Origin of the sequence: Plebeiibacterium sediminum, assembly GCF_026013605.1 — a bacterium.
Classification (GTDB): domain Bacteria; phylum Bacteroidota; class Bacteroidia; order Bacteroidales; family Marinilabiliaceae; genus Saccharicrinis; species Saccharicrinis sediminus.
Window position 1 is genome coordinate 1 of sequence record NZ_JAPDPJ010000012.1, and the last position, 57671, is coordinate 57671.

Below are 57671 nucleotides of genomic sequence, written 5' to 3' on the forward strand. Positions count from 1 at the left end.
ATCTGTTTTTCTATACCGAACCGTAGTATCCAAGGTATTTGGAAAACAATTCTCAAACATCCAGGCAAGCTTTGCATTAGTTAATAACTTTTTAACCCGAATGATTTCCTTATCAATTACTTTAGATACAAATAAACGATCTGCTTTAGCCGGTCTTTGTGATTGAAAAATTTCCTCCTTTACCTTAACCGCTACATTTGTATTATCCACAGGCATAACTATATCATGAGCTTTTAATTCGCCAATTGATATAATTGATAGTATTAGACATGCCTTTAAACCAAAATATTTTTTCTTCATTCTCCTCATTTATTATTTTAAAATCAAAAATGTTCTATCGCAATTTAATTTGTTGAATTCAGTGAATTCTAAATCTTCATTTTGTTGTAATATTATTTAATGATTACCTGAATAATTTTGTTACCCCAAGATTCTTGAGCAAACCTATTTAGAAATTTTGTTTATCACAGTTTAGTTATCTGAATAAATAGTACAGTTTTAGTAAAAACCTACAGGTATACTTTTTTGTCACAAATACAGACTCTATAAATATCTGACCTCATGACTAATAACAACATATTAAAATTATTCAGACTCAATATATACGATACTTTAAAGTGTTTAAATTCGCCAAATTTAGCATTCATACTGACCAAATATCTTGGTTTAATAGTTACTAAAACATTAAGATTCGATACCATATATCTTCACACTAAATTTATTCGAATACCGTATTCTCTAAAGCTAAAAAAGAGGCTGCCCAAATTAATTTGAACAACCTCATGTTAACAAGTAGACTTAATTTATCTATGAAAAAACTAATACGTTCTTATTTTTTGATTACATAAGCTTTATCCTTTTTAAAATCATCATAAATTGGCTGCAAAGGAACTGCATTTTCTGGTTCTCCTTTACTAACTGTTATAGCCATGATTTTAATTTTTGGATTATCAGGCAATTGAATCGACTGAATCCCCTTGGGAAGATCAAGTGCGTATTTATACATATAGCAATACTGGTACGACTTATTTTTTGAAGGATAAGACTGATGACAATGAGAAGCAAACCAGGCAATATTATCTGTTTTTACGTAAGCATCTGAAACATCTGTTACGGTTAATCCATCCTGAGCAAAATTTCTGTTATAATGCTGACCAATATATCCTGTCCAATTTTGAATACTCAGGTTCTCTTCTTTATTTCCTAATTTAAAGGTAGCTTCAGTAACATCATCTGCCGCCGCCAGAATATAAATTTTGTTATAACCTTTAGGTAATGCCAGCTCTTGACCCCTGCAGTTTACAACATTTGCCTTTTGATCTTCGATACTACCCATTTTAAATTTTATACCTTCACTAATAACTGTATCTGTGATAAGCTCTGCTGGAAAAGACCAGCCCCAAGTCATATCTCCATCGTGACGATTATGATCACATGAGATGACATCCTGATTATATGGCAAATCAATCGATTGTTGATATTCTACAGTATTGCCTCTTTCCGATTTTAGCTTAACTGCAAAACTCTTTATGGTATAGTGGCTTAAATCAAATGACAACTCCTTATTATTAAAAGAAGCATCACCTATCTTTGTCTCCTGACCATTAACTTCATAGGCATCTTCAATTTCTGAAGCAAAATTTAAGGAGGCCACTTTATGATCTTTTCCTTTTACTTCTTTAACGCGAACAAGGTAATAATCTGAATCTTCCATCTTTTTTACTGCCATAACACCTACGGCTGGTGATTTTACCGACATCAACGAAAAGGATTTACCCAATTTACCTTTATGCGATGAAGCTTCAAATGCTATTAATGGTTGATTAAAACATTCTCCCTGAATAGCAGAATTGGCTTCTTTCCAATCTTTGGTATGACCATATATGCCATAGCGAAATTGATGACGTCCCCAGTCCTGAGAATTTTGAACTTTATACCAATTATGCGTTTCCGGAGTATACATCAGGGTTAACCTCAATTTATTATCAGCAGGTTTATCCGATCCATACTTACAATCCTCCAAAATAGTAACCCCATATTTACCTGATTGATCTGTTAAATCGAACCATTGTTTAGCAGGAACTTCAAACTGATTTTCTTTATTATTTCCTCTTTCGAGTGTTCCTACTCCCAGGTTATAAGTTGCATTTTCATTGCTAACAGTCAACGGGAATGCGGCTTTTAAACTCACACCTCTGCTTTGCCAGTTAATGTCATTGCTAACTTCAACGCGCTTACCACTTTCTCCTGCAGAAAGACTTACCACTTGGGTAATTTCAGAATTTTGTCCGCTACGTGTAATCTTTAAAGAAACCCTGACAGGGCCATTTTCCATTATGCTTATTTGACAATTATCATCCATAAAATCAATCGGAGGATTGATTCTGTCGTCCCAATCCATATTCCAGGCAGGCCATTCCTTTGGCGATTCATGCTGAAACTCCAGTTTAGCTGGTTCTACCAATAACTCCTTGCCAATGATTTTATCTCTAATACTTAACATATCGCCATTATCGGCAAACAGAATTTTATAATACTCGTTTTCAATGGAACGGGATGCTATTTTTAATTGACCTTGTACATTTTCATATGCTTTAGTGGTGCGAACATCAAACACATTTAAACTCAAAGAAGGAACCTTAGCTAAGAAAATAAAAGTTACATGATTACCTTCTCTTCCAATAATTTGTGTTTCTAATGGCTTTTGATTTCCATCATAAACAACAATATTTTCAGGAACCTCATCAAAGGAAAGCGTTGCAGTTACAATATCTTCGCGTTCATAAGCAACAGAATTATAGACTACAACAGCTTTTCCTTTCGACTGGGTATTCATCTCTCCTACAATTTCGTTTACGCTGTTTTTTAGGACTTCAGAGAATCCATTTGCTGCAATAAACTCATCATTCCAGGCATATTCATAAGCCTTTGGAATACTGGTTCCCGGTAAAATATCATGAAACTGAGAACCTAAAACCAAATCCCATGATTTATTAATTTTCTCCGTTGGATAAGCTGTACCATTAACCATATTTGCTGCCACGGCCAACTGCTCAGCAGATTTGGCCAGCAACTCATTTTTACGGTTGATACGTTTCATATAAGCCTGTGAAGTTAAAGAGCCGGCACTATGCTCTATTAATAGCAAATCTCCTGAATAAACAGGCAGTTTTGATTTTATTTCGGGCGTAATGTCCTTATACATTTGGTCGGATGATGTCAATAATACATCAATCGAACCATCATCATTGTGTAAACTTTCTACTGCATTTTTTACATCGTTTTCACGAGGTGCACCGCCCATATCACCAACTCCATAATACTTGTAATCGAATTGAAAACCATAGTTCTTTTGATTTTCATCAATACGCTTGTTCCAATATTCGCTTTGATCTAACCTTGGCTCAACACGACTGGTATATGATGTGGCATTAAGTGCAGCTATAATTCCTTTTCCATCCGGGCCGTTCCACACACCAACGTTAAAAGGTACACCAACAGCTGATCGCCAGGTTAATTTTTGAGTTGAAAATCCCAACAATCCGCAATGATGCCAGATGGTTGGCAAGTTGGCTAAAAATCCAAAGCAGTCGGGTAACATATAATCAACACTCTCCTTACCAAACTCCTTTTTAAAATACTGATTGCCATACAATACCTGACGAATCAAGGATTCTGACGAAGATACATTTACCTCACCCTCATCAACGGATGAACCCGAAACAAACCATCTTCCTTTTGAAATATATTCTTTTACCTGGGCATACAACTCCGGATAATATTCTTTCATCATTTGATAACGCCTTGAGCCCGTAAAACTAAATACGTACTCCGGGTATTTTTCTAACAGATAAAAATTCTCTGTCATCACATTTTTAATACACTCATCTATGGTAGTTCTATAATCCCAATTCCATTCTGTATCCAGGTGACTATAGGCAACAGTGTATAATTGTTTATCCTTTTTAGGCGCCTTATTAGCCGACGGTGCCTGAGCCAACAGAAGTGTTGGAACAAACATACCGGCCAATAATATTTTTTGAATTTTATTCATGTATTTATTGATTTTGTTTCAAGCTGATTTTAAGGGCTATTCATTAATTACCTTCCATGATCTCTGATATATTTTTAAAGGTATAACTGGTTTTATCTGACCAATCGTTATAAACAATGCTGTTGTCTGTTACAATACCTATTCGGTAAACAGTATTTTTGATTGAATAACTACCTTCTGTTTTTTCAATGGAAATATTTAATCGGTCTTTTTTTGTATTTGCTTTAAAAGTTGTGATTGAATATCCATCTTCTAAATACTGATAGTCATCAAGATCATCGTTGTACATTTGTCCCAAAGCTTTACCTTCCAAATCTGTTGAAATTAAAACAGTAATGGAATCTGTTGAATATTCATCTGTACTTTGAATTATTTTGCTTAAAGGAACAATTGATCCTGGTTTCATTCTTACATCAGGAAGATATTGATCGTTTTTACTGTCTTCTCCGCAAATTGAAATACTTCTCCAATTTCCTTTTGGTAAAGATGGATTATCAGCCCATTTAGGTATTATCAGTAAATCTGACCCAAACAAAAATGCTTCATCCTCATCGCGCAGGCTTTGATCTTCTAAATCGGCAAAAAAGGCAGGTTGCATAATAGGCATTCCTGTTTTTGAACCCACATAATTAGCCGTATATAAATAGGGTAATAAACGGTATCTTCTATGAAGCGATTTTCGGGCTACATTTTCAACTTCCGGACAGAAAGACCAGGGTTCGTGATCAACAGATCCCTTAATGGTGTGTCCTCGGTAAAAAGGATAAAATGTTCCTAAAGCAAACCAATGTGCAAAAAGTTCTGGAGTAGCACTCTCACAAAATCCTCCCACATCAGGACCACTAAATAACTGCCCTGATAAACCAAGGTTTATAGACATTGGAATAGACATTTTTAAATGTTCCCATGATGCCATATTATCTCCGGTCCATGTAGCTGCATATCTATGCCCACCTAAAAAATTAGATCGCGAAAGAACGAAAGGTCTTTTATCCGGATTGGCATCCATAATTCCCTCTCTGGTTCCTTTTATCATGTGCATTCCATACACATTATGATATCGGGCATGCGTATCTTCAGGTACACCTCCTCCAGCTTTGTGTATCATTTCCACGGGCATAGTTCCTTCAGGACCTCCAAAAACCGATGGTTCATTCATATCATTCCATACACCATCAATGCCGGTAGCCATAAAATCTTTGTATAATGAAGCCCACCATTCTCTGGTATCAGGACTTAAAAAATCAGGGAACGCACAAGCTCCCGGCCACACATTACCATGAAACTCTTCACCCGACTTTGTAGTTACAAAATGCTTTCCGTCTGCTCCTTGCTTATACACAAAATAAAAAGACTCTTTTAGGTTTTGATCATGATAAGTTGAATCATAAGCAACACCAGGATCTATCATATAAATGGCTTTAAAACCTTTATCGTGTAAGTAATCATTGAGACCTTTGGGATCAGGGAATTTTACCGGATCAAAAGTAAATACCTTGTATTTGTCCATATAATCAATATCCATCCACATTACGTCACACGGCAAATCTCTGGAACGAAAACCATCCGCTACCTCTTTTACCCTTGAATCAGGTTCATAAGAGAATCTGCACTGATGGTATCCTAACGACCACATTGGAGGTAAAGGCATGTTTCCTGATAATTCTGCTAGTTCCTGTAATACTTCAGCAGGCGTAGTTTTTTCAATTACGATCACTCTAAACTCAGGACCATCAGATTTAACAGTTATGGTTTGATTGGTAGTTATGGTTTGTCTATAGGTATTATCGAATATTAATCCGAAAGAAGTACCATCTTTTCTTACCCCCATCACCCAGGGATGTGATTGATATAATCTTTTTCCATCAAACAACCCGTATGCAGGATTATCACAATTCCAAAGTTCTGTTGTTTGTCCATTTCTTAATAAGGGTCCGGTAACTTCTCCGGTACCATATAAACTCGTTCCATTCTCACATACAATCTTAGCGCAACTTTTACCGTCCTCTTTATAGAATTCAGGAATGACAGACCAATTCTCAGGCAAATCACCCATTTTTGTTGGCTCTTCCAGTAAAATAAACGAAGGAAGATTTTTTATCGAATCAAAATTTGAAGGATAAAACATGGCAACATCCTTATCTATTAGAAAAGATGATTGTGCAAAACCTATAGTCGATATAAAAAGTAACAGCGCCGTTAATAAAGGCATATAAATAAATTTCATGACTTACTCCTATTGAAAATTATTGTAAATATTATTCTGATATATTGGAGGCTATTAATGATGTCAGGCTTAACTTAAATCTGTTATTTGTAGATTTTCCTAAACGCAAATTGATTATTGGTGTGAGTATGATATAAACTCACACCAATAATACCTGATACTAAATCCTAAAACTTAGTCACCACACCTCTGCTTAATTAATAATTAGTTTCTCTTAATTGATTTTTTTTAATGATTACTCTTCCAACATTTTAATAAAATAACCACCTACCACTGATCGCGCCTGAAAAGCAACCTGATTCGCATCAGTTGTTTCATACCAATCTGACATTGGAACCCGATCCTGAGTATGAATAACATAATCATATAGTGGATCTATAAATTGCTCAAAGGTTTCGTTATCTTTTGCCAATGTTGCTGTCCACACAATCCAATCTGATTTTGTATATGTCCTGCGGCTATCCAATGGCAATCCATATTTATTTTGCATCTTCAGATAATAGCTAATTTCTTTTTGAGATACTTCTTCAGGAAAGATGCCCAGATTTAAAATTTTATCCCAAACCAGATTATACTTCTGACTCCATGTTCCCGGTTGATCAAAAGTTAATTTAAAATGATCGCCGTCAGTAGCCATTTCAACCCACTCAGCAGCCATTCCTTTTGCCTCGTTAATATATTGTTCCGAAAGTTCTTTCTCACCTAACATTTCTGCCATTTTACCATAGGAAGCTATTCCCATAATTGCTTTAACCGAAAGATTTGTATTATGAGCAAAATGCCCTGCAAAATCATCTGTACAAAGTTGGTTTTCCGGATCAAGTCCTTTTTCCTGCAGGTATTTAACCCATTGAGTTAATACTTCCCAATGTTCTTTAATATATTCAGCATTTTGATCGGCAGATGCAATGGCAGCAGTAAGTATTAACATATTACCACACTCCTCAACCGGCATATCTCCACCGTAAGTTTGTCCGTTGGCTTTAGGATAAGTACCCACATCATGAGCAGCAAAAGGCTTCGTCCATTTTCCACTTTCAGAATAATAAAAAATTGGATTCAGCATCCCTTTAAGTAATTCAGTATTGTACTTTAAAAACAATGGAGCTGAAGGATAAGTTACATCAACAGTACCAATTGATCCATTACTAAAGTTTTCTTTTGAAAGAAACAAAGTATTACCTTCAGTATCTTTTACCAATTTATGTGCTGAAATAGCCTGTCGGTAAGCCAGCATACAAATCCTGGCATAATTCTCACCTCCTGCTTTTAATGCTTCATTGTATATCTGTTCGTCAAAACAATCACAACGATCCATCACACTTTGATAATCATTATTTGCTGATTTTAAAATCTGATCGAAAGTAACATTTCCACCTTCTGTCCACCATGCTTTAAGATTCTCGCCAAAATATTGTATGGATTCAATATCGTCATATGCAACCATAACATATCCAGACTCAGATTTAGTACCTACACTTTCGAATTGATTGGTATAAATAAGTGCAGGCATTTGTTTCGTCATAACTGTTTGAATATGCTCTTTTTCGGCTGCAACATTGCCATTATCTGTAAAAGACTTTTTAGCATTGTGGAAATCACCAATCGCAATGTTTTGGGGTTTAGAACCAGCTAAATAAAAATAGCCCCAGTCAATACGTAAATCATCACCCTGCTTTTTAAGAATGGGTTGTTCTGTTGTGCCTGCCTTTGCAAAGCTAACTTTTCCGGACGTTCCTTTAGCTACTTCAACTTCCTGGCTCAAATCATTAACAGCCCATTCAGGTGTTGCATCAAAATAAACCTCAACTTTATGTGATTGTCCATCATTGGCATTCACTTTATAATTGATATAATTAACGGGTCTTGACAACAGATTTAAATCATCCATAAGCAAAGGAGATACAAACTCAACATTTAAATCCACCGGACCACAAGTAAAATTATACTTGGTTTGAGTTGCAGTAATCTTCACACTATTTTGTACGGCACAATTTTCAAATACAGGTTTCTGATTGCTCTCTGTATAAATACCAAAATCAAGATAAGCTAAACCTCCTCTGTCCGTACAATGTGCTGCAATCACATTTTCTCCATTTAGATTTAATAATTGCTTATCTATTTTAGTAGTTACATTACTTTTAGCTCTATTACCAGTATTTACGATTTCTGTTCCATTCAGATATAAAACCAAATCATCGTCATGTGAATAAATCAAATAATAATCATAATTATTATTGATCTCATCCATTGTAAATTTTCTTCGTACCCAAATTTCTGGAGAATCCCAAACTGTAGAAGTTTCACCAAAATGTGCAGTACCATAAGCAGCATTTCCGGTATTCCATGACTTGTCATTAAAATTTTGCTTTTCCCACCCCTGCTTTGGTTTCTTGTTTATATATTTTCCTTTCCATGGTTCATATTTAGCACTTGCAACCACAGGCTTTAGTGGTATTTCCTCTTTACCCAGAAAACGATATATTTGACCATCCACACGCATGGCTCCAATTAATGAGAAGTTTCTACCTGTCCAGTGCTTTACCGGCGAGTCGAATAACTGATCAGAAGTTGACCATGCGCTTGTATATGGATCAATTGTAATTAAAGGATAAGCCGGAGCCCGGAATTCCAATCCATGTTCAGTCTTTTGTTTATTTGCACACGAACACAGTACTATACAGGCTAAGAGTACAAGAAAACTTTTCTTTGATAATAATTTTAATATCATTTTTAAGGATTTATTATTTTGTTATCATCCAGATTTTTAATGCTACTTTGGGATATTTAAAATCTGAAAATCAGTTTACTGAGATCTAAACAATGCTTTATCAATTACAACTTTATAACCAGATAGCTCGCTTTGAATGAAGAACATTTGCAACTAGCGATACAACAATAACCAGATTAGAATTTAATAATTTCATAAACAAAGAATTTAGTTAATAATTTTAATAGTATTTGTATACATCCAACTGAACGACACGGAACAACGTAACCATGTTGTTTTAAATGACTTTCGTTAATGAGTCAATTAAAGTTCATGTCATTAATGGATTTTACATATCAAACCTAGCTATAAATCCTACCTGCTTCTGTTTAGTTTTATGAATAAAAAGTTCAGCCAGTTAAAAAACATCAAGTATACTATAATGTCAAATATCCATACTTTCAAAAAAACACAATACAAACCTAACAATCAACATCTTCACTATACATCAACTATATACAAGCAACAAATTTTCGTCTAATGACGTTGAATAAATCTCAACCATAAATCATAGAAAAACATCATATAACAAGTTGAGATATAAAAGATGTAGTGTAATATGTTGTAATTGGTATGCTGAGGACTGTGGTGCATAAAAGAAATCCTCTCACCGCCTAATAGCAAAAAGACGATGAAAGGATTTTATTATTTATTTAAGGAATGTATTGGAATAACATATTACTGCTTAATCAGATTTATCTTCATGGTATTAAGATTCATCTCTAAAGTATAGATACCATTCACAAAATCATCTTGAAGCTTCCATTTTTTATCACCAGAACCATCAGTTGTTACAGCTTGCTCATTTTCATTTAATGGATTAGAATTTGCAATGACTGCAAATAAACCATTTCCCCAATTTGGATCACCAACAAACTTAAAGGCATTTTCTGTTCCTGAGGCATGGTACTCAAATCTACCTGTATAACTAATTACTTCAGGATGATTAATAACATCTCTCTGTACCAGGCTACAATTATTTACAGCTCTACCAGCATCCCAAAGCGCATCTGAAACAGCATCACCAACTACTGCAACAACCCCTGTTGGTGGCACATAAACATCTAAAAAGATTAATGATAGATTATTTACATTTACTGTCATTACATATGTAGCAGTTTTGTTAACCGTAAACATTTCAGCTCCCTCTTCTTGTAATTCCAATGTAGATTCATCGCTTCCTTTAGCATACGCTGGCCATGTTGCATCCTCATTACGTGAAAATCTGAATTGTGTACCTTCTTCAAACTCCTGACGCAAATAATAAGTATCTGAGCCTAACTCAGCTTCGCTCAATGAAATAACTGTTTCATTTCCGTCTTTTGATGCAATAAGGAATAATCGGTTTATTGGAGACATGGTAATTTCAACTGTTAACTCCTTAAGATTAACTGTAATATCATATGCTCCGTATCTGTCTGCCACAAACTTTTCTCCTTGTGCTGTGTTTGAATAAACTATAGAATTTTCTGTATCGCCTTTTAGATAAGCTGGAATACCATCTACAGAATTTCTAACAAACCAAAAATTACAGGTATTCATCTCTCCATTCCAGTTAAAAACATCTTCGCCTACTGCATCCATAGAAATGCTTCGTGTTTGTCCTGCAACTTCAATAGTTAGATATAATTTATTGGAAGAGTCATAACCTATAATATTAAACTGCGTTTTAGATACCTCAGGCTTTATGTATTGAGGGGCATCTTCTGCTACAGCTAACACTTCAGCTTCTACAGTTGCCTCCTCTCCAGGAAGTACGCCCCATGAGTTTAAAATGTTATTTAACTCACGAACATTTAAAGTAATAGAAGAAGCATCTTTACCAACACGAATTAATTCGCTTTGTAAGGCATTCATTTCTGCATGGTATAATCTGAAATAATAAACCAATTCAGTATCAATATCACGATCAGCTGCTTTATTCCATGTAAAAGTGATAGCATCCTGGGTTTCATTTACTTTTTCTAATACCACACGCTCCTGTGATGCTGCCAAATTCATTTGATCTTCAGGAGTATTGAGTGTATAATACTCAGCATCTTCATTACAACTTACTATGGTTAATAACAGAAGTAGTAATGGATATATTTGTTTTAAGATCTTTTTCATATGATAATAATTTATTTTCATTGGCCATATGGAACTCACAAATAAATTTAATCATCCACTAGTGTGTGAATTTGGACAATCAAATTTACATGTTTGTTTCATATGTTTAAGTTTTAATTTTTACCTCTCTTTTAACGACCATAATTTTTATATCATGGTCGTTTCAATACTTGATAAATTTAAAGTCTGATTATTCCCAAAACGGAGCCTGGGTCAAATTCGGGTTTTTATTAATTTCATCGATGTAGATTGGGAACCAATAATATGCATTTTTCCATACTCGGGTTTGAAATACTGTACGGTTGAAAAATTCACTTGTATTAGTACCGCTAAAGTCCATTCCATAACAAGCTCCGGATACTTCAGTCAACTGATCAGCAATTTTCCAGCGACGGATATCATCCCATCGTGTACCTTCTGCACAAAGCTCTACTCTACGCTCTCTTCTGATGATATCACGCATCGCATCCTGATTATCTGCAACTGTAATAAAATTAGGATCATTAAGAGATACGGCATCCAGTGTATATTTTCTTACTCCTGCACGCTCTCTGATCATATTAAGATAAACCAATGCATCCTCTCTGGCTGATCTTGTATCATAAGCCTCATTTACAGCTTCACAGTAATCAAGGTATGATGAAGCCAAACGGTAAAGAAATACCTGTCGCCATTTCCAGCTTCCTGTTTTTGGACTATCTGTTGGATAAATTTTCTTACGTACCAAATATCCGTTTTGAGGTGCATCGTGAGTATAATTATTATCTAAACCATTTCTTAAGAAATCGTACTTTCTGTTTGCCAATGGATACCACCCTCCATGAAAACTCACAGCTGTATAAAAACGAGGCTCACGATGACAATACATATTATAAGTACCTGAAAATGTTACTTCTCCTTCTACACCAGTTCCACCTTTCCAGGCAGTATTACGCACCTCTTTTGAATCTGAGAATCCATTTTCAACATAATTACTTTCCGGATCATCAATTGGCAATCCATTTTCAGTAAAGAAAGCGTCCACTAAACCTTGATAAACACCTAATCCACCGCCACCTCCAAACTCTGGAGTAATCGCTTTACTTGAGTAATACTTGAAATTATCGTCATCATGTATTCTTGAGTATGGAAATAAAATTTCTTTGTTTCCTTCCTGAAAACCAGTCCACCACATACTTTCTAGTGATGTAAACGGGTCTATTGTACCATCATCGTTATAAACTTTGTATAATTGATAACCTGAAGCTTCTGCAAGATCCAATAATAATTTGCATGCCTCAGCAGCTTTTACCCATTTTTGAGGATCGTAAGTTGTATTAAACAACTCCTGATCTTTATCATTGGTATGACCCACATACCAGTCGTTTCCATTTACTAAGGGACTCGCGGCAAACAGTAACATTTTAGCCCTGATCGTTAAACACATTACTGATGTTACTCGTCCATATTTTTCAATATTTTGATATGATGCAGGCAATAATTTAGAGGCCTCTAACATTTCATTGTCCAAATACGCTATGATTTCATCAAATGGAGTTTGGCCCACCATTAGGTCTGATAACTCAAAATCTGAGGGTACAATATAATCTGGCTGAAATGGTATTGGTCCATAGGTTTTAACCATTAACCAATAATAATAGGCCACTAAAAACCGGCACTCTGCTTTCATATTATCAACCTCAGACTGAGGTAAGTCAGAATCTGGTAAAGCTTTAACCCTTTCCATGAAAATATAGGCCTGACGAATATTTTGAGGCATACGATTCCAGTAACTACCATCCCACGATGTATTAGGAGTCCATTCTCCAAAAATTTTAGGTAGATTTTTCCAGTCCCATTGCTGCCATCTGCTAGATGCGGTAAGGTCATCTCCAAAAATTTCCCAACCATGTCTGTTAAGCCAGTCTATACCAGGATTAGGAATTCCGGAATAAACACCGGCAAGCCATGCTTCAACTTTGGTTTTATTTTGAAAAACCATATCAATATCCAACTCGGTATCCGGTTCTTTTTCAAGATAATCTGAACACGAGGTAATAAACAGTAAGCTAAAAATGATAGCTATTATATAAAATGTATTTTTCATTATTTTAAGTTTATAATCCATTAACAACATTAAACTTACCAGAGAGACATCTATGCTCAGCAAAAAATCATTCTCTGGTTTCGTATCTTTTACTTTACTATTAATGTTAAAAATTGATTGTTGCACCAAGCATTATTGATCGCATACTTGGATATTTAGAACCAACGCCTGTATCTAATTCCGGATCCCAAAGTTTAAACTTGGAGAAATAAAACAGATTGTTTCCACTTACATATAAACGGGCATTAGCCAATCCAGCTTTGCTTGTTAAACTTTTAGGAATTGTATACCCCAGCTCAATTACTTTACATCTTAAGAAACTCATGTCTTTTTTCCACCATGTTGAAGATCTGTAATTGTGTCTGTTTGGAGCTTCTGAAAGACGTGGCCAAAATACATTTTGTGAAGGATTATCCTCAGTCCATCGATCATTATAGTTTGAAAACACATTACCTAATAAGCCTTGCCCACTACCCGGTAGAAAATCTGTTGTTCCTCCAATAACACGATACGTATCTCCTATTCCCTGGAAAAAGAAATTTAAATCCCAGTTTTTATAGTTGATATTACCTCCAAAACCATAAACCATTCTTGGATCAACTGTTCCTCCAATAAATCCTTCATCTTCCTCAGTAACCATACCATCCTCATTCCTGTCTACATATTTAATATCCCCTGGTCGTATATTTGAAGAACCCACATTGTGTGCCGGAATACCCTCGATTAAGTTTCCTTCAGCATCAAAATCCTCTGCTGTAAATAAACGATCCGCAATAAGTCCCCAATGCGTATTCATAGACAAACCTGTAATACTACGGTAAGTTCCTTTTACTGATTCTGGTTCATCTTTTTCTAACACTGTATTTTTAGCGTAGGTAAATGTAGAACGTAAACCAATCTGTAACTTATCATTTAGTTTTTTATTATAGGTTAATGAAAACTCAAAACCTTCATTTTTTACTTTTCCAAAATTAGCCCATGGATTGTTTATAATACCTGATTGACTTGGAATTAACCAACGTTGCATAAAAATATCCTTACGCTCTTCTTTAAATAAATCGGCATGAATATCTAATGAATTCCATAAACCAATTTCTAATCCCACATTATATTTTAGGGCAGTTTCCCATTTCAAATCAGGAACACCAGTTTCACCTTCTTTAATAACTTTACGTTCTATTTGACCGGTATCACCCCAGTTATAGGCATAATCCTTCGTATCAATCGTTGTCATATAGGCAAAGCGACGTCCACCAATATCATCATTACCAGCCTTACCTACAGAAGCTCTTAGCTTTAATTTGTTTATACTATTGATGCTATTTTTTATGAACGACTCTTCTGAAATTAACCATCCGATTGCTGCAGAAGGAAAGAATCCGAAACGTTTTCCTTTTTCAAAATTTTCGGATCCATTATATCCAAAGTTAACTTCTGCAATATAACGGCTATCGTACATGTACGATAATCGACCAGCTATACCTTGTTTACGAAAGGGTTGATAACTACCATCGTCATAACTCTGTTGGTTATACAAGAATAAAACATCTACATCATGAACTCCGTTGAAAAGACGATTGTAGGTAGTTGAAGCCTCAAAATACACTCTTTTATTTCCGTATTCCGCTTCTTTTTTATGACCTAATGATTCATCTCCATACGATAGAATTGTATGTTGTAAATTGCCTTCAATATCTCTACCACTGGCAACATTGTAATAGGTAGGATTCATTCCTCTGATTACCTTTGCTTCACCATAAGAGTCGAATGAGAAGGTAACCTTGGCTTTAAGACCTTCTGTGATCATTTTTAGACTTTGTTCCACTGAAAATAACGACTGAATTTGTGATTTCGTTATGTTCTGATATCCCTTTTGTGTTGCCATAGCCCATGGATTCAATCGATTAGGAATCACAGGGATGGTTCCATCAGAATAACGAGCAGGATAAGCAAAAGGACTGGTAGTAAAAGCTGCATTAAAGGTATCATCAGTACTGGAGTTTTGTCCTCTTCTCTGTTGCAAATAGCCACCAATGTTCATTCGTAAAGTTGTTGTTTTAGTAACATCAATATCCACATTGGCTCTCATATTATATCTGTCCAGGTTAATCCCTGTATCATAAGGCAAGGTATGATCTGTTTCTAAAATACCTTTCTCGCCAAAGTATACACCAACCAGTGAGTAACGTAAAAAATCCGACCCTCCACTTACTGATAAATTAGCACGGGTAGAGTACGCATAATCTTTTGTAATTGCATCAAGCCAATCTACATCCGGATATAAATCTTTATCATAACCTGTTCGTGTTCTGTAAATTTCATCCTGAGTATATGGTAATTGCGATTTATTTTCTTTTAACTCGTTTAAAAGTTCCATATAATCAGCTGCACCAATGTATTCTGGTAACTTGGTTGGCTGAGAAATGGATTGCTCCACTCTGATATCAACGGTTGGCTTACCAATCTGTCCACGCTTTGTATTAATGATTATCACACCATTGGCACCACGAACACCATACATCGCACTGGCTGATGCATCTTTCAGTACAGAAAACGACTCAATCTCTGCAGGATCAATATTATTTAAATCGCGCTCAATACCATCAATCAATACTAATGGATTTTGATTTCCTGAGAAACTTGAAATACCCCTGATCCAAAAGTTAGAATTGTCGTAACCTGGTTCTCCAGAACGCTGAACGGCAATAACACCAGCAATTTGACCTGCTAAATTATTTGACAATGATCTGCTTGAACCAACCTGAATATCCTGAGGTTTAACAGATTCTATGGACCCAATCACAGATGCTTTTTTCTGACTACCATATCCTGTTACTACTACTTCATCCAGGTTTGTTATTTCTTCTTCAAGTATAATATTGAAGTTAATATTATTCCCTACTGCAATTTCTTTGGCTTTGAATCCAATATAATTAATCTCAAGTACAGATTCTTTATCTGGTACATCAAGGTAAAAATTACCATTTACATCAGTTGTTGTTGCATTATTTGCATTAAGTTCAGCTCCTTTTATTCGTATCATTACTCCAATTAAAGGAGTACGTTCAGAATCCATTATGGTACCATTAATACGAATCTTTTCTTGCTGTATAAGTGTATGCTCATTGGTTACAATTGATTTATATTCTGCATTAATATTTAATGTGGAATATAATATGCAACCTAATAAAAGTGTTTTTTTTAAATTCATAAAATTAAATTATGGGATTAACATAAATTTTAAATCGATAAAGATTGTACTCTATTCAAAATATGGTAATTCAGAGGTTAAAGTAGGACTACCATCACCAACAATTGGCCATCCGTCGTACCAGTTTACCTGATCTAACAGTAAAACTCTTCCGTTGGGATTTTCAACATCTATTCCATGATAAAGGATCCATTCCACACCTTTATCATCTGTAATAATTTCGGAGCAATGGCCATTACCAACAAACCTGTCGTTTGAATCAAGAATAATTTCATAGCCATTATTTTTCATATCCTTTCCTGCTCTGTCAACATAGGGCCCAAATAACGATTCTGAGCGACCTACAACTAACTTGTAAGTACTGTTTACTCCATCGCAACAAGTTCCCACAGAAGCAAACAAGTAATAATAACCGTCTTTTTTATAGATATAAGTTGCTTCGAATGCATTACCTGCAATAAATTGTTTTTCAGCGCCATATTTAATATTTAAACCATCATCAGTCAGTTCAATAGCATAAAGACCAAAAAAGCTACCCCAGAAAACATAGTTTTTACCTTCATCATTAATATAGAAAGGATCTATTGAGTTATGTACTCCTATTTCATCACTTCTGAATAGTTTTCCATTATCATGAAATGGACCTTCCGGACGGGCTGCAGTTGCTGTTCCTATGCCACAAGTATTACCTCCGCCCCAAACAGACATGGAATAATACATGACATACTGATCGTTAATATAATTGATGTCCGGTGCCCACAAACCACCATTAGGCTCAAACGTAGGACGCGTTTCCTCACTAAAGGCAGTTCCTACAAATTGCCATGACACAAGATCTTTTGACTTACATATTGGAGTATGTCTTGTATCTTCTGTTGCATAAACATAAAAATAACCATCTCTGCCTTTAATAACTGACGGATCAGGCATACTTAAAGAATACACTGGATTTGAGTAAGTGGTTTCCTCGATTCTATCATCTGTTACATCTGTTCCATCCTTACTTTCAGAACAGCTACTAAACAGCAGACAGATAATAAATGAGAATAAAAAGTTTTTTTTCATTGGTTTATTTTTTTTCATTAGTTCTATGAAACTCACCAGAACATGATCTCAGGATTCGTTTCACATTACAATAGATTCATAACAGCTTAAATAATTTTCCATTTTCCAAATTTGATTATGTGCACTGATTACATATTATCTGTAAGTACACACTATCTATTCTTCTTTTTTGCGACCTAATCAAAAGGTTGACTCATTTTTACAACATCATATTTTGCTTCCCCTGATTACTCCTTTACAAAAAATTACTAATTGTGTATTACCATTCCAATTACGCTTTAATTATTAAGTTGAACTTTCTTTGATGCATCGTTTACATGGGCAAATATAGAGAGGTCATATATTACAAAAAGCTGCTTTTCTGTCAATTTGATGTAATATTTTTTCAAATATTAACATTTGATAATATTTTACAACTTCTGGATTAAAAAATTGCAAAAACACCAGTGTTTACATACCTACCAGATGATTCACATTCCTTTACAAATGGTAAAAACAAGCATATTTATCTAGCAAAAAAGCATAAAACATTACATATTTCACCTGATAGGAATTTACTTGTATTACAATTTGAAACATGGTATAAAATGATCTTTTATTAGCGAGAGAAGATATCGACTTACTATATTTTAATGTCAACAACAAAAATTCTTTTGGAGGTTATTTATTCCAGTTCTTAGGAGACACGCCAAATTGTTTTTTGAATACTTTTGAAAAATAAGATGGTGAATTAAAGCCTACTAAGAAACATATTTCATTTACCTTATAACCTTCCTGTAAAAACTCCACAGCCTTTTTTAACTTAACCAGTAGAATAAAATCATTAGGTGTTAACTCTGAAACTCCCTTTATTTTGCGGTGTAAGCTGGATCTACTCATATTTAGTTCACTGGCAAGCATATCCACACTAAACTGAGTATCGGCAATATTTTTATCGATAGCCTCGGTTACATTCTTTAAAAAATCTTCATCGGCCTTAGTTGGAGCAATACTCTTCACTTTTGTTAACGGAGAGTTTGCAAAAGCTTCTTTAATTTTATTCCTATTGGTCAATAGGTTAGATATTTGTGCAAATACATGCTCCATCGAAAATGGTTTTTCAACATAAGCATCAGCCCCGGCATCCAGTCCTTCAATTTTAGATTGCAAAGTAGTTTTTGCTGTTAAAAGAATAATTGGAATATGACTGTAATTTAAGTTGGATTTCAATTCTTTACACAGTTGAAATCCATCCATCTGCGGCATTACAACATCAGAAATAACCAAATCAACATGTTCGTTATTAAGCATTTTAATAGCTTCTTCACCATTCGAAGCTTCAAAAATTTTATAGTGCTTCATTAATTGGTTTACAACAAACATTCTTAGTTCTGAATCATCCTCAACAATAAGAATGGAATACTTTATTCCTTCAGGTAATTCGTTTTTCTCCTGAGGCAATTCTTCAATGGTATTCGTTTCCAGTTTAATGGTTGTTGACTGACTAATAGGCAAGCTCAGTTTAAAACTATTATATTCCGTATCTGATGACAGGTAAGTAAGTTTACCTCCATGCAATTCAGCCAAAGATCGTGACAAGGGCAGTCCCAAACCTGTACCTACAACTACTTGGCTGGCTTCGTTATCATGTACTTGATAAAATGGCTCAAAAATCTTTTCCTGAACGTGCTTTTTGATTTTTGTACCATCACTAGTGATTATAAAGTGAATGAATTCCTCATCGGCTTGAGTAACTAACTTAATATGTGCATGCGCATACTTAAGTGCATTTGAAAACAGATTACTTAAAATCTTAGTTAATGCTTCCTTGTCCACATCGGCATAAAAATTATCTGAAAACAAATCCACTTCAAACTTTAAGTTTTGCTTCACTGCAGTAGCATTAAATCTTAGATAAATATCGTTAACCAGCTGAGGAATATTTGTGGATATAAAATTAAGCTGAAATCCTTTTTCTTCCGTTTTTCTAAAGTCTAGCAACTGATTACTTAAATCCAATAAACGATTGGTATTTCTATTGATAACATTCAAATTATCTTCTCTTTCTTCTTCACCCACTTTTGAATTTAATATATAATCCAAAGGTCCCTTAATTAAACTTAATGGGGTTCTGATTTCATGGGCTATATTTGTAAAAAAGGCAATTTTAGCATCGTAAATTTCTTTGGCCTTTTCATTTTCAAAAATCTCCTGCCTGTGCTGATTCCTTTTTTGTTGCCTTCTTCGATATGAAATAAATAAAAAGACCAAGCTACTTACAACCACAATAAAATAGATAATGTATGCTAAAACAGTTTTATAATATGGAGGAGTTATAACAAGTGCAATAGTTGCTGTTTTATCACTCCAAATACCGTTGTTATTGGTTGCTTTTACTTTAAAGGTATACTTTCCCGGAGGAATATTGGAATACCTGGCTTGTTGCGCATTTTTTAAATAAATCCAATCCTGATCAAATCCCTCAAGCATATAGGCATATTGATTTTTTTCAGGAGCCACATAACTCAGCGCTGCAAAACGAAATCCAAAGGTAGACTGATCGTGTTTTAATTCAATATTGTCTGTTAGCTCTATGGCTTCTTTCAATGGAGAATTTTCCTCTCCGCAATGCACAATCTTATTAAACAATTCAAAATCGGTAACATAAACCGAGGGTGAATTTTCATTTGGTATAAATGATAAGGGATTAAATGAAATAAAACCTTCTAATCCACCGAAATAAATATTCCCGCTATCATCCTTAATACCTGATTTATAATTAAACTGATTACTGATTAATCCATCACTTTGAGTATACTGCTTGATGGAGTAATCATTCAGATTCATACATACAAGACCCTGATTTGTAGTAAACCACAAATTGGAGTGTAAATCTTCAACAATTTTATAAACCACATTATTAGGAAGGCCCTCATGAGTTGTAAAGGCAGTAAAATTATTTTCTTCAGGATTATACCTGCACAATCCACCACCTTCTGTAGTAACCCATAAAGTCATTCTGCTGTCTTCAAATAATGATATTATTTTATTATGAGCAATACTTGTTGAATCCGTTGGATTATTCTTAAAATCAATCCATTTATCGCTATGCGGATTAAACTGATACAATCCTCTACCTAAAGATCCCACCCATAAAGCACCATTTTTTGTTTGCAAAATATCATTGACAAAAATATTACCCAACTCTGTAACTCTTGTAAAATCATCAGTTTCTTGATTATAATAACACAAACCATAAAGTGTTCCAACCCAGATTCTTCCTGAATGATCTTTATAAATGGAAAATATACTGTTATCGCTGAGTGAATTTTCATCACCTGTTTTCGCATAATGTCTGATCACTTTTTTAGTTTTCAGATCCATGATATCAATACCATGATTATAGGTTCCAATCCACAGGTAATCACCATCAACCAGTAAACCATGAATATTATTGGTTGAAATACTACCACCTTGTCCATTAGGTAGAAAGTTTTTAAAAGTATTATTTTGAGGATTGTACCTGCTTAAACCACCATCCTCGGTACCAATCCATAAAAATCCATCACCATCTTTTTGAAATTCTCTTACTCTTCGGCCAATTAAAGTATTGGTATAATTATCCTCTATCGGATAAAATTTATTAAAGGCTGTATATTGATGTGGATAGTAATTCACTCCACCAAAATAGGTTCCTACCCATATTCCGCCTTCCCGATCTTTATAAACAGAATAAACGGCATTATCAGAAAGTGAATAAGGATCTAAATAACTGTGCCTAAGAAAAGAAATGCTCTTTTTTGAAACATCATAAGTGCAGATTCCGCTTCCGGTACCAAACCATATTTCATTATCTGACCTGCGCACCACGTCCCTCACAAATATTGAACTAAAATTCAGCGTAGGAGAAAATGACCTGATTTCGTTATTCACCTGATTCAATATCTTTACGCCACTATTGGCTGTTGTTATTAACAGATTATTATAATCATCCTGAAATATCTTGTATATATCATCCATATCATTATCTGAATGATCATGTGAGATGAAATTTACTTTTTCAAATTTGTTAGTCTCTTTATTAAAATAATTGAGTCCACCCCCATGTGTACCAATCCATACTTTATTTTTAGTATCAATATGAATACACCAGGCATTAACGATTGTATTTAGTTCATAAAATACCAATTCGTTTAATTTGGGATCATACGAAAAAACACCTTGCCAATCCACAGCAAACCAATACACACCATCGGAGTCCTGTTTTATATCATTAACTTCTTTTTCTATTTTTATTCCATCCTTAGTAGCTACATCAAAATATTCAAACCGATCCATCTTTGGAGAATAGATATAAGCCCCGTTATCCGTGCCAACCCAAATATTTTCGCTATTATCCTGAAATATTGAACGAATACAATTGTTACCAATACTATACGGATCTTTTTTATCATTCCTGTAGTTCCTGAACTGTGATCCATCAAATCTGGAAAGCCCATCTTTGGTACCAAACCACATAAACCCTTGTTTATCCTGAAGTATACAATAAACAGTATTCTGCGCTAATCCTGATTCAACTCCATATTTAATAAACGTAGGCTTATTTTCACTTAACAAAATATTGTTGTGAACAAATGTAATTAGAATTACACTCAGGTAAAAAAGGATTTTATTGTTCATCATTAAACACGATAATATTTAATTTAACTATAATAATTACGCGCTTATTCCTGCTATTATTCTCTCAAACAAAAATGGGTACGAGTAATTAATCATGTAATATTATTGTAAAAAGAGTTAATTTTCTTCTAATAACAAACCTTTGAGAGAATTTTACAAGAAATTGACAGGAATGCTGCCATCTCCACTATCCCAACCCATCTATATTTGTACTACAACATCATAAAACCAGAATAAGCTTGCTTTCATCTGATACATGCTAATAAACTTTTACACAAGTACAACTTGTAATCTTTAGTGTATTTTAAACCGAAAACATAGCGCGAATTAACATTCTAAAAACAATTAGTAATGACATTTAAACCACTTAAATTAATATTATTCATTTTGCTTGTATGCAGCTTTTCGTTGAAGCTCTTAGGGCAAAATAATCCCAAGGCAGATGATGAGGCAGTCATCATCTCCGGCAATATGAGGTTTACAATCCTCACGCCAGAGATGATTAGAATTGAATGGAACGATGCCAAACAATTTGAAGACAGAGCATCTTTTATTATGGTAAACAGAAAAATGCCTGTACCAAAGTATTCTACGAAAGTAAAAGATGGTTATTTATACATCAGCACCGAAAAACTTGATTTAAAGTATAAGGAAGGAACATATCCACTTACAAATCCGGCCAGTCCTGAAAATCTGAGCATCTCATTTAAAGTGAATGGATCACTTACGCATTGGTATCCTGGCAAAAAGGATCCGCTGAACTTAAAGGGAACCACTCGTACATTGGATAACGCCAAGGGAGATAGCATGCGGGGTGCAATGGAAAATGGAATTCTTTCCCGCTCCGGTTGGGTAGTGATTGATGAAGCACAAACCAATGGCGACACCAGTAAAAGCTTGTTATTCGAGAATCAAGGCGGTGCTTTCGACTGGGTTGCTGAGCGTTCGTTGGGCAATAATATCGATTGGTACTTTATGGGTTACGGTCATGAATACAAAAAGGCTCTTGCTGATTATACTAAAGTTGCAGGGAAAATCCCTATGCCTCCATTGTATTCCTTCGGTTACTGGTATTCTAAATATGAAAGATATACCGAAGACGATTTTAAAGAAATTGTAAACGAAATACACAAACGTGACATACCTATGGATGTTATGGTGGTGGATATGGACTGGCACTATGCAGGACATGAAAAAGATGGCGGCCGTGGTGGCTGGACCGGTTGGACATGGAATAAAAGCTTATTTCCGGATCCTCAGGAATTCCTTAACTGGCTTCATGACAAAAACCTGAATGTTACTTTAAATCTACACCCTGCTGATGGTGTGGCTCCACATGAGGATCATTTTGAAGAATTAGCTGATGACCTTAATCTCCCTAAAGATCAAACCATTAAATGGAATATTGAGAATGAAAATTTTTATCAGAAATTCTTTAAGAATATTTTATACCCACAAGAAGAAATGGGAGTAGATTTTTGGTGGTTAGATTGGCAACAATGGCCTTTAACTCCAGGCGTAAAAGACTTAGGTAATACCTTCTGGTTAAATCATGTTTTCTATAACGATATGAAAACAAACCGACCTGATCGTCGCCCTATGATTTTTCACAGATGGGGAGGTATGGGTAATCACCGCTATCAAATTGGTTTCTCCGGTGATGCCTGGGCAACATTCCCTAGTTTAGCCTTTCAGGTTTATTATAACTCAACAGCTTCAAATGTGGCCTATGGTTACTGGAGTCATGATTTAGGTGGCCATATTCAACCGGGAGATAACAATCCAGAATTATACTTGCGCTGGATTCAGTTTGGAATCTTCTCTCCAATTACCAGAACTCACGCTACCAATGCGGCTCATATCGAAAGAAGAATTTGGAAATACCCGAATTATGAACTAATGAAAGATGCCATTAAGTTCAGATATACAATGATTCCATACATCTATACTTATTCACGTAAAGCATACGATACCGGAATCTCATTATGCCGTCCGTTGTATTATGATTCTCCTGAGGAAAATGAGGCCTACAAACAAGAAACCACTTATATGTTTGGTGATGAAATACTGGTATCTCCAATCGTAACTGCTTCTGAATTTACCAATGGAACTGCTCTAAAAAACATTTGGTTACCTGAAGGCAAGTGGCTTGAAGCAGAAACAGGAACTGTTCTTGAAGGAAATCACAAGTATTTAAGAAGTTTTGCTCAAAGCGAGATCCCATTTTTCTATAAAGAAGGTGCCATCATTCCAAAATACCCTGATGTTAAACATCTGAAAGAAAGACCAGATACTTTAATCATTGATTTTATCCCAGGTAGTGCAGGCTCTTTTTCATACTATGAAGACAATGGTGATAATGATGAGTACAAAGAAGGGAAATACACTACAACTCCAATAACACAGATAACAAACAGTAAACAAGGTGTATATACCATCCATCCGCGCAAAGGTTCTTTTGAGCATATGCCTGATGCAAGACATTATAAACTTGAGCTTTTATCGAAACTTCCGGCTAAACAAGTAATAGTGAATGGTAAGAAGTATTCATATGCAACGCAACCTCAAGTGGGTTATTGGTCGTACGACAGTAAACAACTGGCCATTGTAATCAATACACCTTCTATTTCATGTGATACGAAAATTGAAATTAAAGTGGATTTTGATGAGAATCAGGCTGCGTCAGAGCAATTGTTATCTGGAAAAATGGGTCAGATGAAGCGACTTCAACAATGTAATGATTCGCTTACTCAAAAATTGAACAATAAAATACCTGCCTTATTTACTAAGCTAGTTGAAACAAGCAAGCGTATTGCTACAAATCCTGAAAACACATTACAAGCGCTTCGATTCTTCGAAAATAATCTTGAAGCCTCTTTTAATCAGTTGCTAGAGATTGAAAATGCTCCGGTTAGGGAAATTAATGAATGGAAGAACTTTATTCTGGAAAGCAAAAACACTAAAAAGCAAAGTGATTTTGGCGGCTCAGAAAAAAATGAAGCTATGGGTTATAATGTGGATGGTACAAAGCTATGGATTACGGGGCCTGCGGTACCAGGAGAAACAGCAATATTAACAGAAGATCCTGCACAAGTTGCAGGATTCTTCCGTTACCATGGAAAACTTCAGACGGGTGAGTTTAAAATTATAAACACTCCAACAATACAGGCCGATACAAAATATTATGTACCTGTAATGCTAGATGAAAATGCTATAGGCAACAGTGGCATGAAACTTACTGAAAATGCAGATTTACCTGGTTGGAAAGTAACCATAGCTGATGATTATTATAAGCTCAAAATAAATGCAAAAGCAGAGACGCTTAACGGAGAAATATTTGTGGCAAGAGAGGACTTGTATATTGTTGGTGGAGCTACACAAGTTGGTTGGAATTCGGATAAAGCAATACGCTTAAGAAAGGATTTAAACAACCCTAACCTGTTTATTTTTTCGGGTGTTTTAAAAAATTCAGATTCGGGTGAAGAAAGAAACTCTTTTAAATTACTTGGTCAAAATGATTGGGGACCAGTTTCCTTTCATCCTGCTGTTCAGCATGAATCTATACTGGGTTCAAAGTATATTTATGAAAACCTACCCGGCGACCACAAGTGGACTATTCATCCTTCTAAACAAGGGCATTATGTAATTAAAGTAGATCTTTTTCAGGAAACTATTGAGGCTTACTATTCACTACAAGATCCCAATGAAAAAGATAACGACATTCAATATTCTATTTCTACTAAAAAGGGTAAGGTTTTAATCTGTGCTGATGAAAGTATCGTGTTTGATTCTGCTTGTTTAAAAGACAGTGAATCAAACCAATTGGCTTTAAAGAAAAATCCAAAAACGAAATTCTCTATCGGCAAAAAACTTCAGCCGGGAGAATACTACTTAGAATTAAGCATCAACGATAAACTTCAAACAGAAAAAGTTATCATCGAATAAACATTACAAATGAATTCTTTTCTCTTGTAAGAAAAAGAATCTCTTATTTCAAGAATGTAAATATGAATAAAATAATATTACTAAGCCTAATTGTTCTTTTAAGCACTGCTTGTTCATTCAATAAGAAAAATCAAGCACAATTGAATAATCCAATATCTATTCCGTTGGGCGATCCTTTTATAATACAGGCTTCTGATGGTACGTATTATATGTATGGTACATCGGAAATAAACGGATTTAAGGCCTATTCATCCAAAGACCTTATTAATTGGACTGACAGAGGTGTTATCTACGATAAATCGGATGAAAAAGTATGGGGAAAAGATTGTTTCTGGGCTCCTGAAGTGTACGAAAGAAATGGCAAGTTCTACTTATGGTATAGTGCCAATTGGATGGAAAACCCAACCAATGAAGCTGAAAATTTCCGCATTGGTGTCGCTGTTTCTGACAGTCCCGTAGGTCCGTTTAAAAATATTTATGACCATCCGGTATTTGATCCGGGATATCCCATCATCGATGCCAATATTTACTTTGATGATGAGCATAACAAAACCTACCTGTACTATTCCAGATGCTGTTATAAAAACCCTGTGGAGAGCGATGCTTCAAAATGGGCCCAAAAAAAGGGGTGGTTTAACGAAATTGAAGAGAGTTGGGTTTATGGCGTAGAAATCAAACCTGATTATTCAGATGTTATTGGCGAACCTCAGTTATTACTTCGTCCTCCGGTACATAAAGAGGATCCTCAGTATGAATGGGAAAGTCGCTCTGTTACTAACCATGAGGTGAATCGAAGATGGACTGAAGGATCTTTCATATTTAAAGAGAACGACACTTTTTACATGATGTATTCAGCCAACTACTTTGGAGGTAAAGATTATGCAGTAGGTTATGCAACTGGAAAACATCCGCTTGGTCCCTTTAAAAAGGCATCAAACAATCCGGTTCTGCAAAAGAATACTGAAAATGATGGTATTGTTACCGGTACAGGTCACAATATGGTACTTCATCTGCCCGATCATCAAAAATTATGTGTGTATCATGCAAGAACCAAAGATGGAGGAAACCAACGTATTGTATTTATCGACAAATTAAATATTGATGATGAAGGCATGCTAAAAGTTGACGGTCCTACTGTTGGCAAGGTAACTTACTAAGCAGTTTTATACAGTATTCACATACTTCGGAGTAGAGAATAAATTTACTCCGAAGATTTCACATCAGACCTTTAAATCACCTCAACCAATTATAAATCTAGCTCTTATCTGTTGATTCGTTTTATAAATAAATTCAATAAGACCCAATAAGTAATGAAAATAAAATCACAGTATTTATTATTTCTTGTAGTGTTAATATTAGGATCAGCGCTCCGGTTAAAGGCGCAAAACGATCCTTTAGCCAATGAACAGGCCATTGTTATTTCAGGGAATATGAGGTTTACCATCCTTACTCCGGAAATGATAAGAATTGAATGGAGCGATACCAAACAATTTGAGGATAGAGCATCATTTATTGTTGTAAACAGAAAATTACCAGTACCTGAATATTCTACTGAAGTAATTGATGGTTACTTATACATCCGAACTGAGAAACTGGAATTAAAATATAAAATAGGAACATTTCCGCTAACCAATCCCTTTAATGCTCAAAATATGAGTATCAACTTTTTAGTTAATGGAGCTTCCGGACAATGGTATCCGGGGAAACAAGATCATCTAAACCTGAAAGGAACCATGCGCACACTGGATAATTCCAGTGGTGATAATATGCGAAGTGCCATGGAAGACGGTATTATTTCGCGCTCGGGCTGGGTGGTAATTGATGAAAATAAACACAATGGCGACACCAGTAAAAGCTTACTTTTTGAAAACCAGGGTGGCGCTTTTGACTGGGTGGCAGAACCAATTCCCGGCAACTCCATTGACTGGTATTTTATGTGTTATGGCCACGACTATAAAAAAGCACTTGCCGACTACACCAAAATTGCAGGAAAAATACCTATGCCCCCACTCTATTCTTTTGGCTATTGGTATTCGAAATACGAAAGATACAGTGAAAATGATTTTAAGGAGATCGTGAATGAGATTCAACAAAACGATATTCCTATGGACGTTATGGTGGTTGATATGGACTGGCATTATGCTGGTCATCCTGATGATGGCGGCCGTGGTGGCTGGACTGGCTGGACATGGAATAAAAGCCTTTTTCCTGACCCTCAGGAATTCGTTGACTGGTTGCATAACAAAAACCTGAAAGTAACCTTAAACTTACACCCTGCAGATGGTGTGGCTCCGGATGAAGATCATTTTACAGACCTTGCACAGGATTTGAATTTATCACTAAGTCAAACCATTAAATGGAATATTGAAAACGAAGATTTTTATCAGGCCTTTTTTAAAAACATATTACGTCCGCAAGAACAAATGGGTATTGATTTCTGGTGGCTGGACTGGCAGCAATGGCCTTTAACTCCCGACGTAAACGATTTGGGAAATACCTTTTGGCTGAATCATGTTTTTTACAACGACATGCAAACCAACCGACCAGATCGACGACCTATGATTTTTCATCGTTGGGGAGGCTTGGGAAATCATCGCTACCAGATCGGTTTTTCCGGAGATACCTGGGCTACATTCCCTACGCTGGCCTTTCTAATTTATTTCAACTCAACAGCTTCTAACGTGGCCTATGGTTATTGGAGTCATGATTTAGGCGGACATAACCAACCGGGCGAGAATAATCCGGAACTTTATTTACGATGGATTCAGTTTGGCATCTTCTCTCCGATTACCAGAACTCATGCCACCAACGCATCACACATCGAAAGAAGAATCTGGAAGTATCCAAATTTTGAAACGATGAGAGATGCGATTAAGCAAAGGTATGCTATGATTCCTTATGTTTATACCTATTCCAGAAAAGCTTATGATACAGGAATTTCAATTTGTCGTCCGTTATATTACGACTCACCTGAAGATAATGAAGCCTACAGACAAGAAACATCTTATATGTTTGGTGATGAAATTTTAGTATCGCCCATAGTTACGGCTTCTGATTTTACCATTGGTACTGCATCAAAACATTTTTGGCTTCCGGAAGGAAACTGGATTGAAGCAGAAACTGGATCTGAGCTTGAAGGAAATCAAAAATATACCAGAAGCTTTGCTCAGGATGAAATTCCATTTTTTTACAAAGAAGGGGCTATTATCCCTAAATATCCCGACATCAAACACATGAAACAAAGACCTGATACCCTGATCATAGATTTTATTCCTGGTGAATCCGGTTCATTCTCCTATTATGAAGACAATGGCGATAATGATGAATATAAAAACGGAGCGTTTACAACAACTACAATAACCCAGCATACCAATGCACAACAAGGCACATATTCCATATTTCCTCGCGAAGGTTCATTTGAAAACATGCCTGATTCAAGATATTATAAGTTAGAACTGCTTTCTAAACTTCCTGCAAAACAGGTGCATGTAAATGGTGTAAAATATGCTTACACATCATCTTTAACAGAAGGTAGCTGGACATACGACAGTAAACAACTTGCGATTGTAATCAAAACACCTTCAATCAGCTGTGAATCTAATTTAGAGGTTAAAGTTGATTTTGATGATGCTCAGGCAACCTCTGAAGAATTAATAGCAGGTAAAATGGGACAGCTAAAAAGACTTGAACAATGTAACGATTCGCTGTTATTAAAAATGGGAGAAAACATTCCCGACGAATTTACATCTCTTGTTGAAACAAGTCATCGTATTGCTTTAGATCCGGCAACAACATTATCTGAACTGCAGAATTTTTCAGATAATCTGGAATCATCTTTTGATCTGTTGCTGGAAGTAAATAATGCGCCACAGGAAGAAATTAAAGAGTGGAGAGATTTTATCTTGGACAGTAAGAACATTGCTGAACAAAGCGATTATGGTGGTTCTGAAAAAAATGAAGCTATTGGTTATGATGAAGATGGATCAACCCTGTGGATAACAGGCTCAGCTATTCCTGGTGGAACTGAAATATTAACTGAAGATCCTGCTCAAATTGCGGGTTACTTCAGGTATCATGGGGCACTTCAATCTGGAGAATTTAAGATTATGAATACACCAACCATTCAGTCCAACACCCAGTTTTATGTTCCTTCCACTCAGTATGCAAATGCTGTTGGATACAATCCCATAGAACTAAGCAGTGATGCAAATGCAATGGGTTGGCAGGTAACTATTCCTGACGATTATTATAAAATTCAAATAAGTACTAAACATCAGGCTCTATATGGTGAAATATTCGTTGCACGAGAGGAATTGTATATTGTAGGTGGTGCAACAGAGGCTGGTTGGGACTCTGGTAATGCTATAAAATTGAAAAAAGATGAGAACAATCCTAATCTGTTTATCTTTTCCGGAATTTTACAAAGTGCTGTAACCGGTGGCGACAGAAATATGTTTAAATTCTTAGGTCAAAATGATTGGGGCCCGGTGTCATTTCATTGTGCTACTCAAGGAGAATCCATACTTGATTCCAAATACATTTATCAAAACCTTTCCGGAGATCATAAATGGTCTATTGATCTTTCTAAACAGGGATATTATGTAATTAAGGTGGATTTATTTCAGGAAACCATTGATGCAACTTATACAGATTCCTATTTATATGGTGTTTACATCAATGGAGAGAAATGGGAAGATCTGAATGAAACATATCTTTTAGATTGCAACAACTCCAATGCGCCTTTGAACATACAAATTGAACCTATAATAGGAAGAACTGCTGATACTGAAACTACATTTGAATATACGCCTTCAGAATCAGGATTAAATCAGATTGATTTTACGATCTCATCAAAAAACGGAGTGGATTCGGAACCTTATCAATTAAAAGTAAGCAGACCATTTGCCTTTAATGACTTAGTTACTCAAATGTGGAACAACACACTAACCGTAAATAACAATCCTGAAAATAATGGAGGTTATCATTTTGTGGATTTTGAATGGTACGAGGATAGTAAAACTATCGGAGACAACAAGCAATATTACTCCGCAGGTCCTTTATCAACTGATATGCTTAATGCCAATGCTACTTATATGGTTAAGCTAACAGATATCAATGGGGATAAATTTCAAACATGTCCATCAGCGATAACACTTGAATCGCTCAATACGCCTATGGTATATCCAAATCCTGCTTCATCCGGAGAAAAAATAAATATTGATTTGAATATGGATTATCATCTTAAAACAGCTTTGGATGAATCGGAAACCTTACTTATGATCAGCGATTTAAATGGCCGAACCATTTATAGCAAAGAAATAACTGAAGATAATGCAAGTTTTAAGATTTCAAATCCAGGAGTTTATCTGATACAAATCATTTCAAATAAACACTCCTATTCAACCAAATTGATTGTTGAATAAGATTAGCATCAGGAATTAGCAAACAGATATTTCATTACAGAAAGTAAAGAAAACAACACGCCATAAGAACTAATAATCCCTAGATATCAATCTCATACTCATTGTGAATATCAATTCTTGTGGCAAGTTTTTCTAACATGTAAAACAAATTTTAAACACATGCGACAAAAAATATTATTGGTGATAGCTTTAATTTCCATGAGTCTTCATAGCTATTCTCAAACCAAACATGAAGTTAATTTTAATCTGGGCGCTGCTAGCTCATCTATGAAATTTGATATGGATGATCACGCACAAACCGCTTCGAAAATAGCTCCGGTTTTTGGAATTGGCTATACCTATAAAATCAACACACAATGGGGATTTGTTACAGGACTTGAATTAGCTACCTATAAATCCGAGATTAAGATTAAGGAACTGAAAGACCATTATTTAACTCAGGATAATTATTCAAATGACTTTGTATGGAACCTAAAATTGAATAACTATCAGGAAAACCAGGACGCCTTTTACCTGAATATTCCTTTACAGATTCAGTTTTCTCCTGAGAAATTGAAAAATCTTTACACGAATATCGGTCTCAAAATCGGCATTCCTTTAAGTGGAAAGTTTGAATCAAATAATAATAGTCTGGTAACATCTGGTTATTATCCGGAAACCAATGCTGAATACACGGATTTAAATTTCAGAGGTTTTGGAGAATTTGACGGTAGTACATCAAAGGGAGATATTGATTTTGGAGTAGCCATAATGTTATCTGTGGAATGTGGTAAAAAATGGAAATTATCCAATTCAACGAAACTGTATGCCGGAGGATATCTGGATTATGGTTTGAATAACATATTAAAAACGCAAGGGGCTGGTAAAATAATTGAGTATGATAGAGATAATCCTACCAATTTAAGAAACAACAGCATCAGCGGTAGCGAACACACAAAAGCAGAAACAACTGCTCCAATGGTCAACAATGTTGTACCTCAAAGTATAGGAATAAAAATAAAATTAGGATTTGCTTTATAATTCCCTTAATCAGTTAAATTTACGACTCATTCTAAAGCCTGTAAAACAATCGTTTTGTAGGCTTTTTTATAAAGTAAGGCTAAATGCTTTTCTGATTAAATCTTTTTATATGCCCATAGTATTATATGTATTTAACTTTTTATCAGATGAAGCCAGGATAGTAATTTGATCATCTAAATTCACAAACAAAATGAAGTTAATTTTATTCAAGCATTACTCCTAACTAATATTGATAAATTTCAAATAGATGAAGCGAGCCGATAGAATGCAATTTGCAGCATCAGCGCTTTGAAATAAATACAAAGCTTTAATTTAAGGGCCATAGGTCTGGTATCTTAAGTTTCTATTATGACCAATACCTATACCAATTTAAGACAACAGGGCTACGCCCCTTGATTACAAAAAAAAAGCTATTTGCTACTAGGAAATCAGGCCTAACGGCCCTTTGGAGCATATCCTTATATCATCAACACCAACATTATTATTTCTAATGTACGGCTTTTTACAACACTATTTTAAACTACAGTCTAAAACATGAATTTTAAATTATCTATTTCTTAAACACTATAATATTGATGGACAAAGGTTCTATTTTTATTCCTTTTCTTAATGATACATTTTCCTCAGTAACTGCAACCACGCTTTCCTGACCAATAACATTTTTAGCATCCTCATTTACAGAAGTGATCTGAACAAGCTTCGCATTACTTGCTTTCACGCCTTCTATATTCATATTTGCAGAAACCTTTTTATCACTTCTGTTTACCACAAATACACTAACTTCATTGGTTTTATCATTATAAGTGGATGAAATATCCAACGCTTGCAAATTTTCACCTCCTTCTATAACAGGCATACCTGAAGTTTCTACGGACATGAGTGAGTTGCCCAAGTATTGTCTGAAATACATTAACGGATAATACACTGTTTGTTCAATGGATCCTTTGTCACTGGCTAATATTGCTCCCAACACATTAACCGATTGTGCCCAATTGGCCATGGTTACCGACCCTGCCTGACGGTGAAATACATTTAAGAAAGAAGCTGTGGCTAATGCATGTCGCCATGTATATCTGCAATCCAAATTATATTTTCCGCCACCTGTACTTTCCCAGATTCCCCATTCATCAACAGAGATTTTAATCGCATCCTGACGGGATGGGAAACGATACCATTTTGAGAAGTTTTCCACTTTTTCCGGATATTGAGACAGGTATGAGCTCAATTCTGTTAGTGTAGTATCAAAACTGGCAATCTGACTATAAATAGATAAAGGTTTTCCTTCCACAGTTCCCACATACCAGTGCACTGAAATATAATCTGCAATTGGAGCAAGAGATCCCAATACCACATCATTCCACTCCTTTTTAAAAGGATCTGCTACTGAAAATAATTTTATAGACGGATCGGTAAGCTTCATCATCTTTGCAAAATACCAGGCTTCCTCCGCATATTTTTCAGGATTGGACAAACGACCGGCATCTTCCCATGCAGCTTCCTCATTGCCTAAGCTCCATAGCTTAACATTGTACGGCTCTTCCGAACCATTTTGTCTTCGAAGATTTGCATAATAGGTATTTCCGGTACCATTGCAGTACTCCACCCAATTGGCCGCCTCTTCTGCTGTTCCGGTTCCCATATTTACCACAATACTTGGCTCGGCGCCTATCAGCCTGCAATATTTTATATATTCATCGGTTCCAAAATGGTTATCTTCTACTCCACCCCAAATTAAATTTCTTCTGGCAGGTCTTTCTGAACGCGGTCCAATTCCATCTTCCCAATGATATGTTTTAGTAACAGTACCTCCCGGGTATCTTAAAACCGGAGTTTTTAAGTCCTCCATTTTAATTAGTACATCTTTTCTAAACCCATCCGCATCAGATAGTGGTGAGTTCTCATCAAAAATCCCCCCTGTAATGCTATTATCTAAATACTCTATAAACTGACCATAGAGGTTGGCTGAAACTTCTATATTTTCTTGTGGCTCACGAATATCAATTTGCACTATATCCTGAGCAAATCCTTGTAAAGAATTTGTAAACAAAAGCAAAACAAGCAATCTTAAAACAATTTTCAAATCCATAACGCTACTCTATTTCAATACATTTAAACACTACATCCAACTTATGATGTGCCTTAAAAATATAAAGAACCAATGATTTAGAAGATAAAGCATTTTAAAATGATGGATATATACAAAAAATGCATCCTTTCGTTTATATATAACTTTACTCAACGCTATGATTATATTAACTCATTAAATCACGATATATGTATGATCTTTATGTTAAGATTCATCAACTCTCATTGCACATATCTTCAAATTATATATTTTTGCAGGAATTTCTCTTAATACATATAAAAATGGCTACTATAACCTGGACTGATGAAATACTAAGCGTAAATATTCCTTCTATTGATGATCAACATAAAAAGCTGATTGATTTGATCAATGAATTTTACAGAAACATTAGTATTCAATCTTCTAAAGAGAGCATATTCAAATTAATAAAAGCCTTAAAAGAATATACTGTTTTCCACTTTTCTACGGAAGAAAAGTACATGAAACAATATGGTTTTCCTGAGTATTTAAATCATAAAGAAGAACATGACCGCTTTGTACAAAGGGTTCTTGATTTTGAAGACAGGTATATAAATGGAAAACTGATTCTGACTTTAGAAATTACCAATTTCATTAAAAGCTGGGTAGCCAATCATATTAAGACTACAGACAGAAAGTATAGTGATTTTCTGATTGAGAAAGGAGTCAGATAATCGGGTATTGCAATTCGAATTGATAAGAATACCTGGAATAAAATTTAGGAGGAGAACATATGCAACCAAACGTTTTTGGTTTACGATAATAAACCTCTCCTCCTGTGTGAAAATTAATGGATCGTATTTTTAGTCTTTTTATTTGAATTACTTTTTGCGAAATAGCATTTGTGGTTTTATAAAATCCTTTTTCAGTAGCTGACTTTGAATGCCGACTTTGAGTTCCTGCCCCATGTAATCTTCAAAATAAAGCAGTTTAATCTTATGCTTACCACTGTCCAGGCCTGCATGTCCTTTTCGGGTGCGTGCACTATGTCCGCCATCATTATCTACTACCAACACATCGTCAATAAATAACTGACTGCCATCATCTGACCTCAGATAAAAAGTATATACATCTTTTGCAGGAATATCAATGAATCCCTCAAAAACAAAAGCATAATGATCTTCCTGATCAGCAAGTGACAGGTCAAAATTATTTGCGTTTCCGGATTTTACTTCTTTTAAAGATTCTATTTCATTTACACTACTTACTTCTCCTTTATAATAGGTATAATTAATTCCCTGAACATAGTTTATGTTTTGAGATTGTGCAGGTAAATAATCAGTTATTACTGGTGTATTTTTAGGAAAATGATACCTAAACTCTTTTCTGGATGGAATTGAAATCCAGGAATCAAAAGAAAACTGATGTGGCGTTAAAGTAATTACTCTTGCTCCGTTTCGGTAATCACCATAAGCGTTATTGCCTGAACATCTTCCATATGCTAAAGCTATATCATGCCATTCTCCAATAAAATCGTTATTATGGTCGTGACCGCAAAATACTCCCATAACATCACCATTTAAAGCCATGGCTGCAAACAAGCCCGAATTAATATCAGGAGACGATACTTCCTCACCTACGTGACCTGTTAACTGATCCTTACTTGAATATAGTTCTTTATATTCAGGAATAGGAATATGAAAAAATGCCAATGATGGAACCGGTGTACCGTTGTTCTGTTTAGTATAATTTTCTGATTGCTTTTGATAGGCTTCAACCTGATCCTTTGTAATCCACCCATACTTTCCCGGCTGAAACATTCCGGCATAATCATTAGAGTCAAAAAAGTATAAAACAGCCCCGGTTGCTCCATTGGTAGTACTAACAGGTAATGAAAAATCGGCAAATGTATGGTTTGTTGTACCATTAATATTATAGGGTAAATTGGTAAAACAATCGTACACTGAATTACGAGCCACATTTCCTTCAGAATCATGGTTCCCTAACACCGCTACCCAATTGATTTTTCGGTCACGAACTGGTGCTGTCACCTCTTTCCAACCGCTGGCTAATTCATCTCTATTTTCAAATTCAGACAACACTACATCACCTGTATAAACAACAAGATCAGGCTTTTCTTTATCCAAAACTTCATTCATCATAGTAAGTGTAGCCTTACATCCAGGCTCCTTAGCCGCCCAATGCACATCTGTAAACTGAAGTACTTTAAAGGTTTGATCATTATTAAAATACAATACTTCAGGTTTGCCGTTTTGAGCAAAAGTGCCCTGAGTGATCAGGGCTATACTCAATAAACCAGCTATTTTAAATAATTTCTTTATTCGTAACATATCTATCATTTATTTTAGGAAAATGAATTGTTCTTTAATCCAGAAATCAGGAAAATCGTTTCATAATGAAAACATTAATTTTAAAGAGATAATATTAATGTGCTCAAGCCGCAATGGCTTTTACTTTTTTTCTTCAGTCAAAAAAAGTAAACAAAAAAGTCCGCCGACTACATCACTCGCTTACCCACTATTTTCTTAATTTTGAGACAGAAAGAACTCACTTTGTTCAAACAGCTTTCTGTCTTACCAAAATTAAAGAAAAGTGGGTCCCAAGCTACGTTGCTGATGTCGGAATCCATACTTCAATTGATTCCTCTTTCTTAAAATGAAATCCTTTTTACTAAAAAACTACTCCAGTTTATATTTTTTGTAATCATGCTTTGCATAAAAAAGCATTTCAGCTTCTTCGGTGTTTAATTTAATGCCTGCATGTTTTAATAGATTATTTTGTAATTCGGCAGCATTTTCAGATATACTTAGTATGGATGAAATGGTTTTATCCTGTCCTTCCAACTCTTTAAGGAACTGTTCATAAAACAATGGATAGGTATGGTTGGTATAAGTATCACCTGAGGGTAATTGAAAGCTTTCGCCCTGATCTTTCTCAACATCTTTGTAGGCAATTTCTAATCCACCGGTTTCATGATCTGCAGTAAATATAAGTAGTGTATGTTTCGGATCTTTATGATATCGTGCATAAGCTACTTCTAGTATATTATTCATCTCTTCCACCGCTTTATAAACCGATACCATATCATTATCATGAGCTTCCCAATCAATACGTGCACACTCAATCATAGTAAAGGATGGCTGCTTTTGTCTTGAAGTAACCTTCATGGCTTTATCAGCTAACTGAGAAATAGTTGGAAAAGTTTGATTGGCACGATACTCAACAGCTGGTTTCAAACCTCCTCCATCAAATAATCCTACAATTCTATTGGCACTACAATTTTTCAATTCCTGCACAGTAAAACACAGCTGATAGCCTTGTTCCTCAAATATCTTAAAGAGATTCAGATTGTCATTTCGTGAAGAGGTAAATTCTGGATAATCGGTACCAGTGTAATAATCTGAAAAACTCGAGTTTTGCGGTATAAATTGACCAGCTCCTCCACCTAAAATTAAATCTACTTTATTACTTTGAGCCAACTGAAGTGCAATATCCGATTCTAAATCTCTATTTACCGAATGCGCATAAAAAGCTGCAGGTGTTGCATCTGTAATTCCAGCATCACTAACTACGGCTGTATAATAACCACTTTGTTTGGCACAATCTAAAGCACTCAATAACGGATTTCCATTAGGATCAACACCTACCATATTCATCATTGTTTTTGTTCCTGATGCAATGGCTGTTCCTGATGCTGCAGAACCGGTGACAACGCCCCTAGCCGTACCTGTGTGCATATATCCACAAGATCCTTCCGACATGATTTTTTCAAAGTAGGTCTGTTTCTTATTATTTTCTGCGTATCGTTTATAAATGGGTAAAGCCATATGCATATTTCCCATTCCGTCGCCAATAACCAATACTACATTAATTCCATCAGAAACCGCTGATTTTAAAACACGTCCCAATGAATCATTTTGAATAATACCCTGTAATTTGCGTGTATATTTAGCAGGACCAACAGAACCTAACGGTACCGGTGCAGCTGTATGATAGGTAGTACCCCAAAGCACCTGATTTTTTTCGCTCTCCATGCGGTTCAGTAAAACATGTGCCAAAGATCTTTTATACCAATACTTAGACTCATAACCTATGAGTGAATTGTGCAATTCTTGCTCCTGCTCTTGCTCTTTCTCTATTTTTGAATTACAGGCCATAAAGAAGATTGCCATACAACCTGTAAAAAAATAAATAATCTGTTTTTTATTTATATGAATCATTTTTTATACTCCTTTCTAAAATCATTATACTCCTTTGGATTATCGGTACCAATTAGGTCTACACCTGCATCTGATAGTAATTTCCAATAGATTATGGCTATTTCCCCTTCTCCCGGAGTGCCCCAAAAACGAAGCATTATATTTTTTTGATGACATTGAACTACAAATTGCTGAAGCTGTTTCAGCTCAGTATCAGATATATCATCAACCCCATTCCATTTAAAGTAATCATTCCAATCTGCACTTAATAATGGAGTTAACCCTGCATCAACATCTTGTTCTAAATCATTCAGGTTTCCATCGATAAAGGCATATCGATGCTGTTCTTTTTTTAATATTTCAAAAGGCCTGTCTCCACTAATAATAATTGTTACTGCTCTTTGCTCAATAAGTCCATCTTTATAAACAGATAACATTGTTTCATAAGGTTGACTTATTTTTTTTAGTAAGCGATAAGTATTTATACCATCAGCCTTAAAATCAACTAGAAGAATTATAGGTTGAAAATGATCACCCTGTTGTTGTACTTCTTTAAACAATGGTTTTAAATAGAGATTTTCCAGTGTATTCTGTGCTTTTAATTCCTTTTTCTCATGCCCTACAAGGAGTTGATCACCAACCATAAAAACATCAGCTTCGATGCTAACCATCCCATTTTCTAAGGCTGTTTGTAATGGGTATTCCTGGTGATAATCATTATGAGAGTGTCCTCCTTTAAACATTAAATCCTGTGCGAATGATGTTAACTGTACAAGGCACAATAGCAATGTAAATCCCAACTGTAAATTCATGTTTATATTACTTAGAATATTGATAAAGTTGATTAGATATGTATATATGAGATCCCGGATGGAATTCCAATCTCACAATTGATCAAAAAAAGACCATGGTTCCCTGCATGCGGAAACAGGATTTGAACCATGGTTTCTTTTGATAATTATTAATAACCTGAGTTCGATTAAAATTTTATGTCGAACTCAGGTTAATAAATAGTATTGACTACCAACCTTTGTTTTGTTCTATTCCTGAACTTTTAATCACTTCATTAGGGATAATCCAAACGTTATGAATTTCAGGATCGTAATTACGTGCAGGCCAAATTTCCTCTACGGTATAATCTGAATCCGGATTGGTTTTATCGCTGTGAATTCTACCATGTAAAGGCTGACTATAAACATCTTTTGCATCTCCCCAACGAACCAAGTCACGATGACGGTTTGCAAATTCTCCAGCCAATTCAACTCTACGCTCGTGTTTCAAATCTACCAGAGTACAGTTTGTTTTAGCTGCCAAACCAGCTCTGTTTCTTACCATATTAATCTCTGCATCACCACTTTCTCCCATCATGATTTTTGCCTCTGCTTCCATTAATAACACTTCAGCATATCTTAAAAGTGGCATATCATACACTGTATATAGCGCATCACCATTAGCATTAATTAAGCCATTGCCAATAGGATCATCATACGAATAAATATCCATGTATTTGTTAAACTGGAAACCAGACAATGAGTTGGTAGAATAATATCTTCTGTTTTCGCCCCAAAACTGGAACTCATCACCAAAATTAAGGATTGTAGCAGATCTACGGTAGTCACCAGCTTCGAACTCATTATAAAGCTCTTCTGTTGGCATAAAATAGCCCCAACCATTATAAACTCCCCAACCTTTGTTTTCAAGCATTACACCTTGAAGTTTACTTCCTCTGTCGATACCTCCTACAACACTCCAGATATATTCCGATCCAAAATCGTTGGTATATTTAAAAACACTTCTGTAATCCTCAGCAGGATTATCTGTGTCAATTAAAGCACGTCCAGATCCTGAATTAGTTACTTTATCGCAATATTCAACTACTTTTGCCCATTTACTGGCATCATACTGAGCCCAGTATAAATATGTTTTTGCAATGTAAGCATAACAAGCATCTTTATGAGCTCTTCCGTAATCATCAGAAGAATAAGTAGTGTATAGAGGAAGCAATGCTGCTGCTTTTTCTAAATCTTCTACAATTTGGGCATAGTTGTCAGTAACACTTGCTGGTCGTATAAAAGAATTGGCTTTATAGTTTTCCTCTGTAATAATTGGCACACCACCACTCACATCGTTTCCGTATGTAGAAGCCACCCAGAAATAATGGAAACCTCTCATGAAATAAGCCTCTCCCAAATAACGATCCTTTAGAGACGCATCAATATTCATATCTGAAACATTAGACAACACATCATTAGCCCTGCGAATAATCTTATAACATTGAGGGTACATCCAGCTTGCATAACCTTCATCACCTGTCATGTTAAAATTCTTAATGTTTTCAGGAACTGACTTTGGACGACCTGTAACCATATCATCACTGGCATTAATATACCACATAAATCCACGGGAAAACATATCCTCATCACCCATATAGTAGTACATAGAGTTTACTGCATACTCTGCATCTGTAGCAGTTTGGTAATAGTTGGCTTCACCGGCAGCTCCCTGAGGAGTTCTTTCAAGAAAGTCTTCGGAACAAGATGCTGATAAAACAGCCAGCGCTACTAATAACTTAGTTTTTATATTATTAAAATTCATGATAAATCTGATTTTGAAAAATTAAAATTTAAGAGAAACACCTGCTGAGAATGTTCTGGCTACAGGATATTTACCCATATCCATACCAATACCACCTACTTCAGGATCGATACCTGAATAATCGGTTAGTGTGAATAGGTTTTCAGCTGAAACATAGACTCTTAATGAAGAACCCTGAAGCACTCTGTTCATTAATGTTTCCGGGATGTTATACCCAATTGTTAAGTTTTTCATGCGTAAGTATGATCCGTCTTCTAAATACCAGTCTGAAGCAGTTTCGAAGTTTTGGTTTGGATCATTTAATCTTAATAATGGAATATTTGAGTTTGAGTTTGTTGTACTCCATGCATTTAACACTCTGTTGTCAAGGTTATAACCTTGCTGAGCAGCATTGTAAGTAGTAAACTTCATGGCATTAAAGATTTTTGATCCGCTTACGCCCTGGAATACCATTGAGATATCAAAATTCTTATATTTTCCACTTAGATTAATACCATAAGTAAAATCAGGGAACGCACTTCCTTTAAAAGTTCTGTCTTCATTATCAATTACCCCATCGTTATTTTGATCAATAAACTTAAGGTCTCCTGGTTGTGCATTAGGCTGAATCAAATTACCTTCATGTGTATAACTGTCAATTTCTTGCTGAGATTTGAAAGTTCCTGCACTGGAAATTAAATAGTAAGAATATAACTCTTTACCAACAATTGAACGATATGGATATAGTGTTCCGCGAGCATTTGTGCTATGTGCAATGTATTCTGTATTGAAGTTTTTAAGGTTTTTCAGTTCATTTTTAACCGAAGAAACATTTCCATTTACAGCATACTGAAAATCTCCTACTTTGCCTTTATACGTCAAAGCCAATTCAAAACCTTTATTTTCAACCATACCGCCATTTACATCAGCACCATCATTGATACCGCTATGGCTATCCACTTCTGTCTGCATAATCATATCCTGTGTTTTTTTCACAAAATAGTCTGCAGTTAATTCAACTTTTCCACGTAAAAATGAAGCATCAACACCAAAATCTGTAGATTCTGAAGATTCCCATGTTAAATCTGTATTCGAATTTTTTCGTACGTAATATCCTTGTACTCTTTGGGCATCGCCAGCTCCCATTGTAGGATCCTGAGAAGACATAGGTACATTATATGCGTAATAATAAGCTGAATTGATATTACCAATTTTACCCCAGGATGCTCTTAATTTTAACATGTTTAACCATGAAACATTCTTAAGGAAAGATTCTTCTGAAATTTTCCATCCTCCTGATACAGCAGGAAAAACATCACTGTTGTTATCTTTATGTAAGCGAGATGATGCATCACTACGCACACTTGCTGTTACAAAATATTTACCGTTAAAGTCATAACGAGCACGACCAATTAATGAAGTTAAGGCATCTTCGTATGCATCACTTTCATAATTATCAATTTGTCCGGCATTAGCCAAATATTGATACCAGCTTTCTTCTCTGGCAAAATGACTTCCTTCAATATAATTATACTCGTATTTAGACAATTGACTTGAGTACACTCCTGTTAAATCAATATGGTGCTTTCCAAAATCTTTATTGTAAGTAATTTGATTATCCCAAACCCATTTGTTACGGTTTGCCCAGCTTTGATATAAATAATTCATTTCAGATGGACGACCATTTTCCGGACGCATAGGTTGAAATTGCTTGTAATCGTTTTTGTTTTGGGTTAAAGCAAAAGCTGTTTTAAACTGAAGACCATCAATAATTTCCCATTGTCCGTAAACATTAGCATTTATGTTTGTAATAGGATTTTTTGTGGTTGGACGTAACAATAAAGCAACAGGGTTATATACATCACCATAAGCACCTGCATAATCAGAACCTTCAGGAGCTACACCATGAAAAGTACCATCTTCCTGGTAAACAGGAGCTGCCGAAGGCATATACATGGCATTGATAATTACACCTGAATAACCAGAGCTTGTGTTTGAACCGATCGCTTCTTCATGTGTGATATAAGTATTTTGTCCGATAGTAATACGGTCTGATACATGAAAATCGGTTTTTACACGCATTCCTAATCTTTCTGAAGAAGTACCCAATAGTAGTCCTTCTTTATCCTGATAATTTACAGATGCACTATAGGTTACCTTTTCTGTTCCTCCGTAAATTCTTCCGTTTAGGTTATTTACTGAAGCTGTTCTGAAGATTTCATCAATCCAGTTAGTTCTTGTGGTAGTACCCCAAGGGTTTAAATTAGCGTTATGCGCATCATATCGATCCATACCACTATTGTCAGCTGCGGTATTATATGCAGCACTTTGTTGCTGAGCAGTTAAAGGTGTAGGTAAGTTGGTTGCATCCTGAATTCCTGTAAATGCATCAATATCCACTTTTAGTTTTCCTGTTTTACCACTTTTTGTGGTTACAACAATTACACCTGATCCGGCTTGTGCACCATAAATAGCAGCTGCTGAAGCATCTTTTAATACATCAATACTTTCAATATCATTTGGGTTAATCGTACCACCATCATATGGCATACCATCAACAATCCATAAAACATTTTCGCTTCCATTGTTAATGGTACCCATACCCCTAATCGTAATTTTAGGCATACTTGCCGGGTCACCACCCTCATTTACTACAGTTACTCCGGCAATATTACCTTGAAGGAAACTTTCAGCATTTGAAACCGGACGACTTGAAATTTGCTCTACATTAGTTGCTGATGCAACAACGTTTGTCAGGTCTCCTTTTTTTGAGGTTCCGTAACCAATAACAACTACATCATTTAAAGCAGTAAATTCATCATACATTTGTATTTGAAAATCCTGACTCTGATTAAAACTTTTCTCAACGCTTGTCATACCAATAAATGAGAATAACAATACGCCTTCTTCCTGCTCACTTAGTAAGGTGAAATTTCCATCAACATCAGTAATCGTTCCGTTTGTAGTTCCTTTTACTACAATACTGGCCCCAACTATAGGGTAATCATCGGCATCGGTTACCCTACCTGTTAACTTGGTTTGTGCAAAGCTCATTGAGGTAAGCAAAACTGATAGAAATAAAAAAAATAGTTTTTTCATTTTTTGTCTTAATTAATTTTGTTTTCAAATTACATAGCCACTTATTTTTATTTATTATTACTCTGGTACCTGAGAGCTGATAATAAATAAGTAAATGGTTTATAATTGTTCCATTTGACTTTTAAAACTTTGATGCTAATGTATTTTGAGAATGCTTTAATACGGGTGGATAATATTTACAGAATGATGGATAATTCTTACAAAACGGTGAAATTTCCACCTTTTTTTCGCACATTTTTTGCAATAATATTGAGCTAACATTGCAGTAAAAATGAGGTAATCCATAACCTTATCCACACTAACCGTTTTTAATTGCTTCAAGAGGATAAAATAAAACCTACTCAACTTCATTATTTATTACCTCTTTTCGGTAAGTAGCAGGACTAATGCCATTTTCTTTAGTAAAACATCTGCTAAAATATTTTGGATCATTAAAACCAACCATAAAACTTACCTCATTCACCGTGAAGTTGCCTTTGTTTAAAAGCATTCTGGCTTTTTTAATACGAGTAGTTCTAATCAACTCATTTGGGGTTGATTGCATGTTTTCTTTTACCTTACGGTACAATTGCATCTGACTTACGCCTAGCTTATTGGCCAAAACAGTTTGATTAAACTCAGAGTTACCAATTTCCTCATCTATAATATTCCCTATTTTCTTTACTAATTTTTCATCAAAAGAGGTTTCATTCTTATCCTTTGGTTCAATCATAGCATTTACTTCAACCGATTTCTGTATCTGTTCACTTCGGTGTATCAAATTCTCTATTTTCAGGAATAACAAATCAGGCTCAAATGGTTTGGAAATATATTCATCTACGCCGGCAGCATAACCCTCTTTTTGGTTTTCAAGCTGTTTCATTGCTGTTAACAGCACAAATGGAATTTGGTGCAGACCGCTTTTACTCTTTACGTATTTACATAAAGCTATACCATCCATCTCATTCATCATCCAATCCGAAATAATTACACTAAATGATTTGTTCTTTTTAAGGATCTTAATGGCCTGCTTTCCATTTTCTGCCACTACAACATGATATTTTTTGCCAATAAGTTCGGCCAGATACAACTGCAGTTCAATATGATCTTCAACTATTAAAATACTTCTTCGGTTGTCGTTATTTATGGTATCTGTTTCAACCTGCTCTTCTTCTTCATTATCAATAGTATCCACAGCAGCTATCATAGGCTGACTCAATGAAAAAGTCATAGAAAATTTAGAACCTTCGCCCTGTTTACTGTCAACAGTTATATTTCCTTCTAAAAGTTTTACAAAGTCTTTAACCATTGAAAGACCAATACCACTGCCCTTTTTTTCATCTGATTTATTGACCTGATAATACCGTTCAAAAATAGAATCCAGTCTGTCCTCCGAAATTCCAATTCCATTGTCGGATATTTCAATGGTAAAGGATGATTCTTCAATTTTCAAATCACAATCTATTACTCCATTATCGCCGGTAAACTTGGTGGCATTGGCCAAAAGGTTATAAATGATTTGTTGCAGTTTGTCATGATCGAACAAACAATGGTAAGTAGTATGCGAGGTTTTAAATCGTAGCTCCTGCTTATTAACCGCAGCCTGATCTTTAAACGAATCCACAACGCCTTTACAAACTTCCACCAAATCGCCATGCGTATTAATCCGTTGTATTCCCCCGATTTCAAGCTTCTTTTTATCCAGAATTTGATCCAACAGTTGGGTAATGTAATTTACATTGTGCATCATCCGCTCCAGCTTGTCTGAAACCTCTGCATCAATGGATTTATCGTGAATAAGTTCGGCCAGCGGACCATAAATCAGTGACAGTGGAGTACGTATATCATGAGATACATTTGTAAAGAACTTTTGCTTCAACAAATTGGCCTCTTCATATTTCTTATACATTTCTATTAATTGCTCATTTTGAGCCAATATTTGATCTCGCTGAGCCGCAACCTTTTTACTTTTCTCTTCCAACTCAGCATTGGATTTTTGCAAATCAATCTTTTGCTTATTTATTTTGGCTGTTCTATGATCGATTAGTTCCTGCAACTGACTGTTTTTTTTCTTGATATGTTTGAAACGAAGACGTACAAAAACAACTATAGACAAGGCCAGCACCACAATACAAACCAGATAAAAATAAAAGTTTAGCCAAAATGGAGGAGAAACTTCAAAACTTAATACTTCCTTTTCTGTGGTCCATTGATGATCTGCGTTACGGGCCTTAACCACAAAACTGTAATTTCCGGGAGGTAACTGATTATACTGTACGTGAATATTTGATTTATTGGTACTTTTAAACTCCTTTTCATAAGGAAATAAACACCATGACATGGCTGTTTTTCCCTGCTCGTTAATTAAAACAGAGTTTATTTCCAGATCAATATTTTTGGTGAAAGAAGAAAAAACATTGGAGGTATTATCATTTACGGCTATTTCCTTGTTGTGATTGATAACACAATTACTTAAATAAACTTCAGGAAGCTTTTTATTGGTTCTGATATCTGCCGGATCGAAATAAATACAGCCTCCTTTTCCTCCAAAATAAAGATTTCCAAAACGATCCTGAAACCCTGCTCCTTCAGCATAGTCATTAAGTTTAAAACCATCCCTGGCATCGTATATTCTAATGTTATTAAATACAGGAATATATTTAACCAGACAGGTTGATGTACTAAACCACAAAGCATCTTTTGAGTCCCAGTACATTTTATAAATCAATGTAGTAGGTAACTTTTCATTTATCTCCGGTAATAAATCTACTTTTCCGTTGGTGTTTATTTGGTTTACCCCACCAAAGGTTCCCAACCATATGTTACCTCTTTTATCTTCGCAAATATCAAATATGCTATTGCTGGATAAGCAAAACTCATTTTTACCCTCTTCAGTATAATGTTGTATCACTTTTTGGGCATGTACATCCAGCTTAAAAACACCGGAGGTTTCTGTTCCTACCCATAAATACCCTTTTTTATCAAAATGCAGCTTCCTGACGTGTGTACCTGTCAATAAAAGTATGGAATCCAAATCCACAATCTGCTGTGTTTTAGCATCTAAATATTCAATACCTCCCCAGGCTCCAAAAAATATATTTTTATGCTCATCTTCAACAATACTATACACGCGTTTATGATTTAAGGTATAGTACTTTGGGTGCTTACCTTCTTTATCCAGGCGACAGACACCTCCATAACTTCCTATCCATATCAACCCGTTTGAATCCTGATAAATATTACGTATCCAATCCCAATCGTTCCCTTCCGTTTTTGAAAATGAAAACTGCTGCACTTCATCATCTTTAAAGGCAAGCACTCCCTTATCGTAGGTCCCTATCCAAATAGTTCCTGAGTGATCTTTTATAATTGATCGTACAGTACTGCTATTCTCATCATTTTCTGAAGCTCTGATAAAACCAATATCATCGGCCAAAGTATGCATATTTCGCCCCAGACTAACACCATAATCTTTAGTGCCTACCCAAAGATTATGCTCCCGGTCAATAAAAGAACAATACACTTCATTGGATGCAATTTGCTGCTTATTAATCAGCTGCTTACTAAAATTAATAGGCTTCCCTTTTACGGAATCATTTATAATCCAAAGACCGGAATTGAGGGTTTCTATTAAAATCTTGTTTTGCTCAGGCAGCACATTAACCTGATGCACCTTAACATTAGGGTGTGTTTTTATAAACTGGGTCTCAATAGAATCAATGAGTGATTGATTTTGGTTTAAAAAGCTGATCTCTTCTGACGGAGGAACAATTCTTTTAAATGAATCATCCGTTTTATCATAATTGAAATATAAAGAATCTTGCTGTACTACAACACCTTGATTTACCCCTTTAAATAGATCTACACTTATAGCCTGTGCCCCATCTTGAATAGTATAGATCTTACAATCCCCTTTGTCGTTCAGTATCCTGACCAACTGATTATTTTCATATAAAACCCACTTATAGTTATGGTTATCAATAACTATTTTTGTAGCCTGACCCTTGGGGAGATTTTCTTTTTTATCGCTAGGTTCATATCGTATTACCTCAAAGCTTTTTCCATCATAAATGGAAAGACCATCATAAGTTGCAAACCAAATCCTCCCTTGTTTATCTTGATCAATACTTAAAACCGTATTATTCGATAAACCATCTGTTGTAGATATCTGATTAAAAATGTACTCATCCTGAGCAAATACATTTAAAACAACCACACTAATCAACATAGAAAACAAATATCTCATCGTAAATAATTTTAGCCCGCTAAATTAAAGCTAGAATTCACCATCTACATTAAGAATAAGTTATGATAGCGTAAAGCCAATGCGCAACATCAGGCTCACAAAATCCATCCGACCATTATGTTAAAAAATAACCCTCTTTTAACCTAACCATTAGCCAATAATTCCGTAATAGATTGCATTAATTATGTTTGCGTTAATTGTTTATTCGAAATGAAACATTCATTTTATAAAAACATAAATGTTTTATGAATGTTATTCATTGATAAATTATATATCTGATTTGGTTTTGAGCTATATTAAAATACTGCTTTTATTATTCATTCTATATCCTTGTGCTAATGCACAAAGGCATTCCAATGTGTTTGAGGTTATTTCCACAGAAGAAGGCTTACCGAGTTCAAAGGTATTTTCCATTGCTCAGGATAACAATGGCTTTTTGTGGATGGGAACTGTTGATGGCTTAGCTCGTTACGATGGAAGTAACTTTAAAGTATATCCATATATCCCCAATGATACCAGCTCTTTGCCTGTATCATTAATTACAGAAATACAACCTGTAAAGAACAACACGCTATGGTTGGCCACAAGAAACTTAGGTATCATTAAGTTTGATATGGTTAATGAAAAATTCACGCATTTTGTGCATAAAGATGATACACCAAACGCTTTGCCGTTTAATAATGTTGAGAAGTTTTATCTTGATGAAGATTCAGTTTTATGGGGAACCAATGATTTTAGATATGGATTTTATTACACCGAAGAAAAAGGATTTGTTGTTTCCAGACTTCCGGATAAAATACTTGAAAAAAATATTGAAATTGAAAACATTGTTGATTCAATAGGCAAGCTTTACAATTTTTCGGTAACACCTGACGACATTTGTTTTGAGCAATTTGATAAAGAAACCATCATTATTTCGGCCAGGCAAAATGGAACCTTCCTATTTAACAAAACAAACAAGCGTATAGTGAAGTTAATGGATGGTCCGTTTAATGAAGCCACAGATATTGGATGCATTACCAAAGATAATAACTCAAACATTTGGGTAGCAAAGTTTAACGATGGTGCATTATTCTATAGTCCGGTAAAAAGGCATTTTAAAAACTATCTGCATTTTAAAAATGACCACATCAACATCAATAATTTATTTGTCCGTGCATTAAATAAAAATGCCGATGGTAATATATGGATTGGAACCCAAACAAAAGGATTGATAAAGTTTAATCCTCAAAGTAATTCTTTCAAAGTATATAATAAGGGTAACCTTAGCAACGGAAACCTGTTTTCCAATAAAGTGCGTTGTATTTACTATGATAAAGATAGCACCATGTGGGTTGGAACCCAGGGATCATTAGCCCAATACTTACCCCAACAGGATAGGTTTATTACCTATAAAGTGTATGATGAAAATAAATTACAACATGATTCAAGAATATACGCCATTGTTGAAGATGATGAGAACAATTTATGGATGGCCAATTGGGATAATGTGGTTAAGTTTAATAAAACAACCCACCAAATAACCTACTACAGCAAGTCATTTTTTGGTATGGACAATATTCAGCATATTAACCTTGACAATAAGGGTAACTTATGGATATCAGCTGAATTTGGGGGTATTGCAGTTTTTAATCCTAAAACCGAAAAGATTATTAAACGTCATTGCATGGTTGATCAATGGTCGAAACAAAATATTTTTATGACCCTGCAGCAAAACGATAGTATCTTTTGGGCAGCCACATCCAATAGTCTATATAAAATCAATAATGATAACGATAGCATAGAAATCATTTCTCCCAAAGATGGATTACCCACTAATAATGTGGTAGGTTTGGTTTTTGATGGTGATAAAAACCTTTGGCTGACCACAACAAGAGGCATTGCTTGTTTTAATACAGCATCGCAACACATAACATCGTACCACAAAATTGATGGTTTACAATCGGATGAATTTGTTGAAGGAGCACATTTTTACGATGCCAAAACAAAGGAGGTATTGGTTGGTGGTATTAAAGGTTTTAATGTATTTAAACCTGCAGAACTACAGCCTGACACTTCGAAAGCTATCCCTCAGATTATTGAATTAAATGTGTTGAATAAAAAAATTACGCCTAATGTAGTACACAACAACACATCTATACTTGATAAACCTATAGAATATGCACATCATATAAATTTACATAGCTCGGATAAAGTATTTTCATTTGATATAGCCAGTATTAATTTTGTACGACCTTATAAAAACAAACTGGCCTATCAGTTAATAGGGTTTGATGATGAAGAAATTATTATAAATGCGCCAACACACGAGGTTACTTATACCAATTTAGCTCCGGGAGCATATACCTTTGTGGTAAAAGCTGCCAACGGTTATGGTATTTGGAATGACAAGGCCCGGAAAATTGAAATAACCATTATCCCTGCCTTTTATCAAACTATCGGATTTAAATTGATCATTGGTTTTATTGTCATTTCCCTTTTGCTCCTGTTTTATTTCAGAAGAATGAACAGTGTAAAGCGAAAAAGAATTATTCTTGAAAAAGCTGTAGTGGACAGAACAAAGAAACTATATGATGCCAATGCTGAGCTTGAAGAGAAAACAGAGGAAATTGAAGTTCAAAAGGAAATGCTTATCGCGAAAAATAACGAACTTGAAGAGCACAAATACGGACTGGAGCAACTGATTGAAGAACGAACTTCTGAATTAAAGGAGGCTAAGGAAAAGGCTGAAAAAGCTAACAGCTTAAAATCTGCCTTCCTTCAAAATATGAGTCACGAAATAAGAACACCAATGAATGCGATTATTGGTTTTTCTGATTTATTAAATGACGAGAAATTAACCGATGCGGAAAGAAAAGAATTTACTAAGGTTATAAAAAGCAATGGGCAGGCCTTATTGCATCTGATTAACGATATCCTTGATATTTCAAGAATACAGGCTGGATCCATAGAAATCATTAAGGAAAAATTCAGCTTTTCAACTTTATTTAAAGATGTTATTTCTGCAACCTTATTAAATGTGGATACAGAAAAACAACAAACGCTGCAATTTATTTACCCGGAGCATATTGAGGATTTTGAAATTTATTCTGATTATTTCAGATGCAAACAAATTATATCCAACCTTCTAATCAATGCCTTTAAATATACCAATGAAGGTTTTGTGAATTTTGATATTCAAAGAATTAATGGCTCTGTTATTTTTAAGGTAAAAGACTCAGGCGTAGGCATTAAAAAAGATGATATAAACCGCATTTTTGATCGCTTTGAAAAAATATCCTACAACAAAACATCTCACGAACGCGGCGTTGGTTTAGGTCTGGCCATTTCAAAACAACTTGCTAAACTATTGGGCGGAAATATTACTGTAAAATCAAAATTTGGTAAAGGGTCGGAGTTTGAATTTATCATATATTGATTGTGGTGAGTTGGTTAGGTAAATATGATAAACCTTTGTTCTGTGCATCATGTTTTATCTACCCAAAAGTCTTCCGATCAATCCTCTTTTCTTTTTCTTAATGACCCAAATCAAATCGTCAGGGTGTCTTCGTGTTAAGTTATTTGGTCCAAACTTTCCCCAGGCAAACCCTTCTGTTTCTTTTGATAATCTCATATCTGCAACGACCCAATCCTCTCCTTCAAACTCACTCATAAAGTCTGAATATTGATTATTTTCTCGTAAAAAATCAGTTTTATCAATCAGTTTGCCACCCTCTTTCCATATTTTATATACAACATTGTCATGTATATCGTTAAGGAAATTTGTTGATGGAGATTCATAAAACTCCATTAAGCTAGATAAGAAACCATTCAGATTTTCAGAGTACTTGATAAAAACAGCAGGATCATGACATACATAATAAACATGTCCAAGTGAACCGTCGTTTAAAATATCAAGAATCCAAAAGTTTCCTAATCCATCGTGCCCAAGTGTAACAGAGTATGGAGATAATTCAAGAAAACCGAATTGTGCAATCGATGAAAAATCAACCTGATCTACTCCATAACCATCCCACCCACATGTTTCTTTCAAAATATCTCTTATTTCGGTAGCAATTGTATTATTAGGAAAAAGGTTCGATAACTTATCTATTTCCGTTTCTGTTAGTCCATCCTGAAATTCAAGAGTATATTTTTCACCATCTTCATCAGTAAATGTAGATGCTTTTAATTTTCGAATAATCTCAATATTTTCCATATTTTCTTTAACTATGAATGGCTATATTAAATGGATTGAAACAGTTCAATGTTTTAACTAATACAACTATTTCATTGGTTTCCATAATTACTTAATTATGCGAACCAAGGGTAGGATTTACTCTATCCCAAAGGCTGTAAACCTGAAACTTATGGTTGATGTTTCAGACTTACAGCCTGAATGGGTACTTCCCTCAAAGCCTTGGGGTGATACCCCAAGTTATGATATATAAGGCCTTCAGCCTTTTAAACCATTACTTTTTATCCTTGATTGACATTAATTACAAAATACATTATAGAGTTTATTATGCTTTACTTCCTCCTGTTTTAGAGATTCAAGATCTCTTTCTGTCAGACCACGCCTTTTGATTTCTTCATCTATAGCTTTTTTGGTTCCTGACATATAAGTTTGATATTTAAACTCCATTAAAAAAGAAAGTTCAAAATCTTCAAAATTATTAAGGATTTCTTGTATCTGCATAGCAATAATATTAGGCTCAACGGTGAGCTAAAAACTTGTGAAGTTATAGATTTTTTAGTCCGTTCGTTATCTATAATATTTCCTTGTGAAAATTACATTTGGGGTAACATCAAGATTTCCATGACGGTCTTCTTTAAAATTTAGATCTAAATCATATTTCACATTGTATAATGACAATAGGTTATCTAGTTCATCTTTTTTGTTTTTAGCAACTGAGAGGGTTTGTTTAAACATTACGAATGGATGTAATGCTTTAGGAATAACTAAAAATCCTACCCCAATAATAATTAATGGGAGTGTTGAGATAACGCCTCCTTCGAATGCAAATATACCAAGTAAAAATCCCAATAGCATTATTACGATACTTATAGCAAGCAATACAAAGGTTGTGCTATATGTTTTGGCTTTTTTTCTACTAATAGTTTCCAATTCAATATTAGTATCTAATATGATCTTCTCGTACTTCTTGTCAAAGGATATTTTATCACACTTATTTTTAAACTGTGGCTTTTCATTAGTAATTCCACATTTTGTACCTGTTCTTTTGTCTGAAATTTGATTCTCACAAATTCCGCAATGTTTAGATTTAAGCATTAGTTTTTAATTGTGTTTAATGTTCGTTTATTTTTCTATTTACAATATGGATGAAATATGCAACGGTTCTTGATTGAAGTCTTGGCAAATAGGTCGTAGTATCGTGCCTCTAGATAGGGTGACAAAGACGATAGATTAAGGCTTCAGGACGTGGCAGATGAGCCATGCCTTATTTCAAGCCATTTGCGTACATTTCATTTTTCATTCCTAGTCTCAATCGTATGTTTCAACATCTCATAAATGTTAGTAAAAAATCCAATTTCTTCTGAATCGATCCGCTTATAAACACTAGATATCGGGAATGATGTAAAATTGTCAAGTGCCCGAACACCATAATCCTCACCATACTGGTCAATAACTTTTACCCAAGTCATGTTTAATTCTTTAGATAGTAAATCACCGTAAACAACACCTAATCCATTTGCGATTGAATCAGAACTAAACTTATCATCTTGTGTACTATTTATCCATGTGGCAAAAGTTGAATCAAGCAATTCTAATGTCAAATCATTTTGATTTTGATTATAATCAGGATTATAGTATTGAATTATATTTTTCCCGTTTTTTAGCCAGTTTTTTATAAATTCCTTATCACTATCGTTTAATAGAGTGATTTTTTGGTCAATTGGTTCTTGTCTTGTTGTTGTATAATTAACTATTCCTGAAGATGTCTCTACTGATCCTTGGATTTTAGCTGGTTCTATGCTTTTTATTAAATCAGGGATTGAAGCTAATAATTTTTTAACTCTCTTATCTTTTTGCTTTTTCTCAAGAATAGTAGCTGACATTATTATAGTACGATTATCCTGTAGACCTATTTCCCAAAATTTCATTATCAAATTAGTACCATTCTCAATTGAAGTCGATTCTTTGAATGCAATGGCAAAGTCATTCTCAAAATATAATTTCGTATCCTTTTTGTCTGCATTTCGAACGACGAAGTCATATCCAGTTATTGGCTTTACATTATTGTCTTTAGGTTCAAAGATTAATATATCAAATCTTAATGTAATACATTCCGAACCTTTGGGATAAAGTAAAACAGTACCGTCTTCATCCTCCTCTGTTAAATATTGCTTTGAAATCCTGATAAAATATGAACCTGAACCAAGAAAAACATCCTGAAACTCTTTATCTGATTTGCATCTATTAAATCCAAAAATCATTATTACTAGAATTATTGTTTTAGGTAAATTTCGTATCAACCTAGCCTTTTTAATATATATAATGACTTAAAACTATTGAAGTCTTTTCTTTCTCAATAGTTCTATACAGTTCATAATTATTATCCTGCAAGTATTCATTCGAAAAATATACATAGTCCCCATTAATCTTAATACTTGAAGAATCAATTTCGTTCTTGAGTTCTTTATAAGCAAAGTCTGAACTTAACAGTCCTGAAATCCATAGCACTTTATTAAATACGTTTTCCCATTGTGAATAGTCCAATGTATCATGACGTAATATAAAGTCTGCAGACACAGAATAAAAATTACATCCTCCTCTTTTTATTAACAATGTATCATTTGACTCAAGTATGATGGTCGCAACTTTTTCAATTGAGTCCCACTCATAGGTGGAAAGTTCACCTATTCCTTTCAGAAATTCATCGGTCTGAGTTAATTGGTTAAATATACATTCACCATCTTCAGATATTTTTGATTCGGTATTCTCTAAAACAGAATCCTCAACTAAAATTAAATCAGCCATTGGCTCTTCTTTCAGTTCTTTATTTGAATTCTTATTTGAAGAAACTGAACAAGAGACTAATACAAACAGGACAATAATGTTAATAAGTTTTTTCATATAAATTGATTTGCAGCTTGGCTCCAACAAATTCCCCAACCCTCCCTAATTCAGTATACATCATTAACATGTCAACAGCTCACGTCATTTGAAATAACTCCTTAAAATACTCCGTTATTAGAAAAATGTTACAATAATGGGGTAGAATATTATTTTAAATAGACGAAAGGCTGGAAAAAGACAATAAAGAATGAAGAATTAGTAATGTGTAATTAGTAATGAATAATGGGCATAGAGCATAGTGCATAGTGCGAAGAGCATAGGAATTAGGGCATGTTGTAAGTTTTGGGTAATGGCTTACGGCACAAGAATATCGCGGAATAGAGGAATATATATGATCAATCTAAAAACCACATATAACCCTAATTTAAAGACCTCCCTGCAACTTTGCAAGAAGGGATTTCTTTTTAGAAATATCGCCCTGCAGGTTCGCGACAAGCTTTCCACACTCTGGAAAACCTCTCGACTCCACGCAGCAAGCTTTCCACACTCTGGAAAAGGTGCCGATTACACGCGGCAAGCTTTCCACGCTCTGGAAAAGTTGCCGATTACAGGCGGCAAGCTTTCCAGAGTCTGGAATGGATGTCGATTACAGGCGGCGAGGTTTCCAGAAAATTTAAAGCAATGGATTCAACCTTTCTTTTGATGAATCAGGGAAGCTGATATGATAATCATTACCCAACCTTGCATCAGGCAAATAATAATCAGTGGTGATTACCTGTGCCCCACTTTCTTTGGCGGCTTCAAATCTGCTGTAATCATTGTTTCTTGCTTCTTTGGTATCAGCATCAGCCCTGGTTCGAACCATATATCCTTGTTTTACAAGTGCCTGAATAGAATCTTTGTAAGCTACCGGATCGTTAATAATAAAAAAGGAAGTATATGATTGATTGGGTTCCGACTTTACAAACATAGCCCTGCCCGCTAACGATTCATGATCTTTTAAATAGATCTCTCTCTTTGTTCCTCCCTCATCGAGTACAAATAAAAATTTACCCTTTACACGATCCAATTCCGGCCAACCTTGTTTTAACACAGCCTCCTTTAAACTTGAATACTTCCCTCTTACATCATCTGGTGTAATCAACTTGTCAGCCGTTAAATAGTCAAACAACTCTTTATCCAGTAAGTTAAAAGCGGTATCGCTAAAAGCCAATAAGGGAATAAATCCTTCTGCCGGAAAATTACTGGCCTTTGCATTTACGGTAATCACAACTGGTGTGTGATCAGGATGCTCATCCGACCATTTTTTCAGTTCCAAAAGCGCACTCTTAAAGGTGTAGTTCCATGTTCTGAAATCCAGATCAGGAATATGCATCACTTTAAATCCCGGAGCACTCATTTCATTTAAGGTGTCGTAAGGCAATGGCTCTATTTGATGTGCCTTTAATTGTTCATTGGCCCAGGGGTGTTGATATCTTCCTCCTTCGGGATCGTAAACAACGTCCACCTCCACGTTTCTTAGTCCCATTTCCAACTGTTGACTTAACGAAATATGGCTATAATCCAGTGTCTTTGCTATAGCTGAATCTTTTTCTGCAATCAGTTTCATTACTTCAGGCTGAATTGTTCTCTTGTAACTATTATGACTCCCGATTACCTGAATTTGGTTAAGCTTAAGCACTTGTTTTTGACTACAACTTGCAGATATCAGCGCGAGTAGAAATAGCGTATATTTTATATGGTTCATGTTTTAAAAAATAGATAAGAGATAAGAGATAATAGACAGTAGGCAGTAAGCAGTAAGCAGTAGGCAGTAGACAGTAGGCAGTAAGCAGTAGACTACTAACTATTGACTGCCGACTATAGACTATAGACTGTTGACTGTTGACTGTAGACTGTAGACTGTTGACTACCAACTT

General features: G+C 35.0%; 31 protein-coding genes (1 of these 31 running past the window's edge). 8 read left to right on the forward strand and 23 right to left on the reverse strand.

Annotated features, from left to right (window positions below; translation table 11 throughout):
* From OM075_RS07330 to OM075_RS07370, 9 genes are all read right to left on the reverse strand, one after another.
* The coding region (locus tag OM075_RS07330; RefSeq protein ID WP_363321557.1) for a glycoside hydrolase family 125 protein at positions 1-300 on the reverse strand (300 nt) is incomplete at its 3' end.
* Between the two features lie 529 nt (positions 301-829).
* Positions 830-4054, reverse strand: a complete 3225-nt coding sequence (locus OM075_RS07335; RefSeq protein WP_301189839.1) for an alpha-mannosidase — start codon at positions 4052-4054, stop codon at positions 830-832.
* Positions 4055-4097: 43 nt separating this feature from the next.
* Complete coding sequence (locus OM075_RS07340; protein ID WP_301189840.1) at positions 4098-6281, reverse strand: TIM-barrel domain-containing protein; 2184 nt, start codon at positions 6279-6281, stop codon at positions 4098-4100.
* Positions 6282-6516: 235 nt separating this feature from the next.
* A complete protein-coding gene (locus OM075_RS07345) occupies positions 6517-9012 on the reverse strand; it encodes a glutaminase domain-containing protein (RefSeq protein WP_301189841.1) in 2496 nt (831 codons plus the stop codon).
* A 717-nt stretch (positions 9013-9729) separates the two neighbouring features.
* The gene (locus tag OM075_RS07350; RefSeq protein WP_301189842.1) at positions 9730-11160 is read right to left on the reverse strand and encodes a SusE domain-containing protein; all 1431 of its coding nucleotides are present in this window, start codon (positions 11158-11160) and stop codon (positions 9730-9732) included.
* A 190-nt stretch (positions 11161-11350) separates the two neighbouring features.
* A complete protein-coding gene (locus OM075_RS07355; protein ID WP_301189843.1) occupies positions 11351-13246 on the reverse strand; it encodes a RagB/SusD family nutrient uptake outer membrane protein in 1896 nt (631 codons plus the stop codon).
* 106 nt (positions 13247-13352) lie between these two features.
* Complete coding sequence (locus tag OM075_RS07360) at positions 13353-16457, reverse strand: SusC/RagA family TonB-linked outer membrane protein (RefSeq protein ID WP_301189844.1); 3105 nt, start codon at positions 16455-16457, stop codon at positions 13353-13355.
* 51 nt (positions 16458-16508) lie between these two features.
* Positions 16509-17522, reverse strand: coding sequence for a family 43 glycosylhydrolase (locus OM075_RS07365; protein WP_301189845.1), 1014 nt, complete (start codon positions 17520-17522; stop codon positions 16509-16511).
* Between the two features lie 660 nt (positions 17523-18182).
* Complete coding sequence (locus tag OM075_RS07370) at positions 18183-22184, reverse strand: hybrid sensor histidine kinase/response regulator transcription factor (protein WP_301189846.1); 4002 nt, start codon at positions 22182-22184, stop codon at positions 18183-18185.
* A 348-nt stretch (positions 22185-22532) separates the two neighbouring features.
* Here OM075_RS07370 and OM075_RS07375 point away from each other — a divergent pair, with 348 nt between their 5' ends.
* The 4 genes from OM075_RS07375 (at position 22533) to OM075_RS07390 (ending at position 32569) form a co-directional block, all read left to right on the forward strand.
* Positions 22533-26126 (forward strand): TIM-barrel domain-containing protein, encoded by a 3594-nt coding sequence (locus OM075_RS07375; RefSeq protein ID WP_301189847.1) that lies wholly within the window; start codon positions 22533-22535, stop codon positions 26124-26126.
* A 62-nt stretch (positions 26127-26188) separates the two neighbouring features.
* Positions 26189-27283: a glycoside hydrolase family 43 protein gene (locus OM075_RS07380; RefSeq protein WP_301189848.1), complete on the forward strand. Its 1095-nt coding sequence runs from the start codon at positions 26189-26191 to the stop codon at positions 27281-27283.
* Positions 27284-27436: 153 nt separating this feature from the next.
* Complete coding sequence (locus OM075_RS07385) at positions 27437-31549, forward strand: TIM-barrel domain-containing protein (protein ID WP_301189849.1); 4113 nt, start codon at positions 27437-27439, stop codon at positions 31547-31549.
* Between the two features lie 159 nt (positions 31550-31708).
* Positions 31709-32569, forward strand: a complete 861-nt coding sequence (locus OM075_RS07390; protein ID WP_301189850.1) for an outer membrane beta-barrel protein — start codon at positions 31709-31711, stop codon at positions 32567-32569.
* Between the two features lie 550 nt (positions 32570-33119).
* On the opposite strand, the gene OM075_RS07395 is transcribed toward OM075_RS07390, so the two are convergent.
* A complete protein-coding gene (locus OM075_RS07395; RefSeq protein WP_301189851.1) occupies positions 33120-34655 on the reverse strand; it encodes an alpha-L-arabinofuranosidase family protein in 1536 nt (511 codons plus the stop codon).
* Positions 34656-34936: 281 nt separating this feature from the next.
* On the opposite strand from OM075_RS07395, the gene OM075_RS07400 reads away from it, so the two are divergent.
* Positions 34937-35347 carry a bacteriohemerythrin gene (locus OM075_RS07400; RefSeq protein ID WP_301189852.1) on the forward strand — a complete coding sequence of 137 codons (411 nt, stop codon included), beginning with the start codon at positions 34937-34939 and terminating at the stop codon, positions 35345-35347.
* A gap of 147 nt (positions 35348-35494) precedes the next feature.
* Here OM075_RS07400 and OM075_RS07405 read toward each other — a convergent pair whose 3' ends face one another.
* The 6 genes from OM075_RS07405 to OM075_RS07430 all read right to left on the reverse strand — a co-directional run bounded on the left by OM075_RS07405 (position 35495) and on the right by OM075_RS07430 (position 48731).
* Complete coding sequence (locus OM075_RS07405) at positions 35495-36964, reverse strand: PA14 domain-containing metallophosphoesterase (protein ID WP_301189853.1); 1470 nt, start codon at positions 36962-36964, stop codon at positions 35495-35497.
* Positions 36965-37312: 348 nt separating this feature from the next.
* Complete coding sequence (locus OM075_RS07410; protein WP_301189854.1) at positions 37313-38854, reverse strand: alkaline phosphatase; 1542 nt, start codon at positions 38852-38854, stop codon at positions 37313-37315.
* Positions 38851-39645 (reverse strand): phosphatidylinositol-specific phospholipase C/glycerophosphodiester phosphodiesterase family protein, encoded by a 795-nt coding sequence (locus OM075_RS07415; protein ID WP_301189855.1) that lies wholly within the window; start codon positions 39643-39645, stop codon positions 38851-38853. The genes OM075_RS07410 and OM075_RS07415 overlap by 4 nt, the downstream gene beginning before the upstream one ends.
* 208 nt (positions 39646-39853) lie before the next feature.
* A complete protein-coding gene (locus OM075_RS07420; RefSeq protein ID WP_301189856.1) occupies positions 39854-41428 on the reverse strand; it encodes a RagB/SusD family nutrient uptake outer membrane protein in 1575 nt (524 codons plus the stop codon).
* A gap of 21 nt (positions 41429-41449) precedes the next feature.
* On the reverse strand, positions 41450-44506 hold the full coding sequence (locus OM075_RS07425; RefSeq protein WP_301189857.1) for a SusC/RagA family TonB-linked outer membrane protein: 3057 nt from the start codon (positions 44504-44506) through the stop codon (positions 41450-41452).
* Between the two features lie 337 nt (positions 44507-44843).
* On the reverse strand, positions 44844-48731 hold the full coding sequence (locus OM075_RS07430; RefSeq protein ID WP_301189858.1) for a hybrid sensor histidine kinase/response regulator transcription factor: 3888 nt from the start codon (positions 48729-48731) through the stop codon (positions 44844-44846).
* 358 nt (positions 48732-49089) lie between these two features.
* Between OM075_RS07430 and OM075_RS07435 the strand changes: the two genes are divergently transcribed.
* Entirely contained in the window at positions 49090-52149 is a 3060-nt protein-coding gene (locus OM075_RS07435) for a hybrid sensor histidine kinase/response regulator (RefSeq protein WP_301189859.1), read from the forward strand.
* A gap of 54 nt (positions 52150-52203) precedes the next feature.
* On the opposite strand, the gene OM075_RS07440 is transcribed toward OM075_RS07435, so the two are convergent.
* Positions 52204-52929: an SMI1/KNR4 family protein gene (locus OM075_RS07440; protein ID WP_301189860.1), complete on the reverse strand. Its 726-nt coding sequence runs from the start codon at positions 52927-52929 to the stop codon at positions 52204-52206.
* 97 nt (positions 52930-53026) lie between these two features.
* Here OM075_RS07440 and OM075_RS07445 point away from each other — a divergent pair, with 97 nt between their 5' ends.
* Positions 53027-53161, forward strand: coding sequence for a hypothetical protein (locus OM075_RS07445; protein ID WP_301189861.1), 135 nt, complete (start codon positions 53027-53029; stop codon positions 53159-53161).
* A gap of 44 nt (positions 53162-53205) precedes the next feature.
* On the opposite strand, the gene OM075_RS07450 is transcribed toward OM075_RS07445, so the two are convergent.
* From OM075_RS07450 to OM075_RS07465, 4 genes are all read right to left on the reverse strand, one after another.
* On the reverse strand, positions 53206-53409 hold the full coding sequence (locus OM075_RS07450; RefSeq protein WP_301189862.1) for a hypothetical protein: 204 nt from the start codon (positions 53407-53409) through the stop codon (positions 53206-53208).
* Between the two features lie 66 nt (positions 53410-53475).
* The gene (locus OM075_RS07455; protein ID WP_301189863.1) at positions 53476-54003 is read right to left on the reverse strand and encodes a hypothetical protein; all 528 of its coding nucleotides are present in this window, start codon (positions 54001-54003) and stop codon (positions 53476-53478) included.
* A 194-nt stretch (positions 54004-54197) separates the two neighbouring features.
* Positions 54198-55169 (reverse strand): DUF3806 domain-containing protein, encoded by a 972-nt coding sequence (locus OM075_RS07460; RefSeq protein ID WP_301189864.1) that lies wholly within the window; start codon positions 55167-55169, stop codon positions 54198-54200.
* Positions 55170-55218: 49 nt separating this feature from the next.
* On the reverse strand, positions 55219-55809 hold the full coding sequence (locus OM075_RS07465; protein WP_301189865.1) for a hypothetical protein: 591 nt from the start codon (positions 55807-55809) through the stop codon (positions 55219-55221).
* A 334-nt stretch (positions 55810-56143) separates the two neighbouring features.
* Between OM075_RS07465 and OM075_RS07470 the strand changes: the two genes are divergently transcribed.
* Complete coding sequence (locus OM075_RS07470) at positions 56144-56455, forward strand: hypothetical protein (RefSeq protein WP_301189866.1); 312 nt, start codon at positions 56144-56146, stop codon at positions 56453-56455.
* Here OM075_RS07470 and OM075_RS07475 read toward each other — a convergent pair.
* Both OM075_RS07475 and OM075_RS07480 read right to left on the reverse strand, forming a co-directional pair.
* Positions 56426-57499, reverse strand: coding sequence for a phosphatidylinositol-specific phospholipase C1-like protein (locus tag OM075_RS07475; protein ID WP_301189867.1), 1074 nt, complete (start codon positions 57497-57499; stop codon positions 56426-56428). The genes OM075_RS07470 and OM075_RS07475 overlap by 30 nt on opposite strands.
* Before the next feature lie 170 nt (positions 57500-57669).
* Positions 57670-57671 carry a 2-nt sliver of an endonuclease/exonuclease/phosphatase family protein gene (locus OM075_RS07480; protein ID WP_301189868.1) on the reverse strand. 919 nt of this gene lie beyond the right edge of the window, so a 2-nt sliver of its 921-nt coding sequence is all that appears in the window; its start codon lies beyond the right edge, outside the window — the gene reads right to left on this strand; its stop codon straddles the right edge of the window (only 2 of its three bases are visible, at positions 57670-57671).

What these genes read in the sequence shown, in the direction of transcription:
- OM075_RS07385 (WP_301189849.1), top strand. Translation starts at nt 27,437, where the DNA reads ATGAAAATAAAATCACAGTATTTATTATTTCTTGTAGTGTTAATATTA.
- OM075_RS07410 (WP_301189854.1), bottom strand. Translation starts at nt 38,854, where the DNA reads ATGATTCATATAAATAAAAAACAGATTATTTATTTTTTTACAGGTTGT.
- OM075_RS07425 (WP_301189857.1), bottom strand. Translation starts at nt 44,506, where the DNA reads ATGAAAAAACTATTTTTTTTATTTCTATCAGTTTTGCTTACCTCAATG.
- OM075_RS07475 (WP_301189867.1), bottom strand. Translation starts at nt 57,499, where the DNA reads ATGAACCATATAAAATATACGCTATTTCTACTCGCGCTGATATCTGCA.
- OM075_RS07360 (WP_301189844.1), bottom strand. Translation starts at nt 16,457, where the DNA reads ATGAATTTAAAAAAAACACTTTTATTAGGTTGCATATTATATTCCACA.
- OM075_RS07365 (WP_301189845.1), bottom strand. Translation starts at nt 17,522, where the DNA reads ATGAAAAAAAACTTTTTATTCTCATTTATTATCTGTCTGCTGTTTAGT.
- OM075_RS07415 (WP_301189855.1), bottom strand. Translation starts at nt 39,645, where the DNA reads ATGAATTTACAGTTGGGATTTACATTGCTATTGTGCCTTGTACAGTTA.
- OM075_RS07350 (WP_301189842.1), bottom strand. Translation starts at nt 11,160, where the DNA reads ATGAAAAAGATCTTAAAACAAATATATCCATTACTACTTCTGTTATTA.
- OM075_RS07370 (WP_301189846.1), bottom strand. Translation starts at nt 22,184, where the DNA reads ATGATGAACAATAAAATCCTTTTTTACCTGAGTGTAATTCTAATTACA.
- OM075_RS07450 (WP_301189862.1), bottom strand. Translation starts at nt 53,409, where the DNA reads ATGCAGATACAAGAAATCCTTAATAATTTTGAAGATTTTGAACTTTCT.
- OM075_RS07465 (WP_301189865.1), bottom strand. Translation starts at nt 55,809, where the DNA reads ATGAAAAAACTTATTAACATTATTGTCCTGTTTGTATTAGTCTCTTGT.
- OM075_RS07430 (WP_301189858.1), bottom strand. Translation starts at nt 48,731, where the DNA reads ATGAGATATTTGTTTTCTATGTTGATTAGTGTGGTTGTTTTAAATGTA.
- OM075_RS07440 (WP_301189860.1), bottom strand. Translation starts at nt 52,929, where the DNA reads ATGGAAAATATTGAGATTATTCGAAAATTAAAAGCATCTACATTTACT.
- OM075_RS07445 (WP_301189861.1), top strand. Translation starts at nt 53,027, where the DNA reads ATGCGAACCAAGGGTAGGATTTACTCTATCCCAAAGGCTGTAAACCTG.
- OM075_RS07380 (WP_301189848.1), top strand. Translation starts at nt 26,189, where the DNA reads ATGAATAAAATAATATTACTAAGCCTAATTGTTCTTTTAAGCACTGCT.
- OM075_RS07400 (WP_301189852.1), top strand. Translation starts at nt 34,937, where the DNA reads ATGGCTACTATAACCTGGACTGATGAAATACTAAGCGTAAATATTCCT.
- OM075_RS07420 (WP_301189856.1), bottom strand. Translation starts at nt 41,428, where the DNA reads ATGAATTTTAATAATATAAAAACTAAGTTATTAGTAGCGCTGGCTGTT.
- OM075_RS07345 (WP_301189841.1), bottom strand. Translation starts at nt 9,012, where the DNA reads ATGATATTAAAATTATTATCAAAGAAAAGTTTTCTTGTACTCTTAGCC.
- OM075_RS07335 (WP_301189839.1), bottom strand. Translation starts at nt 4,054, where the DNA reads ATGAATAAAATTCAAAAAATATTATTGGCCGGTATGTTTGTTCCAACA.
- OM075_RS07355 (WP_301189843.1), bottom strand. Translation starts at nt 13,246, where the DNA reads ATGAAAAATACATTTTATATAATAGCTATCATTTTTAGCTTACTGTTT.
- OM075_RS07460 (WP_301189864.1), bottom strand. Translation starts at nt 55,169, where the DNA reads ATGATTTTTGGATTTAATAGATGCAAATCAGATAAAGAGTTTCAGGAT.
- OM075_RS07375 (WP_301189847.1), top strand. Translation starts at nt 22,533, where the DNA reads ATGACATTTAAACCACTTAAATTAATATTATTCATTTTGCTTGTATGC.
- OM075_RS07395 (WP_301189851.1), bottom strand. Translation starts at nt 34,655, where the DNA reads ATGGATTTGAAAATTGTTTTAAGATTGCTTGTTTTGCTTTTGTTTACA.
- OM075_RS07340 (WP_301189840.1), bottom strand. Translation starts at nt 6,281, where the DNA reads ATGAAATTTATTTATATGCCTTTATTAACGGCGCTGTTACTTTTTATA.
- OM075_RS07405 (WP_301189853.1), bottom strand. Translation starts at nt 36,964, where the DNA reads ATGTTACGAATAAAGAAATTATTTAAAATAGCTGGTTTATTGAGTATA.
- OM075_RS07455 (WP_301189863.1), bottom strand. Translation starts at nt 54,003, where the DNA reads ATGCTTAAATCTAAACATTGCGGAATTTGTGAGAATCAAATTTCAGAC.
- OM075_RS07390 (WP_301189850.1), top strand. Translation starts at nt 31,709, where the DNA reads ATGCGACAAAAAATATTATTGGTGATAGCTTTAATTTCCATGAGTCTT.
- OM075_RS07470 (WP_301189866.1), top strand. Translation starts at nt 56,144, where the DNA reads ATGATCAATCTAAAAACCACATATAACCCTAATTTAAAGACCTCCCTG.